Consider the following 53,575-nt stretch of genomic DNA (forward strand, 5'->3'; position numbering starts at 1 on the left):
CCACGATCTCCACATTCGGGTTCGCGGCCATGTACTCCTTGTACAAGTCCTTGTACCCGAACTCGCCGAACGTCGCGATCGTGAGCTTGACCTTCTCACCCGGCTTGCCCGGGTCGTCGCTGCCACCGCAGGCCGCGGTGCCGAGCACGAGCGTGGTCGCGAGCAGCGGGCCCGCGATCGCGAGGAGACGGCGACGGGCGCCGGGTGTTGCTGCACTCATGGACTTCCTCCAGAGCTGGGATATGTGAGTGGTGCTGATTTGCCTGTCATCGCAGATCCGCCCGGTTCCGGTGCGCCGCCGCCAGGGCGGCGCACCGGTCCGTCGGGGTTCCTCGGAAATTCGCCCTCGGCGCTACGGGCCGCTGACGAGGTTGACGACGTTGTTGCCGGAGTTGGCCGTCCCGCCGGTGTTGTTGATCACTCGGTTGATGGTTCCCGTGCCGCCGAGCGAGACGGTCACCATGTTGTGGAAGCGGGTGCCGGACGCGGGCACCTCGAACGCCCGCTCGGCCACCACGGCCGGGTTGACGTTGAAGAAGCAGTAGCTGCCCAGGCCCCACGCCTCGTGGCTGGTGACCGTGTTGGCCACCTTGTACGCCGCGTAGCCGCGGGTGGACCCGTTCATCCAGCCCGCCTGGTTCGGCGGGTCGTAGGGCATCTCGTTCTGGAAGAAGTAGGTCCGCCCGCCGTTGCCGTTCCAGATCACCTGGTACTTCTGGTAGTGCTCGACGAACAGCCCGTAGAACGTGATGTTGTTGCCGTTGACGACCAGCCCGGTGTCGGCGGTGTTGGTGTTCCACCCGACGCCGGAGCCGTGGTCGGCGCGCCAGATCCAGGTGTGGTCGCCGATCACGTGGTGGCTGTTGATGACCAGGCTGGTCGTGGCCTTGCCGACGGCCGCGCCGCCGATGCGGAAGAACACGTCGTGCAGCGAGGTCGGGTTGGCGGCGTGGTTCGCGCTGGAGCCGGCCGGGCCGACCTGCATGAGCGTGGCCGAGTTGGTGGTGCCGGCGTCGATCAGGATGCCGGCGAGCTTGACGCCGTCCACGTCGGCGACCGACATCGCCATGACCCCGTTGTCCGGGATGATGGTGGCCAGGCCCAGGCCCAGCACGACGGTGTCGGGCCGGGTGATCCGGATGGTGTCGTTGACGTGGTAGACCCCGGGCGTGAACAGCAGGTTCTGCCCGGCGGCCAGGGCCGCGTTGATGGAGGCCGCGGTCGCGCCGGCCTTCACGACGTGGAACTGGCTGATCGGCAGGGACGTCCCGGCGGGAGTGCCGTTCGCCCAGCTGGTGCCGGTGCTGTTGCTGCGCAGGCCGGGCACGAACACCTGGTACGCGCCCGCGCTGTCGACGTACAGGAACGGCTTCTCGCGCACCACCGGCGTCGCGCCGACGTTGGTGTAGGGCGGGCTCGGGAACGTGTTGCCCGGGGCGCCCTGCGTGCCGACGAACACCATGTTCCAGTTCGATCCTGCCCAGCTGCCGAACTGCGAGTTGCGCGAGATCCACTGCTGCTGGCTGCCCGAGTTGACCTGGCCGTCGATCTTCACGTCGGAGAACCAGCCGCCGCTGGCCCAGCCGCCGTCGTCGAGCAGCAGGTTGCCGCGCACGTGCATGCGCCGGTACGGCGCGGCCTGCGACACGGCCCAGCGGTCGGTGCCGCCGTTCGGGGTCACCGACAGGTTCTCCGCCCCGCGCCAGAAGTTCTGGGTCGCGTTGTTCGGCGGGAACCAGTCGGCCTCCACGTGCACCGACCCGTTGATGTTCACCGCGTCCGGCGAGAAGCCCAGACCCAGGACCTGGGTGTAGAAGCCGACGTTGACGTTGACGTTGTAGCTGCCCGGCTTGAACATCAGCGCATACCGCTGGGTGCCGAACTGGTTCGTCTCCTGGCCGCTGAACACGCTGTTGACCTGGGACTGGATGGTCGAGGCCGACATCGACGGGTCGAAGATGCGCACGTTCGGGCCGAGGTCGGGGTTGCCGGGGTTAGGCGGCACGGTGCTGGGCGAGGGCTGCGGCCCGCCGACCGGGTTGAGGAAGAATGACTGCGCTCCCGTTCCGTTGCAGGCGTACTGCACCAGCTGCACGCTGTCGGCGGTCGAGGCCGCCGGCACGTCCAGGCACTTGCCGCTGTGCCGGCTGACGAAGTGGTACGCCCCGTCGGCCTCCTGCACCGCCTGCCACTGCTGGTTGTTGCCGCCGCCGTAGAGCCACAGGTGGATCGCGGCGTTGTCGGCGGTCGAGACGTTGGAGACGTCCCAGACCTGGTTGACGGCCGGCGCGGTGCCGACCCGGAAGTAGCCTCCGCTGGTGGTGTCGAACCGCCACTGCTGGGCGGCGGTGCCGTTGCAGGCGTACTGCTGCACCGCGGTGCCGTTGGCGCTGGCCGCGCCGCGGGCGTCGACGCACTTGCCGTTGGCCTTGTTGACCACGGTGTACGTGGTCCCGGAGACCACCGCGGCCTGCGCCGTGGTGCTGCCGAGCACGACCACGGCAGCCGCGCCGAGCCCGGCGAGCAGCGACGCGGTCAGCGTCGTGACGAGCAGCCGCCGCCTCATGAGTACGTCCACTTCTGGTTCGCACCGGTGGTGCAGGACCAGATCTGCAGGCGGGCGCCGTCGGCGGAGCTGTTGTCCTTCACGTCCAGGCAGGTGCCGGAGAACTGGTTCACGAACTGCTGCGTGCTGCTGTTGTAGGTCCACTTCTGGGAGGTGCCGGTGTGGCAGTCCCACAGGTGGGTCAGCGTGCCGTTGGTCGCGCTCGGCCCGGCGATGTCCAGGCACTTGCCCAGCGAGCTCAGCCGGCCGCTGGAGTCGCGGGTCCAGGACTGCGCGCCGGTGCCGTTGCAGGTGTAGAGCTGGATCGCGGTGCCGTTGGCGGTGGCCGAACCGGCCACGTCGACGCACTTTCCGGCCAGGCCGGTGATCGGGCTGGTGCCGGTGCCGCCGCCACCGCCGCTGCCGGGGGTGCCGGTCCAGGTGAAGGTCGCGGTGGTACGCGCCGGCAGGGTGTACACGAAGGACTGGTTGCCCCAGTTGACCCGCACGGACTGCGCAGAGGTGCCGCCGTTGTGCGCGATCAGGGCCTTGGAGCCGTCCGGGTTCTTCCACGCGACGTTCTGGATGGTGCCGTTGGCCGTCGAGTCGATGCGGTACGCGCCCGGCTTGACGAACTTGGTCAGGTGACCGGTGGTGTAGTACTCGATGGTGTAGTCGACCTGGCCGGCCCGCGAGCCGCCCTCCTGCACGGTGATCAGGCCGGTGCAGGTGCCACAGCCGCCGTTGTGCGGGCCCATGTTCTGGTTGAGCGCCAGGCTCCACTTGACCAGGCTGCCGCTCCAGTTGCGGGCGTAGTTGACGATGTCGGCCATGTCCTCGTTGTGCTGGTTGCCGATCCAGGTGCCGCCGGAGTGTTCGGTGCTGAACTGCTTCACCGCCGGGTACTGGTTGTGCACCTGGGTGCCGACCGACGGGTCGCCGAAGTAGCCGTGCCAGGCGATGCCGCCGAACAGCGGGTCGTTGCGGATGCCCGTGTCGGCCAGCGTGCCCGCGCTCATGCTGGCGTAGTCGCCGTAGTTCCAGTCGTGGATGAGCACCTTGGTGGTGATGCCCGCGGCCCGGAACGCCGGGTACACGTGGTTCTTGGTGAACTCGGTCAGGCCGGAGGTGTTCCAGCTCATGCCCGGGTAGTTCATCGCGGTGGGGTTGCCCGACTGGCAGCAGTTGGGCTCGTTCTGCACCGAGATGTAGTTCACCGGCACACCGATGGCCTGGTAGCTCTGGATGTACTTGACCAGGTACTGGGCGTACATCGGGTAGTACTCGGCCTTGAGCCAGCCCATCTGGTCCATCCGGCCGTTGTCCTTCATCCAGCCCGGCGCGCTCCACGGCACGCCCTTGACCCGCAGGGCCGGGTTCAGGTTCTTGGCCTGCTGGGTGAGCAGCCGGACGTTGGTGTCGTAGCCGTTGCTGCCGAAGTCGTTGAGGTTGCAGCAGGTGTCGTCGAGCGAGACGTGGCCCGGCCGGGACAGGTCGGACGCGCCGATCGGGTTGCGCACGAACGACAGGCCGATGCCGTCGGTCGGCGAGAACAGCTTGCTCATCACCTGGTCGCGGGTGGCCGCGCTGATCGGCCCGCCGCGCAGCAGGTAGGCGGTGGTGTCGGTGATGGACGCGCCGCCGCCCTCGAACTGCTGGTAGGTGGTGCCCTCGTTGACGGTGATCGTGTGGTTGGCGCTGCCGCCGGCGGGGCCGAAGGCGATGTTGCCCTGCTGCTGCAGGCCGCGGGTGACCGTGCGGCCACCGGAGTCGGACGTGGTGGTGAGCCAGACGCTGACGCTCTCGCCGGCCGCGTAGGCCGAGGGGGCGATCACCGAGCCGGTCACCAGGAACGCGGTCGCCGCAGTGGCGGTGACCGCGATGGCGGTGGTCCAGCCTGACCGGGGACGGAACACGCGGGACCCTCCTTTCGACAACACCATGACGGGGCCATGGCAGGACGGGGACACGGGATTCACCGGGGCGCGCCGCGTGAGAGGTGGCGCGTCGCGACGAGTCGCGTGGGGGCGGTGGGGCCGGGCGGCGGTGGGGCTGCCGCCGGTCCGGCCCCGGGGCCGTTCTCGGTACACAGGACGATCGATGTAACCGATGTAACAGAATGATTGACGTCCTGTTGACAGCACTGAAACATAAGGCATTCAGGCCTGTCAAGGGTTAGGTATGTCCGAGAAAGACAGCAGGATCAGGCTCGATTTCGTTGTAACAAAATGGAACTGCCACTGCCTGCAGAGAAAAGGAAAGACAACTTCCTATAACGTTCGACGCGCGGCGTCCGCGTCAGCGGATCGGTGCGGTGGCGGTGGAGTCGCGGATGACCAGCTCGGTGCCGAGCGACACGTGCACCGCCTCCAGCGTGTGCCGGTCCAGCAGACGCATCAGCATGGTCACCGCCATCCGGCCCATCTCCTGCAGCGGCTGACGCACCGTGGTCAACATCGGCGTCGTCGCCCGGCTCACATCGATGTCGTCGAAACCCGCGATCGACAGGTCCTGCGGCACCCGCAGCCCGCGCTCGTGCGCCGCGGCCAGCGCGCCGACGGCCATCTTGTCGTTGAACGCCACCAGCGCCGTCGGCCGCGACGGCAGGTCCAGCAACTCGCCCGCCGCCCGGTAGCCGTTGTCGGTGTTCGGCTCGTTGACGTGCCGCACCAGCTCCGGCGTGGGCAGCACCCCGGCGTCGGCCAGCGGCGCGACGTAGCCGGCCATGCGGGCGTCGTTGGCCAGCCACTCCGGCGGGCCGCCGATGATGCCGACCCGGCGGTGGCCGAGCTCCACCAGGTGCGACATCAGCCGCCGCGCCCCGGCGAAGTGCGCCGCGGACACCGTCACGATGTCCTTCGGCGGCGGTGTCCGCGGGTCGATCACCACGAACGGGAATTGCTGGTCACGCAGCCGCACCAGGTCGTCGGGCGACTCGGGCGGCAGGATCAGGATCGCCCCGGCCACCTCCGGCCGGTCCCCCAGCGTCGGCAGCACCGCGGCCGTCTGCGCCGCCTCGCCCGCGTTGAGCAACATCTGCCGGCCGTGCAGTTCGATGGTCTCCGCGATCGAGCTGACGATCAGCCCGAAGTAGTCGGTGAGCACGTACGGGCAGCGCACGTAGACCGCGCCGGCGGCCGGGGGCAGCTCGCCGCGGCGCAGCGGGCCTTTGTCGCCGCGCCGGTGCACGGCCTGCAGGACCAGGTCACGCGTGTGCGGCGCGACGTTGGCCGCGCCGTTGAGCACCCGGGACACCGTCGCGATGGACAGGCCCGTCTCCGCCGCGATGTCGCGCACCGTGGCGCGCACGCCGACCGTCCTAGGCATGGGCGCACACGTTACCCGACACCCTGCGTGATGACCCGTGACCGAACACGCGGCCATCATGGCCGGACAGTCCGGCCACACGCCAGCCCCGCCCCACCGCCTCACGCCGCTGATCGTCCGACTTGCCAGGCAATCGGGCGTATGCACGCGCAAGATACGCACGTCTGCCGGGCAAGTCGGACGATCTTGTCACGTCGCGCAAGCGCGACACGGCACAGGTGATTCGCGGCGTTCTCCCAGGAATCGCCCAGGCGTCATGGATAGAGTCCCCAAACAAGCTGGGCCGCCCCCACCAGCGGTGATCTACGAATCCCCCCACATCATTCCTGTGGAAAGGTGACGCGATGCCCGCGACGACCCGCCCTGCCTCGCGGCGGCCGGAAAAGACCGGCGGCAAGGGGCGCAAGAACCTGAAGGCGCCGGCCCGCACCGGTATGAGCACCAACCTAAAGTTCACCCTCGGCGTGCTGGCGGCGGTCGTGCTGATCGTCGGCGGCGCGGTGTTCGTCGCCGTGAACGGCGCGGCCAAGCCCGAGACCGCCGCCGCCAACCTGGTGCGGGAGAACTCGCACAAGCTGTCCACGGCCGCCGACGGCAAGGTGACCATCGTGGAGTTCCTCGACTTCGAGTGCCCGTCCTGCGGTGCGGCGTATCCGGCCGTGGAGCAGCTGCGCAAGGACTACGCCGGGAAGATCACGTACGTGGTGCGGGAGTTCCCGCTCGACATGCACCCCAACGCGATGAACGCGGCCGCCGCCGCGGAGGCCGCCGCCAACCAGGGCAAGTTCGAGGCGATGTACAACAAGCTGTTCAGCACCCAGCAGGCCTGGGGCGGGCAGCAGACCGACCACGCCAAGACGTTCGACGGCTATGCCCAGGAGCTGGGGCTGGACATGACGAAGTATCGCGCGGACGTCGCGTCGCAACCGGTGCTCGACCGGATCGAGACCGACCGGACCGACGGCGCGGCCGCCGGGGCGCGGGGCACGCCGACGTTCTTCGTCAACGGGGTGCTGTTCGAGAAGCAGGCCACCTACGACAATCTGAAGGCCGCGGTCGACGCGGCGCTGGCAGGGTGAACATGACCACGATCGAGCAGCGCGGCGGGACCCACGCCGAGCAGAACAGCGTCGACGAGCACCTGACGCCGCGGCGGACCACCGTCGACCGGGCGATCGGCTGGATTCTCGCCGTCACCGGCGTGCTCGGCACGGCAGCGGCGTTCACGCTCGCCGTGGAGAAGATCCACCTGCTGACCGACCCGTCTTACACGCCCTCGTGCAGCATCAACCCGGTGCTGTCATGCGGCTCGGTGATGGTGACCGAGCAGGCGTCGGCGTTCGGCTTCCCGAATCCGCTGCTGGGGCTGGCCACGTTCCCGGTGGTGGTGACGCTGGGCGTGCTGGTGCTGGCCGGGGTGCGGCTGCCGCGCTGGGTGTGGCTGGGGCTGCAGGTCGGGGCGACGTTCGCGGTGGTGTTCGTGCACTGGCTGATGTTCCAGAGCCTGTACCGGATCGGCGCGCTGTGCCCGTACTGCATGGTGGTGTGGGTCGCGGTGGTGCTGCTGTTCTGGTACACGACGCTGTACAACCTGCACCACGGGCACCTGCGCGTGCCCGATCGGCTGCGTGGCGCGGTGGATCTCGCGGTCGACGTGCACGCGGTCGGGCCGGCGCTGTGGCTGCTGGTCACGGTGGTGCTGATCGCCCAGGCGTTCTGGAGCCAGTGGCAGATCATGCTGGCCTGATCCTCCCGGCCGCCGCGACTCCTCCCCGTCGCGCCGACCGGTTCCGGATGGAGATCGCCGTTTCGTGGCAGAACCTGGGATCGGGCCCAGGGTCCTGACACGAAACGGCGATCTTCCCGTTTTACAGGAGCTGTAGCCGGATCGCGGCCGGTGACCGGTCCGCGGGCGGGCGTCAGCAGATGCGGGGCAGTGGATCCCCGACGAGGAGGTCCATGATGCGGGTGCCGCCGAAGCGGGTACGCAGCAGGACCAGGTGGGCGGGGTCGTCGTCGACTCGGCCGATGATCGCCGCCTGCTCGCCCAGCGGGTGCCTGCGCAGCGCGGCCAGCGCGGCGTCGGCCGACTCCGGCGCGACCACCGCCACGAACCGCCCTTCGCAGGCGATGTAGAGCGGGTCGATGCCGAGCAGCTCAGCGGCCCCGCGAACACCGGGGCGGACCGGCACCGCCTCCTCGTCGACCACGATGCTCACCGAGGCCGCGCGGGCGATCTCGTTGAGGACCGTGGCGACCCCGCCGCGGGTCGCGTCGCGCATCGCGCGCACGCCGGCGCCGCACGCGTCGAGCAGCGCGGCCGTCGGCCCGTGCAGCGGCGCGGTGTCCGAGCGCAGGTCGACCTCCAGGTCCAGGTCGCCACGGGCGATCAGGACGGTCATCCCGTGGTCGCCGACCGGCCCGGACACCAGCACGACGTCCCCGGGCCGGGCCTTGTCGACGCCGAGTTCGTGGTCGCGCTCGCGCAGGCCGACCCCGGCGGTGGTGATGTAGCAGCCGTCGGCCTGGCCGCGCTGCACGACCTTGGTGTCCCCGCAGACGATGCGCACGTCGGCGGCGCGCGCGGCGGCCGCCATCGAGGTGACGATGCGGGTCAGGTCGGCGACCGGGAAACCCTCTTCCAGGATGAACCCGGCCGACAGGAACAGCGGGCGCGCGCCGGAGACCGCCAGGTCGTTGACGGTGCCGTTGACGGCCAGCTCGCCGATGTCGCCGCCAGGGAAGAACAGCGGCGACACCACGTACGAGTCGGTGGTGAAGGACAGCCGGGTGCCCGCGACGGTCAGCGCCGCCGCGTCGTCGAGCACGGCGAGCTGCGGGTTGTGGAACGCCTCCAGGAACACCGCCTCGACCAGGCTCTGCGTGGCCTTGCCGCCGGCGCCGTGCGCCATGGTCAGCCGCTCCTCGCGGACCCGGGCGCGAGCCCGGCGGGCGCGCGCGACCCGGTCCATGACGGCCTGCTCGCTGACGCCCGCGGCGGCCGCCGCGCCCGCCTCGGTGACCGGGCCGGAGAGCGTGACGTCGCCGCTCACCGGGGCGTCACCTGCAGCAGCCGCTGGCGGCGGAACCGGCCGAAGTTGTAGTACGCCGCGCAGGCGCCCTCGGGCGACACCATGCAGGTGCCGATCGGGGTCTCCGGCGTGCAGGCGGTGCCGAACACCTTGCACTCCCACGGCTTGAGCACGCCCTTGAGCACCTCGCCGCACTGGCAGGACTGCGGGTCGGCGACGCGTACGCCGGGCACGTCGAAGCGCCGCTCGGCGTCGAAGTCGGCGTACGCCTCGCTCAGCCGGAGTGCGCTGTGGGAGATGAAGCCCAGGCCCCGCCACTCGAAGAACGGGCGCAGTTCGAGCACGTCGCCGAGCACCTTCAGCGCGGTCGGATTGCCGTCCCAGGGCACCACCCGGCTGTACTGGTTCTCGATCTCGCACCGGCCGTCGGCGAGCTGGGCCAGCAGCATGTCGATCGAGTGCAGGATGTCCAGCGGCTCGAACCCGGCGACCACCAGCGGCTTGGCGTACTGCTCCGCGATGAACCGGTACGGCTCGCAGCCGATCACCGTGGACACGTGCCCGGGGCCGAGGAAGCCGTCGAGGCGCTGGTCGGGCGAGTCCAGGATGGCCTTGATCGCCGGGAGGATGGTCACGTGGTTGCAGAAGACGGAGAAGTTGGCCAGCCCCTCCGCCTTGGCCCGCAGCACCGTGACGGCGGTGGACGGCGCGGTCGTCTCGAAGCCGATGGCCATGAACACGACCTGGCGGTCCGGATGCTGCCGGGCGATCTTCAGCGCGTCGAGTGGCGAGTACACCATGCGGATGTCGGCCCCGGCCGCCTTGGCGTCCAGGAACGACCCGTCGCCGCCGGGCACCCGCATCATGTCGCCGAACGAGGTCAGGATGACCTCGGGGCGCTTGGCGATGGCGATCGCGTCGTCGACGCGGCCCATCGGGATGACGCAGACCGGGCAGCCCGGCCCGTGCACCAGCTCGACCTGCTCGGGCAGGTAGTCCTCCAGGCCGTGCTGGTAGATGGTGTGCGTGTGCCCGCCGCACACCTCCATGAACTTGTACGTGCGGCCCGGTTCGCACCGGGCGGCGATCCGGGCCGCCAGTGCTCGGGCCTGTTCGGCGTCGCGGAACTCGTCCACAAAACGCATCGTCGCCTCGCTCAGTCGATGGTGGAGCTTCGCAGGGCGGTCAGCTCGTCGGCGTACGCGTCCCCGAGGCTCTTCAGGAAGTCCATCGCGGCCGTCGCCTCGGCCTCGTCGATCTTGGATAGCGCGAAGCCGACGTGGATCAGCACCCAGTCGCCTTCGGTGATCTCACCGGGCTCGAACAGCCCGATGTTGATGGCGCGTCGCACGCCGCTGACGTCGACCTGCGCCAGGTCCGGCCGGTCGGTCATGATCTCGACGACCTCGCCGGGAATGCCCAGGCACATACGCTCAGGCCCGCAGGTCGACGAGGTGGAGTTCCTCAAGGATGAGGTCGTCGCCGCCGGTGACCACCACGTCCGCGCTGCCGCAGAACGCGCATACGGGCAGCATGTCCATGGACTGTTCGGCCCGCCCGCAGGCCGAGCACGACACGTGCGCCGGCACGGCGACCATGTCGATCTCCGCGCCGTCGGCGGTGGTGCCGGTGGCGACGAGCGCGAAGCCCTGCTTGAGGGCCGGCTCGGCGACGCCGTGGCGCACCCCGATGCGCACCTTGACCCGGTTGACCTGCCTGCCTTCGGCCCGCTGCGTCACCGCGCCGAGGATGCTCTCGCAAAGTCCGATTTCGTGCATTTTATCTCCTTTGTCCCGCATACCCAACGCCGGTCGCCCCGCCGGGGAAACGACACCCGCTCCGCCACGCGCTCGGACCTGCCGCGGCCACTCACGACGAGCCGCGGCTCGATCCCTCAGACGACGATGTGCCAACTCTCGGGAAAGTACTTTCCCAATGGGAAACAGCGATGTACTTTCCTAGTAGGAAAATACTTTCCGAAGGAGGCCATCATGGCGGAGCAGATCCGTCCCGACGAGGCGGCGCAGGCGCTGGCTCGGATACGGGAGCAGCAGGAACAGGTCATCGACGCGCTGTCCATCCCCGACTGGTACTGGTGGCTGCTGGGCGGCCTCACCCTCGTGTTGACCGCGGCCGTGGAGTCCGGGAACCCCACCACGATCGGGGTCGGCGCGACGGTGTTCGTCCTCGGGCTGTTCGCCGGAACCGGGTGGGTGGTCCGCGGATCGCTGCGGGTCAAGGTGAGCAACGCCCTGCTGGGCGCACGCGGGATCGGGCTCATCCTCGGCTTCGTCGCACTCACCGTCGCGGTCTCGCTGGGGCTGGCGTTCAGCCTGCAGGCGGCGGGAATCGGCTACCCGGCGACCTGGGGCACCCTGGCCAGCGCCGTCCTGCTGATCGTCGGCGGCCCGCTGCTCACCCGGGCACTGCGGCGCGGCATGCTCGACCGGCGTGCCCGCGGGTCGCGATGACCGTCGCCCGGTTCGACGAACTGATCCACGCCCCGACCCGGCTGGCCATCGTCGCCCTGCTCGCGGCGTCGGAATGGGCCGAGTTCAAGTTCATCCGCGACCACGCAGGACTGTCGGACTCGGCGCTGTCCAAGCAGCTCACGACACTGGAAGAGGCCGGCTACGTCGAGATCCGCAAGGGCTTCGTCGGCAAACGGCCGCGCACCTCGGCGGCGCTGACCCCGGCCGGGCGGATCGCCTTCGCCCAGCACGTGGCCGCCCTGGAGCAGATCGTGGCGCGCGCCGGCGCGACGATCCTGCCCAACGGCTGACCTGCTCGTTCCCGAGCGTGCACCCCGTCCGCGCGGGCGGGGTGCACGTCCGCGCGGGTCAGCCCTCGAGGGGAAGCGCGGCGGCCAGGCGCCGCCACTGCTCACGCGGCAGGCCGGGCTCGGCGGTCACCACCTGCACCGCCAGGTGGTCGGCACCCGCGTCCAGGTAGGCGGCGGCGCGACGGGCGATGGCCGTCTCATCGCCCATCGCGAACACCGCGTCGAGCAACCGGTCGCTGCCGCCCTCGCGGAGGTCGTCCTCCGTGAAGCCCAACCGCAGCAGGTTGTTGGTGTAGTTGGGCAACTGGAGGTAGAGGGCCAGATGACCGCGGGCCGCCGCACGGGCCCGGTCGAGATCGGTGTCGAGCACCGCCTTGAACTCGGGCGCGAGCACGGCGTCCGCACCGAGGATCCGCCGGGCCAGGGCGGTGTGCTCCGGCGTCACCAGATAGGGATGCGCGCCCGCAGCCCGGTCACGGGCCAGTGCCAGCATCCGCGGGCCGAGCGCCGCCAGCACCCGGTCCCGCACCGGCACCGGTTCGGCGGCGGAGTCCAGCGCGGACAGGTACTCCGTCATCGCGGTGTACGGGTGCGCGTAGTGCGCGGCGAGCCGACTGTGGCTCACCCCGAGTCCCAGCACGAAGCGGCCGGGGAAGTCGCGCTCGAGTTCGGCCCGCTGTGCGGCGACCTCGGCGGCCCCGTGCTGCCAGATGCTGAGGATTCCGGTGGCGACCGTCATCCGCGCGGTCGCCTGCAGCACGGGCCGCGCGTACGTGACCGGTGGGCCTCCGCCCAGCCAGAGCGTGCCGTAGCCCAGATCGTCCAGTTCGGCTGCCGCGTCGGCGAATTCGCCGGTCAGCGCCTCACCGCCGGACTGCGCCTCGGTCCACGCCGAACTCCAGACGCCTATCCGGCCCCATCGATCGTGCCGCGACACGGCACCTCCTCACCTGAAACGCCGCCGGATCACATACTGCGGATCTTGAGATACCGCTTCACGTCCGGGAACGTACGCACCAGCACCGCCGCCACACCGGCCAGCACCAGCCCCGTCACCATCTTCTTCAGCGTCATACCGGTACTCCTGTCTCTCGATCCTCTTCAGCCGGCGTGGCGAGCAGCCCCGCCGGCAACGGCAACGTGCCGGTCAGCGCGGCCGGTCCCAAGTCCCACAACTGCCGCACCAGCGCCACCGCGGGCGCCACGGCGGCCTCGACCGGCGGGCTCAGCCCCATCCGCTCGCTCAGGTCGGCCGGCTCGCAGCCGACCAGCAGCACCCGCCCGGGGGCACTGCCACAGCTGTCCAGCAGGTCCAGCACCCGTTGCGGCTGCATACCGTGCGGGTCGACCAGCACCGGGCCGTCGTCGGCACGCCCGGCCGCCCGGTCGGCCGCGCTGATCTCCAGCAGCCGCACCGTGCCCGGCGCATCACCCCGGCAGTCGACGTCGATCAGGACGGTCGCGTCGTAGCCGGCCATCAGGTCGTACGCCAGATGGACGCCGCGGATGCCGTAGTCGGCCACCCGCAGCCAGGTCGGGCACGGCCCGGCCAGCAGGCGCGACGCCACCGCGACGCCGAACCCGTCGTCGCCGAGGAAGATGTTGCCCAGCCCGGCGACCAGCACCCTGCGCCGTGCGCTCATGCCCGCTCCTCGCTCGTCACCGGTACGGCCCCGGCGGCCGCCGTCGTTCGCTCACTCGCGGACACCACCGTGACCTCCTCGGGGGCGAAGTAGCGAAACCGGCCCTGCAGGATCTGCAGGTCGGCGGCCGGGTCGTCGTCGAGCGTCACGGCGAGGTGCGTCGAGCCGTCCACGTCGAGCAGCACCGCCTGCACGGTCGCGACCCGGTCGACCAGGAACATGTCCTGCGCGTCGCTGCGGCGACCACCCGGGTGCAGGCGCACCCGGCTCCCCCGCCCGACCGGGGTCCCGTCGATGACCACGGTGTCGGTCGACGGGTCGACGGAGCCGTCCGCGCCCGGGTCCCACCACGGCCGGTCGGTGCCGAACACGTCGGCCTCCTCGGCCGCGGGCACCGGGCGCAGCTGCCGGATCGCGCCGTGCAGCCGCTCGAACACCTCCGGCGGCATCGTCTCGGCCCGGCCCAGCAGCGCGCCGCCGCGCGGGTCGGTCGCCCGGACCTGGCGCTTCTCCTCGTCGGTGAGGGTGAGCGTACGCAGCACCAGCAGCTCGTCGATCTCCAACGCGTCGAACATGTCGCCGGGGCTCTCCGGCGCGACCACCGGGTGGTCGTACAGGATCACCGGCGCGGACAGCATCACCTCGCGGCTGCCCTCGGGGCCGAGCAGCACCGGCCAGGTGCGGATGTTGCGGCACTCCTGTACGGCCGTCTTCGCCCACTCCGGCGGGTCGAGCAGCGAGACGAAGTTGCCTGCCGTCAGCACGAACACGCTGTGCGCCGCGATCAGCGAGTAGCGCAGCGCCTCCGGCCGCTCCAGCCCGCGGAACGGCGGCCCGACCTCGGCCACGGATCCGGCCTCGGCACCGCCGTCCACCTGCGCCGCCGCGGCGGAGGCGTGCAGAAAGCGCCCTTCCTCCACGGATGGCGACGTGCAGAGCTGCTGCTCGTCTCGCTGACGTGAGCCGACAGTGCCCTTCCGCGCGATGGTGTGGTTGGTGACGGTGGCGGTGAGGCGGATGAGGCCGTAGGGGCCGGGGAGGAGTTCGGCGTGCAGGCGCAGCTCGCCGTGGAGGGGGTGGCGTTCGCGGCGGAGGCGGACGGACGGGGTGAGGTGTTCGGTGGCGATGGCGCCGGGGATGTCGAAGGAGGAGATGTGGTCGGGGCTGCCGACGAGGTCGGCAGGGGTGAGGACGAGATCGACGGACTGCTCGACGGTCTCGTCGAAGGGGAGGTGGACAGTGCCGTCGACCTCGGCGGAGGGCACCGGGTGCCAGCCGTCGCCGGAGTCCGTCTCGACGGTGCGCGACTGGGCCTGGAGGAAGCGCAGCCGCCAGTGCAGGCGGGCGCCGGGGCGCGGCTCGGCCAGCAGCTGGGTCTGGCACCAGGTGTACTCGCCGAGGGCGTCGTTCGCGTAGGCCGGCGGCACCAGCACGCCGAACTGCCAGCGCAGCTGATTCTTGGCGGCGGAGGCGCGATACGGGTAGAGCAGGTAACCCTCGTAGAGCACCGCGTCGGCGACCGCGCGGGCCTGCTCGAACGCTTGGCTCAGTGCGGTGTCGGGCACAGGCCGTCCTCCTTCGACGGGTCGTCCTCGGCCGCGGACTGCGCCGCGAGCAGGGATGTCAGCACTTCGTCGGCCGTCGGCACGGCGTGGCGGGCCTGGTGGCGCAGCAGCGCGTCGACGGTGTCACGGCGCAGCCGCAGCCACGCCGTGTCCGGGAAGTACAGGTCCATCAGCTCGCGCCAGACGGCCACCGGCAGCGCGTATGCCGCCTCCCGGTCCCATGGCACCCGCCCGACCTGTACCCCGGAACCGCCCGCCGGGGCCTCGAACAGCGTGCCGCTGAACAGGAACGTCATCGGGACGGTGCCCTCGGCGAGCGCGTGCAGATACTTGCCCAGCCCGGGTTCCAGGTCGTACGTGCAGGGCACCATCAGGTCGAACTCGGTGGCACCGGTGAAGCCGGGCACGGTCACACCGACGGTGGCGAAGTGCAGCGCCTGCATGCTGGTCGCCCAGCGCGCGGGCGTGCCGAACACGTAGTCCAGGCCCTGCGCCTCGGTGTCGGAGTAGGTCCGGGCGCGCGGGTCGATGCGCAGCTGGCAGCTGAGCACCAGCGCATGCACGCGTACCCCCTCCGGAGCGGTGATGCGCAGCCGGAAGCGCAGCGTCGGCCCGGCGGCCCACGGCAGCGCCTGCGCGTCCACGCAGGCGAACGACAGCTCAGCCATGTCCGGCCCCCACCGGCACCCCGGCGTTCTCGCGCACCTGCGCCAGCCAGCCTTCGATCGCCGCCCACGCCTCCGGGCCGCCGTCGAAGCCGCGCCAGTGCCTGCGCACCAGCCCGACCAGGCGGTAGCAGACGTCGACCGGCACCACGTACGCCTCCGGGCCGTCCGGTCCACGGTGCAGCAGCAGTGCCAGCACGTCGGCCGGCAGCTGCGCCGTGTACGGGTGCCGGGCCAGCACCTTCGCCCACACCTCGGGCGGCAGCTGCGACTCGGTCGCCCCGGCCGGGCTCGGGTAGAGCGCCACCGGCTGCCCGAGGGCGCTGTTGACGAACACGAACGTCAGGCGCACCGGCACGTCCAGCGCCGCCCAGTCCAGGTCGGACAGCGGGAAATCCGGCAGCGGCACGTGTTCGCGCGGCACCGCCGCGAAGCGGCGCACTCCCGCCTCCTCCCGCGCGACGGGCCCCGGCGGCGGGTCCGCGGGCACGAACAGCAGGTAGCAAGGTCGGCAGGCGCACGGCAGCGACCTGCTCGACAGGTCCACCAGATGGTCGTGGTCGGCCGGGATCGCGGCCGCGCACAGCTCACAGCGCTCCGGCGCCGCCTGCCCGGTGGCAGGCGGCGCGGACGCGGTCAGATACCGCCGCAGACCGGCGGTCATACGGGCGCGCCGGTAGGCGCTTTCGGCCGCAGCCCGATCTGCAGCAGCTTCGGCTCGGGCGGGGCCTCCTCCAGCACCACTTCGACGATCTCCGGCGCGGCCTGCTGCACCAGCCGGGACACGGTGTCGCTCACCGGCTCGGTGCTGCTGCCGCAGCCGCTGCCGCAGCCGCCCCCCGCGGTCGCGATGCGCGCGGTGCCCGCGGCGTCGATGTCGACCAGGGTGAACTCGCGGCCGAGCCGCCGGCGGGCCCGGTCCAGCGCGACCAGCACCCGCTCCTCGATCGGGACCGGGTGCAGGCCGTACAGCGCCAGCAGCCCGCCGACCAGCTCGTCCTCGGCCAGCACGCGCAGCTCCTCGGTGACGCCGGGCACGGTGACCAGGCCGTCGAGCAGCCGGGCCAGCCCTGCCTCATTGAGGTGCAGCAGCTCGCGGACCACTCCGTCGGCGGCGGCGCGGGCGGCCGGACCACCCGCGCTCTCCACCTCCCCGAGCAGCCCTTCGACGCGTATGCCGACGGTGTGCGGGTCCAATACCAGAACTCGGTCCATGTGCTGGTCTCCCATGGGGATCACGCCGCACCGGACGCGAAGGCGTGCGGGGTGTGCAGCTTCTTGAGCACCGAGCCGTTGCCGGTGTACATGTGCACACCGCAGGGCAGGCACGGGTCGAAGCTGCGCACCGCGCGCATGATGTCGATGCCCTTGAAGTTCTCCTGCGAGTTCTCCTCGAAGATCGGCGTGTTCTGCACCGCGTCCTCGTACGGGCCGGGTGTGCCGAAGCGGTCGCGCACGCTGCCGTTCCACGGCGTCGGCGGGTACGGGTGGTAGTTGGCGATCTTCCCGTCGCGGATGACCATGTGGTGCGAGAGCACGCCGCGCACCGCCTCGGTGAAGCCGACGCTGTTGGCGTCCTTGGGCACCTTGAACGGCTCCCAGGTCTGGGTGCGCCCGGCCCGCACCTCACCCAGCGCCTTCTCGCAGGCGTGCAGCGCGACCGCGGCCGCGTACGCCTGGAAGTAGGTGCGGGCGCGGTTGCGTTCCAGCGCGTTGCTCCACTTCGGGATCTTCCACTCGAAGGTGGCCGCGGGCTTGGTCAGCGTCTTCGGCAGGTTGATCACGACGCTGTGGCCGGTCGCCTTGACGTAGCCGATGTCGACCAGGCCGCTCAGCGCGGTGGACCACAGCCGGGCGATGGGGCCGCCGCCGGTGTCCAGGGCCAGGTGGTCGCTGCCGTCGAACCAGCGCGGCGACATGACCCACGAGTACGCCCCGTCGAAGTCGCGTTTCTGCGGCCGGGGCAGGGTGTGCTGGTTCCACGGGTGGCGCACGTCGACCGGGTTGCCCAGCGGGTCGTTCTTGACGAAGACCTCCTGGCCCTGCCAGTCGTCGTAGTAGGAGCTGCCGAGCAGGATGCGGATGCCGAGGTTGATGTCGACCAGGTCGTTCGTGATCAGTTTGCCGTCGACGATGACGCCCGGCGTCACGAACATCTTCTTGCCCCACTCGCTCATCCGCCCGTAGGAGAAGTCGCAATGGTCCGGGTCGTTGAACGCGCCCCAGCAGCCCAGCAGCACCCGCCGCCGGCCGACCTCCTCGTAGCCGGGCAGCGCGTCGTAGAAGAAGTCGAACAGGTCGTCGTGCATGGGCACGACCCGCTTCATGAACTCGACGTAGCGCATGAGCCGGGACAGGTAGTCGGTGAACAGCTGCACCGTGGCGACCGTGCCGACGCCGCCCGGATACAGCGTGGACGGGTGCACGTGCCTGCCCTCCATCAGGCAGAACATCTCCCGGGTGGACCGGCTGACCTGCAGCGCCTCGCGGTAGAACGCGCCCTCCAGCGGGTTCAGCGAGCTCATGATCTCGGCGATGGTCTTGTACCCGTGCTGCTCGGCGTGCGGCGCGGGCGTGTTCTTGGCCTTCTCCCACACGCTCGGGTTGGTCTCGCGGACCATGCGCTCGCAGTAGTCGACCCCGACCAGGTTCTCCTGGAAGATGTTGTGGTCGAACATGAACTCGGCGGCCTCGCCGAGGTTGACGATCCACTCGCCCAGGTGCGGCGGCTGCACGCCGTACGCCATGTTCTGGTTGTAGATCGAGCAGGTGGCGTGGTTGTCCCCGCAGATGCCGCAGATCCGGCTGGTGATGAAGTGGGCGTCGCGCGGGTCCTTGCCCTTCATGAAGATGCTGTACCCGCGGAACACCGACGAGGTGCTGTAGCACTCGACGACCCGCTTCGCCTTCCAGTCGATCTTTGTGTAGATGCCGAGGCTGCCGACGATCCGGGTGATCGGATCCCACGACATCTCGACAAGGCCCTCCGCGGCCGCCTGCGTCGCCATGCTCGTTGTCACGCCTTTCTGGTCAGGCTGTGTCACGGGTCGCCCGCCGGTGCGGGCTCCCTGCCGCTGGTCAGCGGTGGTAGCCGGTGGTGAGTTCGGTGCCGCGGTGGCGCCACTTGGGCTCCTTGTCCACGGTCTTGCCGGTGATGTTGCGCAGGCGGCGGATCATCGCGCCGTACACGCCGCTGCCGGCCGAGGAGACGGTCGCGCCGGGCGGCTCGTCCATGAACGGCATGAACTTGTCCGGGAAACCCGGCATGGTGCAGCCGATGCAGATGCCGCCCACGTTCGGGCAGCCGCCGATGCCGTTCATCCAGCCGCGTTTGGGCACGTTGCACTTGACGACCGGACCCCAGCAGCCGATCTTCACAATGCACTCCGGCGTGCCGTAGTGCGTGGCGAACTGGCCCTGCTCGTAGTACCCGCCCCGGTCGCAGCCCTCGTGCACGGTCATCCCGAACAGCCACTGCGGGCGCAGCTTGTCGTCCAGCGGGATCATCGGCGCCTGCCCGGCCGCCTGATAGAGCAGGTAGGTGATGGTCTCGGCGAGGTTGTCCGGCTGGATCGGGCAGCCCGGCACGCACACGATCGGGATGCCCGCGCTCGAGCGCCAGTCCCAGCCCAGGTAGTCGGGCACGCCCATGGCCCCGGTCGGGTTGCCCGACATGGCGTGGATGCCGCCGTACGTGGCACAGGTGCCCACCGCGAGCACCGCGAGGGCCTTGGGCGCGAGCCGGTCCAGCCACTCGCTGGTCGTGATCGGCTGCCCGGTGGCCGGGTCGGTGCCGAAGGCGGCCCAGTAGCCCTCTTCCTTGATGGACTCGTTCGGAATCGATCCCTCGACGACCAGCACGAACGGTTCGAGCTCTCCCCGGTCGGCTTTGTGGAACCAGGCCATGAAGTCGTCCGCGCCGCCCTCCGGCCCGCACTCGAAGTCGATCAGAGGCCAGTGCACCGCGATCTTCGGCAGGCCCGGCAGCGCGCCGAGCGCGATCTCCTCGATGCTGGGCTGGGTCGCGGCGGTCAGCGCGACCGAGTCGCCGTCGCAGCTGAGCCCGGCGTTGATCCAGAGAATGTGGATCGGCTGCTCATCGGTCTGCGCAGGCTGCGCCTGTGTTGCGGTCATCTGCGAACACCCCCTGTGCCGCCCGCGGGCGGCTGTCCGCGCCGACCACCCCCAGCTCCGCCACGGTCAGCTCCCACAGCACGTGGCAGGCGGTGGTCTGCGCTTCCTGGATGCGGTGCACCGACGGCGACCGCACGACGAAAAGGTGGTCGACGGCGCCCGGCTCGGCCAGCCGTCCCCCGCCGCCGCCGCTGAACCCGACCGTGACCATCCCGCAGCGGCGCGCCCGGTCGAACGCGGCGACCAGGTTCGGCGAGTTCCCGCTGGTGGAGAAGCCCACGGCGACGTCACCGGGCCGGGCGTGCGCGGCCACCTGGCGGGCGAACACCGCCTCCACACCGACGTCGTTGGCCAGCGCGCTGAGCACGGCCACATCGGCGCTGAGCGCGTACGCCGCAAGCGGAGGCGCGCCGTAGCCGTCCGGCGGGGCCGCGAACAGGTCGGCGCAGGCCTGGGCGTCGGTCGCGCTGCCGCCGTTGCCGAACGCGAACAGCCGCCCGCCGGTGTCCAGCGCGACGGCCAACTCCCGCGCGCAGGCCGCCAGCGCCTCGCCCTGCTCGGTGAGCACCTGGGCGCGCAGCAACGCGGCCTCGCGCAGCTTGCCCTTGGTGGAGACGACCAGCTCCGCCGTGAACGCGTCCACGGTCGCCGCCGGCTGCGCGTACAGGAACGGGTACAGGGCGCCCAGGTGCGCCGGGGCGGCCCGGCCGGCAGTGCTCACCCGGCCACCTCCGGCAGCACCCGGATGGCCTCGCCCGCGTGTACCAGCACCGTGTCGCCGACCCGCGGGTCCACCAGCGCGACACTGATCTCCTCGGGCCCGGCGCCCGCGTCGGCCAGCGCCAGCCCATCGGCCAGCAGCATCACCACGGTCGCCGGGACCGCGGTGTCCGAGCAGGTCACACAGGACTCGCCGGCCCGTTCGCCCACGGCCCGCAGCTCCGCCGGAATGGCATGCCTCATGGCGTGGACCCGTCCGGGCCGTGTTCGAGCAGCGCGTGGGTCAGTTCCCAGAGCAGGTGGTATGCCGAGACCTGCAGCTCGCGCAGCACGAGCGGATCGTCGGCGGGCAGGCTGAGCAGGTGATCCACCGGCGGCCCGGCCCAGAACCGCCCGGCGAGCGCCACCGTGAGCAGCCCGCGCTCGCCCGCCGCGGCCAGTGCTGCGGCGACCGGCCGCTTCTCGTCCTGCAGTTTCGGGGAAACTGCGCCTTCGGCCGGTCGGTTGAGCGCAGTTTCCCCGAAACTGCAGGACGCGCCGGTCGGCGTGCCGCGCAGCGGCTCACCGTTGCGTCTGGCGGGGGGCGGCGCATCGCAGACGGCCAGGGCGAGGTCGCCCGGCGCGGCGTGGCGCAGGCGGAACGCGGCGCGGTCCGCGCCGTGGGCGATCGCGGGCAGGGCGCGCTTGCCGACGATCACCGGGTGCACGAACTCGACCGCGATGTGGTGGGCGTCGGCGTCGTCGTGGCCGAACGCGTGCAGCACACCGCCCGCCCGGAACCGCCGGGCCATCGCCGCGGCCGCTGCCACCAGGTCCGGAGCAGACCCGGCAAGGTCCGCACCGGGCCGCTCGCGCCGCTGCGCGAGCGCCGTGGTGAGCACCGCGGCCGCGGTCATACCTGCCCCCCGTGGCTAGGTTCCGTCCTGACTCACCATAGCGGCCTTATCACCACAAGAGCCGCGAATCGCCCTAGCCTCCCCAGGTGCGGGTGGCGCGGCGTGGCGGGGGTACGCGATGATGCCGCGCATGACGTCCGACCAGGAGCAACCCGAGTCCGCACCGGAGGACGCCGCGGCGGAGCCCGGTCCGGCCGACGCCCGGACTCCCGCGCGCGGTCGCCGGCGCTGGTGGCGGGTCACCCGCCGCGTCGTGCTGCTGAGCGTGCTCGCCGTCCTGCTGGCGCTCGTGGGCAGCATCGGCTGGGTGCGGTGGCAGGCCTCCGGGCACGTGTACGCGATCGAGGACGTACCCGAGGCTCCGGTCGCCCTGGTGCTCGGCGCGCAGGTGCACGACAACGGCTCACCCTCGGGCTTCCTGGCGGCGCGCCTGGACATCGCGCGCCGCCTCTACGAGTCCGGCAAGGTGCGCGCGGTGCTGGTCTCCGGCGACCACGGCCAGTGGACCTACGACGAGCCCGACGCGATGCGCCAGTGGCTGATCGACCGCGGCGTGCCCGACCGCAAGGTGGTCGCCGACCACGCCGGGTTCGACACGTACGACTCCTGCCAGCGGGCCGTCCGGGTGTTCGGGGTGCGGCAGCTCATCGTGATCACGCAGAGCTACCACATCGACCGGGCCGTGGCGCTGTGCCGGGACGCGGGCATCGACGCGACCGGAGTCGGCGACGACACCGCCCGCCGCTTCGGCTCCTTCTGGACCAAGGCGGTCGTCCGCGAGCAGGGTGCCTGCGTCAAGGCCATGCTGGACGTGGTCACCGGCCGCGACCCGGTGTTCCTGGGCCGCCACGAGACCAGTGTCGAGGACGCGTTACGCGACTGACCCGGCCGATGAACGCCGGCGCAGGCCGCGCGACGGACCGGCGGCCGGTCACCGCGCGGGACGATCCGTCCGCGCCGTGGCGGCGGCGCGGACGGGCACGTCCGGCTCAGCGGTCTCCGGCGGAAGCCGCCACGTGCAGGCGGGCGGCGGTGACGTCCTCGAACTCCTTGGTGCGGGCGGCCAGCGCCATGGTGAGGAACTGCCCGGCGTCCGCCCCGATCGGCAGCCGCAGCGGCGGCTCGGCGAGCCCGGCCAGGCGGTGCACCGCCTCGGCGAACAGCTCCGGCGGGTTGAGCTCCGGGTTGCCGTGCATGGCCCGCAGCCCGGCGATCATCGGGCCCTCGACCGGCTCGTAGGCGTCCACGCGCCGCCCCGGCAGGGCCGCGGACGTGCCGTACGGGGTGCTGAAGCCGCCGGGCTGCACGATGGTGACCTTCACCCCCAGGTGCGCGGACTCCTGCGCCAGCGACTCGGCCAGGCCCTCCAGCGCGAACTTGCTGGCGGTGTACGCCGCGAGCCCGGGGAACGGCACCGCGCCGGCGACCGAGGAGACGAACACCGCGTGCCCGCCGCCCTGCGCCCGCCACAGCGGCAGCACGAGGCGGGCCAGCCGCCACGGCCCGTAGACGTTGGTGGCGAACTGCGCCTCCAGCTCGCCGTCGGAGACCTCCTCCACCGCGCCGCACTGGCCGTATCCGGCGTTGTTGACGAGCACGTCGACACCGCCGAAGCGCTCGGCCGCGGTGGCCACCGCAGCCGCGCAGGCGACCGGGTCGAGCACGTCCAGGGGCTGCGCCACCACCGTGTCCGGGTGCCGGTCGGCCAGCTCGGCCAGCGTCTCGGGACGGCGGGCCGTGGCCACCACCCGCTCGCCCGCCTGCGCCAACCGCTCCACCAGCGCCCGGCCCAGCCCGGTCGAGCATCCCGTCACCAGCCAGCGTCGTGCCATCAGTGCCACCCCTCGCGTTCTTCCGGCCCCCTGCGGGCCGTTCGGGTGACCAGACTGGCAGCGGATATACATGAGCGGCAATGTAAAATTACGGACGGGAGTGATTGCGCCACGCTGCGTGAGTCACGATCGTGAGCGGCACGCCGACCAGCGCGACCAGCCACCCGCCGAGCACATCGGAGGGCCAGTGCACCACCAGCGCCACCCGGCTCGCCCCCACCAGCACCGCCCAGCCGCCGACCACCGCCACCAGCGCGATCCGCTGCCGCCGCGTCGACAGCCGCGGCCAGACCAGCACGAGCAGCAGCAACGCCGCGGTCGCGAAGTGGCTGGTGTGTCCGGACGGGTAGGACCAACCGGCCGCCCAGGACAGCATCTCGTCAGGCCGGTGGCGGGCCACCAGTGCGTGCACGGTGAGTCGCAGCGCCGCGCTGGCCGCCACCGCCGCACACACGAAGCCCAGGTGGGCGAGCAGTCTGCGGCGCAGCAGGAACCCGAGCGTGAATGCCAGCACCGACAGCAGCACCACGGTGTCACCGGTGCGGGTGACCGCGGCCATCACCGCCCGCCACATCGGATACTCCAGCGCCAGCCGGTGGGCGGCCGCGCTGACGACGGCGTCCTGCTCCACCAGCGGGCGCCAGGTGACTTCGACCGCGACGGTCAGCAGGGCGTACGCCGCCACCGCGGCAGCCGCCGTCCACAGCCAACGACGGCGAGCGTCCCTCTGCACGAGCATGGGTGCTTTCATACCGCCCGGCGGTGACGCCGGTCACACGGGGGTCCCCCGGTGGGCCGCGACCTCAGCCCGCCCGGCGCCGAGCCCGGCGCGCGGCCAGCTCGTCGGTGACACCCAGCGGCAGCACGGCCGGCGCGAACGGGGTGACCGTCGCCTCCTCGACCTCGGTGCCCCGCTCCGCGGGCAGGTGCGACAGTGAGCCCTGGATCTCCTTGAACGCGCCGCCGATGGCTATGCCGAACACGCCCTGCCCGCCCTGCAGCAGGTCCACGACCTCCTCGGGCGAGCGGCAGTCGTAGACCGAGGTGCCGTCGGAGATGAGGGTGATGGTGGCCAGGTCGTCGGCGTCGTACGCCCGCAGCGTCTCGATCGCGCGCCGGATGTTCTGCAGCGACACCCCGGCGTCCAGCAGTCGTTTGACCACCTTCAGCACGACCAGGTCGCGGAACGAGTAGAGCCGCTGGGTGCCCGAACCGGACGCGTCCCGGATGCTCGGCACCACCAGCGCGGTGCGGGCCCAGTAGTCGAGCTGCCGGTAGCTGATGCCCACCGCGTGGCAGGCCGTCACGCCCCGATAACCGAGCGAACCGCCCTGCACGTCCGAGTCGGCATCCTCCGCCACGCCGCCGCGCAACGCGGCCGCACCACCGGGACGACCTGGGTCACTGCCAGGCGACTGCGGATCGTGGAGCTGGTTCATCGCTCCTCCTCGCTGCGCTCGTCGTCGCTATGAGGCAGGAATGACTTGATTCGCTCGCTGCGCTCGCTCATTCGACTACCTCCCGCCGAGTGTCGACCTGGCCAGCCTATAGCGGATGGCGCCGACCGGTGGGGAGGCAACGCTGCGACACGCCACATTCGAGTCCCGGAGCGTCACTTTCCGGTGACCCGCTCGTTAACGGGCCGCCTAACTGGCGAAGTCCTCCGGGCGGACCTGCTCCAGGAACTCGCGGAACTTCTCGACCTCGTCCTCCTGCTCGTCCGGGATGATGATCCCGGCCTCGTCGAGCACCCGCTCCGCGCAGCGCACGGGGGCGCCCACCCGCAGCGCCAGAGCGATCGCATCGCTGGGCCGCGCGGACACCCGCACCGAATCGCCGATGAGCAGATCGGCGTAGAAGATGCTGTCCTTCAGCTCGACGATCTCCACGGCCTTCAGCGGCGCCGACAGCGCCTGCAGCAGGTCCCGGAGAAGATCATGGGTGAGCGGCCGGGCCGGCTTGACGCCCTGTTGCTCGTAGGCGATCGCCGTCGCCTCGACCGCGCCGATCCAGATCGGCAGGTAGCGGTCCCCCTCCACCTCACGCAGCAGGACGATCGGCTGGTTGGTGGGCAGTTCGACCCTTACCCCGATCACGCTCAGCTCGCGCACCGTCTCGCCTCCGTCGCGTCTGCCTGGGGCCGGTGTCAGACCAGCCCGCCTCGCGGCGAACCGTGCGACACTGCCTCTCAGCCTCTTCTACTGCACGCTACACGCCTACGCGCACCCTCGGCTCGTACGACCGCCGGTCAGCCGCCGAGCGCGTCGTTGAGCCCGGAACGCAGCAACGCCACATGCAGGCGCTGCGACAACACGGTCAGCTCGCGCATCGTCTCGGCCGCCCGCGCGCGGGCCGTGGGGTCCTGCTGGCGCATCAGCGGGGCCACCAGCTGGGCGTAGAGCCCGGCCTCCCGGTCCGCCGCGACCCGGTACGCCCGCAGGTGCCGGGGCTCGACGCCGTACTCGGCGAGCTGTCCCGCCACCTCGGCGACCGCCAGCGCGTCGCCGTCGAACCACTCCCCCGCCCGGGCCGCGACCAGCCCGTGCCGCTCCAGGTCGGCCAGCAGCGCCTCGGTGATCCCGGCGCGGTGGCACAGCTCCTGGCGGCGCAGCCGCTCGTCGACGGGCTCCGCCACGGCCTCGGGCCGGTGGTCGTCGCCGACCGCGACCAGGGTCGGGCGCGCCTGGGTCAGGTGAGCGCCTTCGGACAACTGCTCGCGGATGACGCGCAGGGGCAGATACTGGTCACGCTGCGCGGCAAGGATGAAGCGCAGCCGCGCCACATCGTCGCGGCTGTATTTGCGGTAGCCGGACGACGTCCGCTGCGGCTCCACCAGACCCTCCGTCTCGAGGAATCGCAGCTTCGAGATGGTGATGTCCGGAAAGTCGGAGCGCAGCAGCCCGAGCACCTCGCCGATGCTCATCAGCGCCTGTGCCCGCGCCGCCCCGCCCCCGCCGCCGGCCGACGCCGGCACCGCTGCTGTCATGCCTCCTCGGCGCGCGGGCCGGCCACGTAAAGCAGGCGGAACTTGCCGACCTGCACCTCGTCGCCGTTGTTGAGCGTGGCCGACTCGACCCGCTCCCGGTTGACGTACGTGCCGTTGAGGCTGCCCACGTCGCGCACGGTGAACGTGGAGCCGTCCCGGTGGAACTCGGCGTGCCGGCGCGAGACCGTCACGTCGTCGAGGAAGATGTCGCTGTCGGGGTGACGGCCACTGGTCGTCACATCGTGGTCGAGCAGGAAGCGGGCGCCCGCGTTCGGGCCACGACGCACCACCAGCAGGGCCATGCCCGGCGGCAGCTGTCCCGAGACCCGCCCCGGGACTACGTCAGACTCCGGCCCTTCCAGCGCCTCTTCCAAGGAGCCGAGGTGCAGGGTCGACGTGACGTCGAGCTGGGGGAACTCGTCGTCTGGTCGCGTCATCGGACCACCTCACGGTCATATCGGCCACGTATCCGTGGAACTGCTATGGGCACCGGGTAGGGCGTTACTCGACGTCAGCGGCGAGCTTAGGGAGCGAGCCTAGCGACCCTGGAAATGAAGGGTCAACCGGACTCGCTGGCCCCGATTCACGCCCCTGAATGAAGATTCAGCTCTGGGTCAGCTCACGGTACGCTGCCGCGTCGAGAAGCGCATCCAGCGCGGACGGATCGGCGATCTCGATTTCGACGAGCCAGCCCTCGCCGTACGGGTCGGTGTTGATCAGATCGGGTGAGTCGACGAGGGTCTCGTTGCGCGCGGTCACCGTGCCGCTGAGCGGGGCGTAGATCTCCGACACGCTCTTGGTCGACTCGACCTCGCCGAACGACTCGCCCGCGGCCACGACCTGGCCGGTCTCCGGCAGCTGTACGTACACGATGTCGCCCAGCGCGTCCTGCGCGAAGTGGGTGATACCGACCCGGACCGACCCGCCCTTCGTGGTGACCCACTCGTGCTCGGCGGTGTACTTCAGGTCCTCAGGAATCACGGTCGTGCCCTTTCGCTCCAGGCCGTCGTGTGGCCTATGCCCGTCAGGAGACGGGCTTCGCGTACTCCAGGTTCGGCGTGCCCCGCACCGCGGTGATGTCGACCGGATGCGGATCACTGACGATCACGTTACCGCCGTCGCCGCGCACATCGTCAACCACCCCGCCGCGGAACTCCATGGCCTTGTCCAGGTCTTCCGGGCCGATCGCGGTCACCGTGTACGGCCCGGTCAGGCGCACGCCGTCGACCTCGACGCCGCCGCCGCCCACGTCGACGAAGTGGGTCGACGCGATCACCCGCACCGAACCGCCGGTCCCGTCGATCTGGATCGCCTCGGCCCCCGCCCCGCGCAGCTCCTGCACCGCGTTGAGCAGGTGGTCCGCGGTGATCGGCCCGGAGCCGTCGGACAGGCGCAGCGTGATGCCCGTGCCCTGGGCCTTGAGCGTGCCCGCCAGGATGCCGATGTCGTCGGCGCGCTCCTGGGCCTCCTTCAGGATCTGCTCCCGGCTGGACGCGCCCGAGTTGAGCTCCCGGCGGGTCGCCTCCAGCTCGGCGATGTCCTGGCGCAGCCGGTCCGCGCGCGAGTCGAGGTCGGCGAGGATGACGTAGAGGTCCTCCTCGCGCAGCGAGTTGTAGCCCTCGTCCGCGGAGTTGCTCTTGAGCTGGACCGCCAGCGTGAAGCCGAGCAGCACCAGGAGCAGGCCGATCAGGGCGCCCGCGCCGCTGATCCGCTTGCGCACGCCGTCACTCGGCGCATCCTCGTCCGGCCCGGGCCGCTCGTCGGAGCCCCCGTCACCGGGTGCCGCCGGGCCGGTGTCGTCCGCGGCGCCAGACGTCGCAGCGTCCAGGGCCTCGTCCGGCGCCGGCTCCCCCGCGCCCGGGGCCTCGTCCGCCGCGGCCTTGGCCGCCGAGGACTCGGCGCGCGGCGGCTTGGTGCTCGCGGGCTTGGCGCTCGCGGGCTTGGCGCTGGAGGGCTTGGTGCTGGAGGGCTTGGCGCTCGCGGGCTTGGCGCTCGGGGCCTCGACCGCCGCGGCCTCGGCGGCCGGGATCTTGGCCGTTGGCGTGTCGCCGGCCTTGCCCGCCAGCGGCACGGTCGGCTCGTCGCCCTGTCCGGGGCCGATCGGCTGAGTCTTCTCGTCGCTCACCGCTGCACCTAAGCCTTGAACAGCCGGCGCCGGATCGCCGCCACGTTGCCGAAGATCCGCACACCGAGCACGACGACCACGCCGGTGGACAGCTGGACACCCACCCCCAGCTTGTCCCCGAGGTACACGATGAAGCCCGCGACCAGGACGTTGGAGATGAACGAGATCACGAACTGCTTGTCGTCGAAGATCCCGTCCAGCTTGGCGCGTACGCCGCCGAAGACCGCGTCCAGCGCGGCCACGACGGCGATCGGCAGGTAGGGCTGCAGCGCTTCCGGGACCGTGGGGTCGAGCACCACGCCCAGCACCACTCCGGCGATCAACGCCAGTATTGCGATCATTTGCCACCTCCCGAGGGCGAGGTTGAGGGTGCGGGCGAGCCCGACGGCGACGGCGACGGCCCGTGCGCGAACTGCAGCCGCGGCATCACCGCCGCCGGCAGCTCCAGGTCGTCCTTTTCGTCGACGTCGAAGCCGACCTCGTAACGCTTGTCGTCGCGCAGCTTGCGGAGGGTGTCCGCGGTTTGCGTGTCGTTGAACTTGTCCGCCATGTCGGACGGCCCGATCGCGGCCACTTCGTACGGTCCGATGACGTGCGCGTTGCCGATCAGGATCGCCGAGCCGGCGGTGCGGATCGGCGTGACCGAGGTCAGCCGCCGCCCGTTGATCGAGATCGCTTCCGCACCCGCCGCCCACAGCGCGTTCGTCACCAGCTGCAGATCAAGGTCGAGCACCCGGGCCAGCCGTTCGGTGCCCGCGTTGGGGCCGTCGGTGAGGGTGACCACCACGCCGTCGCCGGTGACCTTGCGCAACCCGGTCGCGGCTTCCAGTTCGCGCAGCCGGCCGATGGAGGTGTCGTCCAACTCCCTCTCACGCAGCCCGTTCACCTCGTCCTGAAGGCTCTCGGCACTCTGGTCGAGCTTGTCGGTGTCCGCGGTGCGCCGGTTGATGTCCTTGATCAGCTCGGTGCGGGTGGTGGCCCGGGCCGGCGCCCGCGCGATGACCTGCAGGTAGGCCACGGCCAGCAGCACGCCGATGACCATACAGACCACCACCGTGAACCCGCGGCGCGTCCATCGGGTCGCCGACGGCAGCGGGCCGCCCTCGCGGCGGGCGCGGGCCGCATCGGCGTATCCGCCGTCGAGCGGGTCCTGGAACAGGTCGGTCAGCATGTCCGTCTGCCACACCCGCTGCCCCGACGGCGGTGTCGACACCGGCTGCACCGGCTCCCGCTCCGGGCCCGTGCTCATGGCTGCTCCCCGCGGCGCTCGTCGGCGGCATCGCTGAGCCTGCCGATTCGCTGGCTCATGCCGCCACCTCGCGGGAGCGCCGCACCACGGCCGCGAACTGCACCAGGTAGAAGATGCCCGCGATCCAGTACAGGACGATGCCCCACCAGCACAGCGCCCAGCCGCTCGCGTACGCGATGGTGTGCACCGGGCCCGTCGGCACGGCCCAGGCCAGCAGCAGGATGGGGAAGCCCATCAGCAGGATGAAGGTGGCCGTCTTGCCGATGTAGTGCACGGGCAGCGGACCGTAGCCGAGCTTGCGCAGCACCGGGAAGGTCAGCATCAGCAGCACGTCACGGGCCAGCAGGGCGACCGTGAACTGCCAGGGCACGATGTCGCGCACGGTGAACGCCAGCAGCGTGGCCAGGATGTATAGGCGGTCGGCGGCCGGGTCCAGCAGCTCGCCGACGCGGCTCACCTGGCCGAGTCGGCGGGCCAGGTAGCCGTCGATCCAGTCGGTGGTACCGCCCAGGCCGAGCACGACCACCGCCCAGGCGACCTCGTCGGCGACCAGGAAGAGGTAGAGGAAGAGCGGCACGCCGAGCAGGCGGGCGAAGCTGATCAGATTGGGGATGGTGAGGACGCGATCGCGCGATTCCGCGCGGACATCGCCCAGCGGCTGCTGAGCCACCGAGGCCTCCCCTCCGCCGCCGGCCACAAAAACGACAGCCGGCGCAGGCCGGCCGCATTCACCCGAATCTCCGGACATGATCCGCCGATTCACGACCCCCAGTTGTACCACGTTGCCACGGGCGGCTGCCGACACGCCCGCAGGCGTCGGCGACGGTGCAGGAAAAGGGCGCACCCGTAGTACGGGTACGCCCTTTTTGTCCTTTTTATCAGAGCGCGGTACAGACGGGCACCGGGGTGCCGTTGGTGCCCTGGTAGGTGGCGAGGAAGCCGGCCGCCGTCCCCGTGCCGGGCGACAGCTGACCGTTCCAGCTGACGTTGAGCGTGGTCACGGTCGATCCGGTCTGGGTGTACTGCCCGTTCCAGCTCTGCGTGATCACTTGGCCGTTGGGGAAGGTGAACCGCACCGACCAGCCACTGATCGGCACCGTGCCGTTGTTGACCACCCGCAGCTCACCCTGGAAGCCGCCGGGCCACTGCCCGATGATCACGTACGTCACCGAGCAGGACTTGCCTGTGCTGCCCGACGACGGCGACGGCGACGGCGGCCGCGACGGGCTCGGCGACACCGACGGCGAGGGCGGGGCCGACGGGCTCGGCGACACCGACGGCGAGGGCCGGGCCGACGGGCTCGGCGAGGCGGACGGCGACGCCGACGGGGACGGCGGGTTCGACGGCGTCACCCCGCTGAGCGCCGCGGTCAGCGCCGGATACCAGCGGTCCGACATCTTCTGGTCGCCCGCCGCGTTGGGGTGCACCCCGTCGTAGGTGTCGGTCGCCGTGTTGAAGCCGGTCCACTGGTCGACCACCGTGATGGGCGACTGCGCGGTGGTCTTGCCCGCCGCCCAGGCCGGAATGGCGTTGTTGAACGACACCACCCGCGCCGCACACTCGGTGCAGCTGGACGGGTTCATCGGAATGATCTTCGCCACCAGGATCTTCATGGCCGGATTGCTGGCCCGCATCTGGTCGACCAGCTTGCCGAAGGCGGTGAGGATCTGCGTGTTGGGCAGGTTGGACCACACGTCGTTGGTGCCGAAGTGCATCAGCACGACGTCGGGCAGGGTCGCTGACAGCCAGCCGACCAGCTGGTTCTGGTTGGCCACGTTGGTCGCCAGGAAGCCGCCGTGGCCTTCGTTGTCGCCGTCGTGGGCGACCCCGCAGCCCTGCGCCGGCAGCGTGCCGACCATGTCGATGTTGGTGTAGCCGGTGCTCTGCAGCCGGTTCCACAGCGTCGCCCGCCAACAGCCGGGCGAACCGGTGATCGAGTCGCCGAGCGCCATGATGCGGGTCGGAACGGCAGCGGCACTGCCGGTGGGCGCGGCGACGACGACGGCCGTCGCGGCCACGAGTGTGCCCAGCAGCGCCATCAGCGCCGCTCTCACGGTGGGCCTGGACATGAGCGAATCCCCTCAGTGGGACGCGCGAAGACACCCGCCGCCCACGCGGAGACCCCACGCTGGTACGAGACAGAACGTCGATGCGGCACGGCGCAGTCGACGAGATCGGGGTGCGGCCCGGCTCCCGGGGGCCGTCAGAGCCCACCGTCGATATTAGAGGGCGCGGCGGCTACGGCGAAACCGAGCTGACCAACAGCACGAACAGCAGCGCCACCGCGACGATGCCGACACATGCAGCCACCAGTACCAACGTGTGCTGCGGCAACCGCCGCGCCACCGGTGCCGCGGCATGCCGTCCGGTACGCGCCGGTTCGGCGGGCTCCCCGGTCGGGCCGTCGAGGTACGGCGGCAGGTACACGGTCGTGCTGAACGTCGGCGCGGCGAGCACCGACGGCGGCTCGTACCCGGCCGGGGTCAGATGGTCCCACACCGCCGGGGCCTGCTCCTCCTGCTCCGGCGGCGCCCACGAGGCGGTCGCGCCGGGCTCGCCGGGCGTCGGCGCAGCATCGCCCGCCCACGCCGCGGTTTCCGGCTCCACGTCCCGCAACCGCTGCGCCCAGGAGTCCTCCGGAGCCGGTTCGGGCCGCTGCCGCGGCACGGGGTCCGGCGACGGGTCGGGAAGCCTCGCCGGTGGCTGGTGCCCGGCCCGCCCGGCGAGCTCGACCGGGGAGATCGGGGCGTCCGGGATCAGGCCGACGCCGCACCGGTGCCGCGGATCGGCGACGGCCCGGCCGGCAGCGGTGATCATCGCGTGCACCGGGTCGGCGGGTTCCAGCCCCGCGGCGTCCTCGCGGGCCTCGGCCAGCAGTTCGTGCGCATCGTTGAAGCCGCCGCAGTCGCGCCACATGGCGGCCAGGCGCAGCTGCATACGGATGCCGACCGGATGCGCCGCACCGTGCGACCGCCGGTGCTCGTCGATGACCGTGGCCAGGCGCAGCCGCGCCGTCACGCAGTGGCCCTGCGCGTGCTCCACGGTGGCCAGGTCGCCGCGCGCGGCCAGCACCCGGTCCGAGTCCGGGCCGTCGAGCTCGGAGTACGCCGCGATCAGGTCGAGGTAGCGCTGCACCGCGCGGGCGTGCACGCCCACCCTGGCCAGCACCGCGGCCAGCAGCCCGAGCGCGTGCAGGGTCCGCCGGTCGCGCTCGCCGTACAGCGCCCGCGACGCCGCGAAGCCGTAGGCGGCCCAGCCCCGGGCGGCGTACGGCTCGCCCAGCCCGAGCAGCACGCCGGTCTGCAGCACCACCGCCTCGGCGACGACCGGCGCGGCCTGTGCCGGGTCGGCGGGCACCGTGCCCAGCGCGGCGGACAGCAGATCGTGCGCGGCCGACAGCGTCCCGGCCGCGATGTGCTCGCGCGCCCGTGCCACCACGTGCTCTCCGACCGGCATCGCCGCCCGCACCCCCTCGTCACCCGACCGCGGACCGCCACCATGCCGCGTGGAGACCCTCGGGCGCCAGCCCCGGGAGGGTTACGTCACCAACCTGACCCGCCACCGCCGACCGGCGAACGGTCGGCGGCAGGGGCAGGGTGCGTCGCTCAGACCACCGGCAGCGGCGAGCTGACATCCAGGATGATCTTCCACTGGCCGCGTTCGCGGACGAAGGTGAGCGCGTTGTAGAAGTGCTGCTTGTAGCCCAGCGAGGGGATGGCCAGCGTGAAGTCGACCACCAGCGTCGCGCCGCGGCAGCCGTCGACGACCTTCTTCACCTCGGGGAACGTCGCCGTGAAGGCATAGGTGAACAGCCCGGTGAAGTTGGCCTGGATGGCGGCCTTGTCCTTGCGGTACGCCCCGTTGGAGCCGATCTGCACCGCCTCGTGGTGGTAGTACGACATGACCGCGGGCAGGTCCTTGGCCAGGAACACCGCGTCGAAGTCCGCCACCGCGGCGTCGAAGTGCCGCTCGCAGCCGCGCGCCGTGTCGCCCTTGCCCGCGCCCGCCGCGCCGGGCACCGCCAGCAGCACAGCCAGGCCCAGCGCCGCCATTGCCGCCGCATACCACTTGCGCACGTTTCCTCCAGCAGTCCAGATGAGACAGTCGCTCACATCGACCACGATCATAAGAAGGTCGTCGATACGCGCACCCCCGGACGATCAGCCCGACAACGCGGCACGGTCGGCGGCGACCTCGGCGCGAAATCGGGACCCGGAACCCGGACGACCGGTGTAGGCCGCCGCCGACCTATCCGCCGGGCGCGTCCGTCCGGCGGGCCGTCAGATGAACGTGAACCGATCTAGGATCGGCCCATGACCCGCCCGGCGACCCCGAATCCCTGGCCGCGGACGACCGAACGGCATCACGGCGACCCCGACCGGGTCGCGATCATCCTGCCGGGCGGCGGCTACACGCCCGCCAGACCGCTGCTGCACCTGGCCCGCATCGTGCTCGCCCACCACGGCTGGTCGGTGCAGGAGCTGTGGTGGAAACCTCCCGCCACCCCGGACCTGGACGAGCGCGCCGACTGGGTCGTCGCGCAGGCCGTCGCCGCCATCGAGGCCGAGTCCGCGAAACGGATCATGCTGGTCGGCAAGTCGCTGGGCACCCTGGCCGCGCCGGTCGCCGCCGAACGCCGCCTGCCCGCGATCTGGTTCACGCCGCTCATGTTCCACTCCTCGGTGGTCGACGCGCTCGGCGCGACCGAAGCCCCGACCCAGCTGCTCGGCGGCGGCGGGGACTTCTCCTGGGACCCCCGGCTGGCCGACGACCTCGGCCTGCCGTGCCTGGAGCTGCCCGGCGCGGACCACTCGCTGGAGAACCCCGACGACCCGGTCCGCAGCGCGGAGAACCTGGTCCGCGTCACCCGCTGCGTGCACGCATTCGTGGGCGGCCTGTGACCGGCACCTCAAGTCGGGCAAAGGCACCCGGGCGGACCGCGAGCGACCCGGCGGGCCTGGCGCGGGCGCACGAGCCCACACCGGGCCTGCGCCGGTGAAGGCCTCGCGGCTGGTTTCGCTGCTGCTCACCTTGCAGCAGCGGCGTTCGGCGCGGGCCGCGGAGCTGGCGCAGCTGTTCGAGGTCTCGGTGCGCACCGTGTATCGCGACGTCGCCGCGCTGCAGGCCGCCGGAGTGCCGCTGTGGACCGAGCCCGGTCGCGGCGGCGGCATCCGGCTGCTGGAAGGCTGGCGCACCCGGCTGGACGGGCTCACCGGCGCCGAGGCCGCCGCACTGTTCGCCGGGGCGGCCCCGGCGGCGCTGGCCGAGCTGGGGCTCGGCTCGGTGCTGCTGGCCGCGCAGGCCAAGGTGCTCGCCACGCTGCCCGAACCGCTGCGTGACCGGGCCCGCACCATCGCCCAGCGCTTCCACCTGGACGCGCCCGGCTGGTTCCACCGTGGCGAGGAGCTCCCGCATTTGATGAGCGTCGCCGAGGCGGTATGGGAGCAGCGCCGCGTCACCGTGCGCTACCGGCGTGCCGACGGCTCGGTGCGCCGCGTGCTGGAGCCGTACGGCCTGGTCCTCAAAGCCGGGGTCTGGTATCTCGTGGCCCGGGTGCCCGACGCGGACGCGGTGCGCACCTACCGGCTGGGCCGGATCACCGCCGTCGAGCCGGGCGGCGATACGTTCGAACGGCCGGCGCAGTTCCAGCTCGCGCAGTGGTGGCGGGCCTCGGCGGCCTCGTTCGACCGCACCCTGATCCGTGACCGGGTCCGGCTGCGGGTGAGCCCGCACGGCCTGCGCCGCCTGCCGTCCGTCACCGACCCTGCCGCCCGCGACGAGGCGGTCCTGCACACCGGCCCGCCCGACGAGCAGGGCTGGTGTGAGGTGGAGCTGGCCGTCGAATCGCCCCGGGTCGCGCTGACCCAGCTGCTGCCGCTGGGCGCGGACATCGAGATCCTCGCCCCGGTGGAGCTGCGGATCGAGCTGGCCGCGCTCGGTGCCGCGATCGCCGCCCGCAACGCCTGACCGGCTGCGCCGCGGCCGTCAGCGGTAGCCGGCCGGGTCGATCTGCCCGTCCTCGGCGGAGCCGTGCTCGGCGAAGTAGCGCCAGATGTCAGGGACCGAACCGTCCACGTCGGTGAGGCCGTACTCGTGCGCGAGCGACGCGCTCGACAGCGAGCCGCCCGTCCACCGGCCGCGGTCGGGGTCGGCGGCCAGCGCGGCCACACCCCGGCCCAGGTACGTCGGGGTCTCGGACAGGATGAAGTGCGGCGCCTTCGCCGCGCCGTCGGCCCAGTTCTGCTCGGTGACGCCGAAGTGGTCCAGCATCGCCTCCGAGCGCAGGAACCCTGGCGTCACCACGACCGCGGTCCCGCCGTGCGGCTTGAGTTCGGCGGACTGGGCCAGCGCGATGCGTGACACCGACGTCTTGGTCAGGTCGTAGAAGAACGAGTCGCGGTACTTCCGGTTGAACTCGTCGGTGCCGTCGGTGACCTCGACGACCAGCCCGCCCGGCCGGCGGATCAGCAGCGGCAGCGCGGCGTGGCTGGTGATGATGTGGGTGTGCAGGCCGAGCCCGAGCATGCGCAGGCCGCCGTCGAGCGACTGCTCCCACAGCGGCTTGCCCCACTCGGCGTAGTCGTCGCCGCCCCATACGTCGTTGACCAGGATGTCGAGCCGCCCGTGTGCGGCGTCGATCCGCGACACCAGGTCCCTGACCTCGTCGGGCACGAGATGGTCGACACGCACCGCGATGCCCTCGCCGCCGGCGGCGGTGACCAGGTCTGCGGTGTCCTCGATGGTCTCCGGCCGGTCCATCTCGGACCGCTGGGCGCGGGTGCTGCGACCGGTGACGTAGACGGTGGCGCCCGCCCGGCCGAGCTCGACCGCGATCGCCCGCCCGCACCCGCGGGTCGCCCCGGCCACCAGGGCGATCTTTCCGTGAAGGTTCTGCTGCATGGGTCCATCGTCGCGGCGAAACCTGACAGGTTCCGTCAGGTTTTCCCGGCGATTCCGGTGCCGCGGTTCCGCCGCACCGCAGAGGTTCCCCGCCGACCACAGCCGGCCCGCCGCGAGCGGCGCGCGGCCCCGTAGGTCCGCCCGATCGAACCGGACAGGCGACACTGGTCCGGTGCTGATCGTCTTCTCCGGGCTGCCCGGCGCCGGCAAGACCACACTGAGCCGTCCCGTTGCCGCCGCGCTGGGCGCGACCTGGCTGCGGGTGGACGCCATCGAGTCGGCCCTGTGGCGGGCCGGTGTCGACCCGGTGCAGCCCACCGGCCTGGCCGCCTACGTGGTGGCGGACGCGATCGCCGACGCCCACCTGGCGCTGGGCGCGGCCGTGGTCGTCGACGCGGTGAACGCGGTCGAGCAGGCCCGCGCCGGCTGGCGGGACCTCGCCGCACGGCACGGCACCGTGATGCACGCCATCGAGGTGATCTGCACCGATCCGGCCGAGCACCGCCGCCGGGTGCGGCAGCGTACGCCCGAACACGATCAGGCCTTCCAGCCCAGCTGGGACGACGTGCGCACGCGCGAGTTCACGCCGTGGCGCGAGCCCCGGCTGCTGGTCGACACGGCCGGCCGCGACACGCCCGAGCTCGTGACTCTCATATTGGGGGACATTCGCGGGCACGGCAGGCCCGCGTGAGCTAGCGTCGGGCCCATGCCTATTCGCACCGCAACAGCCCGCTGGCAGGGAACGCTCACCGAGGGGTCCGGCACCATCGCGACCGGCAAGGGTGGCCTGCAGGGCAACTATTCGTTCAAGTCCCGTTTCGAGGAGGGTGAGGGCACCAATCCCGAGGAGCTCATCGCCGCCGCGCACTCCGGCTGCTTCTCCATGGCGTTCTCCAAGCAGCTGTCGGACGCGGGCTTCCCGCCCAACGCCGTGGTGACCAACGCCAACGTCCACCTGGACAAGACCGACGCCGGCATGACGGTGACCCGGATCGACCTGGTGACCACCGGCGACGTGCCCGGCATCGACGAGGCGCAGTTCCAGAAGCTGGCCGAGGCCGCCAAGGCCGGCTGCCCGATCTCCCGCCTGCTGTCGCCCGGCGCCGAGATCACCCTCGACGCCACGCTCCAAGCCTGACCATCCGCCCCGTGGCCGGTCCGCTCGACGGCGGCCCGGCCACGGGGCCGGTCATGCAGCGCGCCGTGCCACGGTGAGCAGGTGCGAGCTGGCACCCCACAGGTGGGGCACACCCTCGAGTTCGCGCATCATCGCCATCGCCCGCGCGGTCCGCTGCTCGTCGGCGAGGATCTCCGGCAGGTGCGGCACGGTCCACAGCGGACCCTCGATCGCGGCGATCCGCTCCAGCTCCAGACCCGCCTCCGCCACCTCGGCCGGCAGCTCGTCGGGCCGGTGGAAGTACGCGGTGGTGAACCAGTTCGGCACCTCGCCGGGGTTGCGGTGCACGCCCGTCGCGAGCGCACCGTCCACCATCCGCGCGAACACCGGATCATCGACGAAACCCTTGGCGAATCCGTCGAGCAGCGAAGCGTACCGGCTGATCGTCGCGGCGAGCACCAGCCCACCGGGACGCACCACACGGCCGGCCTCGCGCCAGGCCGCGAGCCGGTCGGCGCGGTCGACCAGGTGGTACAGCGGACCGAACAGCAGCACCACGTCCCGGCTCCCGGCAGCCTCATCGAGCCCGCGGGCATCGCCGACCGCCGCGGTGACCCCGGGCAGCGCGGACGCCGCCGCCACGTGCTCGGGCATCGGATCGACGACATGGACGGCGTGCCCGGCGGCAGCCAGCGGGCCTGCGTACACCCCGGTCGCGCCACCGACGTCGAGGATGGACAACGGACCGGGCGGCAGCAGCCTGCCGAGCAGGTCCCAGGTGCGCAGGAACTCCCAGCGCCCGGTTCCCGCGCCGAGGCGGCTGGTCTCGCCGCCACGCTGGTAGTACCGCGTGACTTCAGTCAACATGCTCGTGATCCTGCGTCGTCCTGCCGGTCCCGGCAATCGGGTTTCGGCTGGCTCGCACGGCGTTCAGCAGGGCGATGTCGGCCGGATCCGTGCCGTCCCGGGCGGCCCGGTCGGTGATCCCGGCGGCCGCCGCCAGCTGCAATCGTGTCCGAAAGTCCACGTCGCGATGGTGGACAGCGGCGGTAGTCTCGCCGCGTGACGGAGCCCGAGGTGCTGGTGCCCCCGACCCTGGGTGTCGTCGCGTCGATCGGCGACCTGGCCGAGGGCCGGGTCTGGCTGGACTCGCTGCCCGGGCTCATCACCGAACTGCGTGACGGCTGGGTACTGCGGCTTGGCGCGCCGTGGACCGGGGGCAGCTGCTCGTGGGTCGCGCCCGCGGAGCTGCCCGACGGCCGGCCCGCCATGCTGAAGATCAGCTGGCCGCATCCGGAGATGATGGGCGAGGCCGCCGCGCTGCGGGTGTGGCACGGGCACGGCGCGGTCACCCTGTACGCCCACGACGGCGAGCGGCACGCGTTGCTGCTGGAGCGGGCGGATCCCGGAACGACGCTCGGTCACAGCGGCTCGCTGCCCGCCGAGGAGCGGCTGCTCATCGCGGCCGGGCTGCTGGACCGGCTGTGGTCGGCACCCATCGCCGACCCGGGCGGGTTCGACCTGCTGAGCCATGTGACCGCACGATGGGCGGGCCTGATCGAGCAGCGGATGGCCCGACTGCGCCCCGGGTTCGACCCCGGCCTGGTGGCGCACGGCGCGCGGCTGCTGCGCGAGCTGCCCACCTCGGCGACGCGGCGGGTGCTGGTGCACGGCGACATCAATCCCGGCAACATTCTGGCCGCGCGGCGCGAGCCGTGGCTGGTCATCGACCCGAAGCCGATGGTCGGCGATCCCGGCTACGACCCGTGGAAACTGATCGAGCAGATCGACGACCCGTTCCGGCATCCAGATCCTGCCGCCGTGCTGCGGCGGCGGTTCGCGCTGTTCGGCGCGGTCACCGGCGAGGATCCGGCGCGGCTGGCGGCGTGGGCGGCAGCCCGGCGGGTGGAGGACTCGCTGTGGTGGGTCTCCCGCGGCAACCCGCCCAGCCACCGGGCCATGGCCGAAGCCGCCACCCTCGCCTCCATAGCCGGGCTGTGACGGCTGAGCGATGTCGAGCGGTGCGGAGATCCGCTGCTGCCTCAGCTGCGGCACCAGCCGGGCCGCCGTCTCGTAGTCGGCGTTCTCGTGCAGAACGGTCAGCTCGAGCCGGATCGCGGTGGCCGCCACCAGGTAGTCCGCCACGGACAGTCCCTGGTGCGCGCTGTGCCTGGCCGGCTCGCGGCGGAGTGTCCCGACGATGTCCCATGAGTCATCCGGCACGGGCACCCACGGATACGCCGCCCGGCAGGTCAAAGCTCATATACGTATACGGACAAGCTATGCCGTCTCCAGGAAGGCACCGGCGGCGCGGGCGGCGCGGTCGGGATCTGCGGCGCGGATGGCCTCGACGAGGTCGTCGTGGGCGACGTATTTGTCGGCGGTCAGGGTCTCGCCGATCTGCTGGCTGAGGCTGGCCCGCAGTGCGCCGCCGAAGGAGGCGTAGAGCTCGGCGAGCATCGCGTTGTGCGCGGCCGCGACGATCGCGACGTGCAGGTCGGCGTCGGTGGCCACGAACGCCGCCGCGTCGCCCGCACGCCACAGCTCCTCACGCCGGGCCAGCAGCGCGTCCATCTTCTCCAGGTCGGCGGGCGTACGCCGGACCGCGGCGAGCCGGGCCGCCTCCACCTCGAAGGCGCGTCGCACCTCGACGGCCTCGGCGACCTCGGCGGCGGCCAGCCGCCGGGCGACCACCCCGGTGAGCTCGTGGGTGGCGGTGACGTAGGTGCCGGAGCCCTGCCGGCACTCCAGCACACCGGCGTGCACCAGGGCGCGCACTGCCTCGCGGACCGTGTTGCGGCCCACGCCCAGCGCGGCGACCAGGTCGGGTTCGGTGGGGATGCGGCTGCCGACCGGCCACTCACCGGTGGCGATCTGCGTGCGCAGCTGCTCGATCACCTGGGGCACCAGGGTCTGGCGTGACGGTGTGCGCAGTGTCATTGCTTACAACTCCGGTCCTAAATTCGTCCCATGATTCTACGATCGGAGGTATGCCACCGCCAGTCGCCGCCGCCGCGCCACCCATCGTGTCGCCGATGATCGCACCCCGCGTGACGCCACCGACACCGGCCGCACCGGCACCCCGCTCCGTGGTGCTGATCCTGGTGGGCATCCTGCTCGTCGCGCTCAACCTGCGCGCCGCCATCACCAGCCTCGGCGCACTGCTCGACGAGGTGACCACCGGCCTGCACCTGTCCGGAACCGTCGCCGGTGTCATCACCACGCTGCCCGCGCTCGCCTTCGCGGCCTTCGGCGCGTTCACGCCATGGCTGGCCCGGCGGCTGTCCCCGGCCCGCATCCTGGTCGGCGCGATGGGGCTGCTGGCCGTCGGCCAGCTGCTGCGGGCGGTCAGCGACTCGCCGTGGACCTTCGTGCTCACCAGCGCGATCGCGCTGGCCGGCATCGCCATCGCGAACGTGCTGCTGCCCGTGCTGGTCAAGGAGCACTTCCCGCACCGGGCCGGGCTGATGACCGGCGTCTACTCGATGACCCTGATCCTCGGCACCACCACCGCGTCGGCGGCCTCGGTGCCGATCGCGCACGCCGTCGGCGACTGGCGCGCCGGGCTCGGCGTGTGGGCGCTGCTGGCCGCCGTGGCGATCCTGCCCTGGCTCGGCCCGGCGCTGCGGCGCACGCCCAGATCGGCGGGCGGCGGCACGCGCCGCGCGGCGGTGCGGGTGCGGCCCGCCCGCACCCGGCTGGGCTGGGCGATGGCGATCTACTTCGGCGCGCAGTCACTCAGCGGGTACGCCACCATGGGCTGGCTGGCGAAGATGTTCCGCGACGCGGCGTTCACGCCCACCGACGCCGGGCTGCTGCTGGCCGGCGTGACCGCGGTCGGGGTGCCGTTCGCGCTGCTCATGCCGACGCTGGCCGGAAAGCTGCGGGACCTGCGGCCGCTGGTGCTGCTGATGTCCGCCGCCATGATCGCCTCCTACCTCGGCCTGGCGCTGGCCCCGCACGCCGGCGCGGTGGCCTGGGTGGCCCTGCTGGCGCTCGGACAGGCAGCGTTCCCGCTGGCCCTGGCGATGATCGGGATGCGGGCGCGCACCGGCGAGGGCGTGGTGGCACTGTCGGCGTTCGCGCAGAGCACCGGCTACCTGATCGCCGCGCTCGGCCCGCTGCTGGTCGGCGTGCTGCACGAGCTGACCGGCGGCTGGCAGCTGCCGCTCGGTTTCCTGGTCGCCGCGGCAGTGGTGCAGGCCTTCGCCGGGCTGGCCGCGGCACGGCCTCGTTACCTCGAGGACGAGGCGGGGCTGGTGAACGGGGAGCAGGCCGGCTCCACAGCCGTCGATGTCCGCATGGGCCGGACCGCGACGGCCGGGTCATGACCGCGGTCACAAAGCTCCCGGCGCGGTGTCGCGGAATGGTTGGGTAAGGACCGTGACTCCCGCGCCAGCCCAGCGACGCACCCTGATCCTGGTCCTCGGCAGCATGTCCGCCTTCGGCGCGCTGTCGTTCGACATGTACCTGCCCGCCTTCCCCACCATCGCCGCCGACCTGCGCGTCTCCCCCGCCGCCGTGCAGCTCACCCTCACCGTGGCGCTGATCGGCATCGCGCTGGGCCAGTTCGTCATGGGCCCGCTGTCGGACCGCTGGGGCCGGCGCCGGCCCATCGTCGGGGGCACCGCGCTGTTCTTCGTCTCCTCCGCGCTGATCACCGTCGCGCCGAACATCGAGACCATGACTGCGCTGCGGCTGGTGCAGGGCTTCGCGGGCGGCATCGGCATCGCGATCTCCCGCGCCGTGGTACGCGACCTGTACTCCGGCGCCGAGGCCTCGCGTTTCTTCTCCCGGCTCACCCTGGTGTTCGGCGTCGCGCCGGTCGTCGCGCCCACCATCGGCGCGGCGGTGCTGGAGTTCACCAGCTGGCGCGGCGTGTTCGCGTTGCTCGCCCTGTACGGCCTGGTCATGGTGGCGGTCGGGTGGCGCTACCTGCCCGAGACGCTGCCCGTCGAGCGCCGCCGGACCGGCGGGCTGGCCGAGGTCGGCCGCGGCTTCAAGGTGCTGGCCGCCGACCGCCGGTTCTGGGGGTACACCGCCGCGCAGGGGCTGACCTTCGCCGGGCTGTTCGCCTACCTGTCCAGCGGCTCGTTCGTGCTGCAGGAGGTGTACGGCGTCTCCGCGCAGACGTACGGGCTGATCTTCGGGTTGAACGCGCTCGGCCTGGTCGCCGTCGGGCAGCTCAACGCCCGCCTGGTCGGCCGGCGCACCCCGCGGACGCTGCTGTTCGCGGCGCTGGCGGGCGCGGTCGCCGCCGGGGTCCTCATGATCGGCGGAGCGGGGCTGCACAGCCTGACCATCGTGGTCGCCATGCTGTTCGTCTACATCGCCAGCCTGGGCATGGTCGCCCCGAACAGCACCGCGCTGGCGCTGGACGGCCACGCGCAGATGGCGGGCACCGCCGCCGCGCTGATGGGCGCGGTGCAGTCGGTGATCGGCGCGATCGCCGGGCCGATCGTGGCCGCGCTCGGCGCGTCCAGCGGCGTGCCGATGGCCGCGGCCATGTTCGGCTTCGCCGCCCTGTCGGTCGTCACCGTGACCGTGCTGACCCGCCCCGGACAGCCGAAACTCGCTTGATCGGGGGCGGCCGGTTCGCCACCATACGCCGGTGACGACCATGGCCCAGCTGCTGCGCGACCACCGGTACCTGGCGTTCTGGCTCGGCCAGGTGACCAGTGTCGTGGGCACCGCGCTGTCGTTCGTGGCGCTGCCGGCGCTCATCCTGCCCGCCCGCGGCCCGCAGGCGTTCGCGCTGATCCTGGCCGCGGAGGCGGTGGCGGGCGTACTGCTCCTGCTGGCCGGTGGGGTCGTCGCCGACCGGTACTCGCGCACCGCGGTGATGGCGGTGTCCGACGTGGTGCGGGTGGCCGGCGTGGCCGGGCTGCTCGCCTTCGGCGCACGCGGCCCGCTGTGGCTCCCGCTGGTCGCGGCGTGCCTGCTGGGCATCGGCTCCGCGCTCTACGATCCGGCGCACCGCGCCGCCCTGCCCCAACTGGTCCCCGACGAGCTGCGGCAGAAGGCCAACGCGCTCGACTCCGCGACCAAGCGCTTCGGGGCGGCGGGTGGCGCGCTGCTCGGCGCTGCGCTGGTCACCTCCGTCGGCCCGCGCGGCGCGCTGCTCATCGACCTCGCCACGTTCGCGGTCAGCCTGGGCACACTGCTGTGGGTGCGGCTGCCGCGGGTCAACGACGGCGAGCCCGCCCGCGGCGTGCGGGCCATGCTGGGCGAGGCCGCGGCGGGCGTGCGCGAGGTGCGCCGCCGTCCCTGGGCCCTGGTCATCATGGTGCAGGGCACCGTGCAGGTGTTCTTCCTGTTCGGCCCCAACTTCGCGCTGCTGCCGATCGTGAGCCTGGAGCGGTTCGGGCCGGCCGCCTTCGGCTGGCTCAGCGCCTCCGCCTCGGTCGGCATGATCGTCGGGTCGGCCGCGGCGGCCCGGCTGCGCACCGCACGGCCGGGGCTGTGGGCGATGAACGTCCTGCTGCCGTGTGCCCTGCTGCCGGTCTGCCTGGCGGTGCCGGTCCCGCTGGCCGTCTGGTGCGCGGTGCAGGTCGTGGCGTGGGCGGGAATCGGCGTCTTCTTCGTGCTGTGGTTCACGGCGCTGCAGAACGAGTTCCCCGCCGAGGTCCAGGGCCGGGTGTTCGCCCTGGAGTCGCTGGGCAACTTCGCGCTGCAACCGGTGGCGATCGCGGTGGCGCCGCTGCTCGCGCTCGGTGTCGGCATGCCCGTGTTCGCGGCGGTCGCCGCGGTCGCGCTGCTCGTGTCGACGTACGCCGTGTTCGCCGTCCCCGGCGTAGACCGGCTGCGCACCCCCGAACGCGCCGCACCGGTCGTGCCGGTCGGTCACGCCGTCACCGGAAACTGACCGTGCCGGGGCGGCCCGCCGGAGGCGGCCGTCCCCGGCACGGTCCGGGTTCACTCGGTGGGGCTCGGAGCCGCTCCCAGCAACTGGCGCAGCTGCTCGAGCTCCGCGCTCTGGCTCGTCTTGACCTGCTCGGCGAGCTGCTTCGCCGACGGGTTGACGCCGTTGGCGAGCTCTGCCGTGGCGGACGCGATCGCGCCCTCGTGGTTGGGGATCATGAGTTCCAGGAACTTCTGGTCGAACTGCTCGCCGCTCAGGCTCTGCAGCTGGCTCAGCTCCTGTGCGGGCGGCATCGACGGCATGCCGGGACCCATGGACGGCAGCGGCGGCAGCGCGGTGCCGGACGGCATCGCCGGCACCGGCAGGCCCCACTGGGTCAGCCAGGTGGTCAGCTGCTGGATCTGCGGACCCTGCTCGGCTGCGATCTGCGTGGCCAGCTGCTTGACGCCGACCGCCTGCGCCCGCTCCACCCCCTGCTGGGCCAGCCACAACGCCTGCCGGCGCAGCGCGATCAACTGCTGGGCGAACGTCACGTCGGTGTCGTTGAACTGGACCGTCGGGCTGGCCTTCACGACCGGCGCGACCGGCGCGGCGGGCGGCGCCTGAGTCGTCGCACAGCCGCCGAGCGCGAGGCCGCCGGCCAGGACAGCGGCGATGACCGCCAGGGTACGAGCGGGATTCATGTCGTTCTCCGTTCCAGTCGAAGCCCTTTCGTACCTTAAGTTCAATTGCGAGTGCTTATAGGACTTTTCACGAACCCTCCCTTGACCGGCCGGGTGCGATTGAGGCATTATGGGAGCGCTTCCATCTTCTGATGTCTATGTGATGGACATCAGCCCTCCGGTGTGGACCGGGGCCCGGCGCCGCACATACGCCGGGCCCCGAGGGCTTCGGAGTCCCGGCCGCGCCACGTGATCCACCGGCGGTAGCCTGCGAACATGGCCGACGCGACGCGCAGGATGCTGTACCGACCGATGACCTCGCGCTCGCCGGACGAGCCGCACCGGGCCGCAACCCCGCTGGAACTCTTCTTCGACCTCTGTTTCGTGGTCGCCGTGGCCCAGGCGGCCGCTGAGCTGCACCATGCGATCGCCGAGAACCACATCGGGCACGGCGTGCTCGGCTTCCTGATGGTGTTCTTCGCGATCTGGTGGGCCTGGATGAACTTCAGCTGGTTCGCCTCGGCGTACGACACCGACGACGTGCCCTACCGGCTGACCACCATGGTGCAGATCGCCGGCGCACTGATCCTCGCCGCCGGCGTGCCCCGTGCCTTCGAGTTCGGCGACTTCCTGATCATCACCATCGGCTACGTGGTGATGCGCCTGGCCATGGTGACCCAGTGGCTGCGGGTGGCCCGCCAGGACCCGCCCCGGCGCGCGACGGCCCTGCGCTACGCCGCCGGCATCACCGTGGTGCAGGTCGGCTGGGTGCTGCGGTTGCTCCTGCCGCCGAGCTGGGGATTGGCCACGTTCCTGGTGATGGCGGTGCTCGACATGCTGGTGCCGCTGTGGGCCGAACGGCCCGCGCCGACCCGCTGGCATCCACACCACATCGCCGAGCGCTACAGCCTGTTCACGCTGATCGTGCTCGGCGAGTCGGTGCTGGCCGCGACGGTCGCCATCGAGGGGGCGAGCGGCACCGGCCACAACGCGGCGCTGATCTGGCTCGCCGCGGCCGGGCTCGTGATCGTGTTCAGCATGTGGTGGCTGTACTTCGACCGCCCCGCGCACGACCTGCTCACCTCGCTCAAGGCCAGCTTCAGCTGGGGCTACGGCCACTACTTCATCCTGGCGTCCGCGGCGGCGGTCGGTGCCGGGCTGGCCGTCGTCGCCGACTACGACACCCGCATGGCGCACGTGTCCGGAGTGGTCGCGGCGTACGCGGTCGCCGTGCCGGTCGCGGTCTACCTGCTCAGCCTGTGGGTGCTGCAGGTCTGCCCGCACCACCGCGGGCTGGTCGTGTACGCCTTCCCGGTCACCGTCGCCCTGGTACTGCTGGCCCCGTTCACCCCCGCGCCGGTCCAGGTGATCGCGGTGCTGATGGCGGCGCTGGTGTCCGTCGTGGTGCTCGCCGGGGCCCGGCGCTCCCCCTCCGCCGAACTCGCCGATCGCTGACGCCAGCGGTTCAAGATCCGCCGACTTGCCAGGCACATGGGCGTATGCGGTCGCAAGATACGCACAGTTGCCTGGCAAGTCGGACGATCAAGAGGATCGGGCGGGCGGCCGTCAGTGCGGGGACCAGCGGAAGTCGGGACGGCGGCGCTCGACGAAGGCGGCGATGCCCTCGACGGCCTCGCCGGACTCGGCCATCTGGCGATGCCAGTAGGACACCCGGGTGTCGTCGTGGTGGCCGTCGCCCGCCATCGTCACGATCTCCTTCGCGGCGACCTGCGTCAGCGACGAACGGGCGGCCAGGGTCGCGGCGAACGCGGCGACCCGTTCGGCGAGCCGGTCCGCCGGGTGCAGCTCGTCGACCAGGCCGACACGCAGGGCCCGTTCGGCCTCGATCAGCTCGGCCGAGTACAGCAGGTGCTTGGCCGCGGCCGGGCCGATCAACGCGACCAGCCGCCGGGTCGTCGGCGCGGGATAGACGATGCCCAGCCGGGCCGGGGTGACCCCGAACCGGCTGCCCTCGGCGGCGAAGCGCAGGTCGCAGGCGACCGCGAGCTGGCAGCCGCCACCCACGCAGTCCCCGGAGATCCAGGCCAGCGTCGGTTTCGGAAACCGGGCCAGCCGCTCCTCGGCGAGCACCGCCAGGCTGCGGTCGCCGTCGGCGATCAGCCGGTCCACCTCGGTGATGTCGGCCCCGGCGCAGAAGGTGCCGCCCGCGCCGGTGAGCACCAGCACCCGTACGTCAGGGTCGCCGGCGAGCTCGTCGAGCAGCTCCGGCAGCCGGGCCCACATGTCGTTGGTCATGGCGTTGCGCCGGGCCGGGTTGACGATGCGGATCGTCGCGACGTGCCCTGCGCGCTCCAGGTCCAGACGGGGCGGTGCGGCGGCGGGCGGCTCGGTCACCTGGCGGCCTTTCTGCGGTACGGCGGGCGGGTGCATCGTGCCACAATGCCGGACGTGGATGAGCGGAGATCGCCGAAGGTGCTGTCGCTGACGTGGGGCGAGATCGAGATCGAGGGTGTGGGCCGGGTCAAGGACGCCGCGCTGCACCCCGGCGGCGGCGGCGCGTGGGACTGGAACGTCACCGGCACCCGGCACTCCCCCGGCATCCAGCCCGCCGACGTCGAGCCGCTGCTGGCGGCGGGCGCGACCTCGGTGGTGCTGTCGCTGGGCCAGCAGCTGGTGCTGCAGGTGATGCCGGAGACCGAGACGTACCTGGCCGAACGCGGCGTCGATGTGCACATCGCGGAGACCCGGGAGGCGGTGCGCGTCTACAACCTGCTGGCCGACGCGGGCGTACGGGTGGGCGCGCTGCTGCACTCGACCTGCTGAGCGGCTCAGCCCATCGAGACGCGTTCCAGCCAGCCCTCGAGCAGCTCGCGGTCGCCGTGCACGTGGACCTGCGCGAAGTCGAGCGGCAGCCGGCGGTAGAGGATCAGCAGCAACTCGGTCAGCGGCGCCTGCAGCGCGACGGCGGCCTTCTCGTGGCCGTGCCGCCAGGTGACGCCGTCCGGGCCGAGCTCGATGAGCCATTCGGCGTCGAGGCCTTCGACGGTGTCGGTGGCGTGCAGGTGGATCGAGCGCGGTGGGCCGAACAGCTCGGGAAGTTTCGCGAACACCCGCGTGCCCACCTGCGGATCGGTGGCCATCTCCAGCAGTTCGTCGAGGGCGTCGGCGGCCAGGTCGGGCGCCAGGGTGTAGCCCGCGCCGGTCGTCAGCGCCGCGTCCGCGCGGTGCACGAGGATGTCGCACACGGCCCGGCGAGCCCAGAAGGTCAGCGTCTGCGGCAGGCCGAAGATCTCGACCACGTCCTGCGGGTCGCGCTCGCGCAGGGTGCGGGCGTACGCGTCCGCGCCGTCCTGCATCCAGGTGGTCAGCGTGTCCGGGTCGTCGGTGTCGGGCACCCCCGCCCGGGTGCGGTCACCGGGCGCGGCCGGTCGCGGGCCGGGCTCGCCGCGCACGGCGGCGTCGGTCATGTGCACGTTGCCGCCGACGTGCCGGACCAGGTCGGCGAGTGTCCAGTCCGGGCAGGTCGGCACCTTCGCGCTCAGGTCGTCGCCCGGCAGCACCTCGCGCAGCAGCGCGGTCTGGGCGGACACCTCGTCGCAGTACCGGTCATAGGTCAACCGTGCCATGTGCCTACCCTATCCCGGTTTGCACGTCACTCGACCGGCTGCACCTCGCGTGTGGACGACACGTCGTACGCATTGCGGGCGACGACGATCTCGTCGAGGTGTTCCTCGGCCCAGCCCCGGATCGCCCACACGAGAGCGGCGGCGCTGCGCCCGAGGTCGGTCAGCCGGTATTCCACCCGGGGCGGGATGGTGGGGTAGACCGAGCGGTGCAGCAGGCCGTCCCGTTCGAGTTCGCGCAGCGCCTTGGTGAGGCTCTTCTGCGAGATGCCGTCGAGCCGGCGCTTCAGCTCCCCGAAACGCATCCGCCCGGGCACCAGGGCGCCGAGGATCAGGCAGGTCCACTTGTTGGCGAGCACGTCGAGCACGGTGCGGGAGGCGCACCCGCGCAGGTAGGCGTCAGCGCCGCCACAGGCCCGCAGGTCGGGGATGGTTTCCATAAGGTACCTGAATACCATCGAGGTGCCTTCTACACAATGGATACCGTCCGGCTCCACGATGGACCGCATGTCAGCACACATGCGAGCGATGCGCCAGCAGACCCTGGGCGGGCCCGAGGTCCTCACCCCGGCAGAGGTCGAGCGTCCGGTCCCCGGCCCTACCGAGGTGCTCGTCGAGGTGCACGCGGCCGGGGTGAACCCGGTCGACTGGAACGTCCGCCGCCATGGCCTTTTCCTCACTCCGCCGTTCACGGTCGGCTGGGACGTCTCCGGGGTGGTCGCGGCGGTCGGCGCGGGCGTGACCCGCTTCCAGCCCGGCGACGAGGTGTACGGCATGCCGCACTTCCCCCGGGCCGCGGGAGCCTACGCCGAGTACGTCGCCGCGCCGTCGCGGCACTTCGCCCGCAAGCCCGTGACGCTGAGCCACGTCGAGGCGGCGGCGCTGCCGCTGGCGGGGCTCACCGCGTGGCAGGCGCTGGTGGACACCGCCGGGGTGCGGGCGGGCGACCGGGTCCTGGTGCACGCCGCGGCGGGCGGCGTGGGGCATCTGGCGGTGCAGATCGCCAAGGCCCGCGGCGCATACGTCGTCGCGACGGCGAGCGGCTCACGGCACGACCTGTTGCGGGGGTGGGGTGCCGACGTCTGCGTGGACTACCGGACGACCGACTTCACCGGGGCCGTGCGCGACATGGACGTGGTGCTGGACACGGTGGGCGGCGACTACGAGGAGCGCTCGCTGTCGGTGCTGCGCCCGGGCGGACTGCTGGTCAGCATCGTGGCGGTGTTCGCGGCGCAGCGCCTGGCGGCGAAGGCCCGAGAGGCGGGTCGGCGTGCGGTGACCCTGCTGGTCGAGCCGGACCACGCCGGTCTCACCCAGCTCGCGGCCCTGGCCGACGGCGGGCAGCTGAAGCCGCTGGTCGCGGACGTCTTCCCGCTGGCGGAGGCGGGGCGGGCACATGAGCTGGGCGAGCGCGGCCGCACCGCGGGCAAGATCGTGCTCACGCTCGCACGGTGAACGCCCGAGGGACGGGCACCAGGCCCGTCCCTCGGATCTATGCGTGCTCAGACCTTACGGATGTTTGCGGCCTGCGGGCCCTTCTGGCCCTGGGTGATCTCGAACTCGACCCGCTGGTTCTCGTCGAGGCTCCGGTAGCCGTTGGACTGGATCGCGGAGAAGTGCGCGAACACGTCCGCTCCGCCGCCGTCCGGGGTGATGAAGCCGAAGCCCTTTTCCGCGTTGAACCACTTCACGGTGCCGACAGCCATGTCAGATACTCCTTGGTGAGGCTGCGAGTCCACTCCGTGTGAACTCTTCGCCTCCCGCACCGCGCCAATGCGGACAGCGCCCGGGTCGTTTCTCGGGCGCTTCGGATATACGGGAGGACGAGGTTATAACTCGGGGAATGTAACACGCATGCGCACCCGAACTGCCCCGATGACCGTCGTGTCGCACCACCGTGTGAATGGCTCGACGGCGGCCGGTCAGGCCGTGCGGAGGGATCGTTTCTCGCGGTAGAGCTCCTCGTCGGCGGAGCGCACCACGGCGTCGAGGTCGCCGCCCGCGGGCAGCGCCGCCCAGCCCATGCTCATGCCCACCGGGGTCCCGGGCACCAGTGCCTCCCAGTCCTCCCCGACCACCGACGCGATGATGCGCCCACCGACCTCACGCGCCTCGGCGAGCCCCGTCTCGGGCAGGATGACCATGAACTCGTCGCCGCCGAACCGGGCGGGCAGGTCCTGGCCTCGTACGCTCTGCGCCAGCAACCCGGCGATCCGCTGCAGCACCAGGTCGCCCGAGCTGTGCCCGTGGGTGTCGTTGACGGCCTTGAAGCCGTCCAGGTCGATCAGGCCCACCGCCGCGTCCGCGCCGCGGGCCGCCAGCTCGGCGGCGAACGCCGTGATCCGCCGCCGGTTGGGCAGGCCGGTCAGCGGGTCGCTCATCGCCGCGTCGGCGTGCTCCTGGGCGATCTGCCGCAGCCGGTCCTGATCCAGGCGGGCGTTGACGCTGTCGATGTACCGGTCCCGCAGCGTGCCGTCGTCACGCGTGATGACCCGCAGCATGGCCCGTTCGGCCTGCACCGCGCCCGCGTGGTCGCCGATGCGCGACAGCGCGATCGAGCGCAGCCGGTGCGGTTCGGCCTCGCCGAGCCAGCTCCCGACGGCCGCCGGCTCGCCGAGCAGGCGCAGCGCATCCTCGGGGCGGTCCTCGGCGATCGCCTCGCACACCGCGGTCAGGTACACGACCTGCGAGAACGACCGGTCCGGGCTGTCCGGCGTGGTCCCGCCGGGCACCGGGTCGCCGCCGGCGGGGCGGTGGCCGGACGCGGCCAGCCGGGCTGCGGCATACCGCAGGTAGGTGCGGTCGGACACGGTCAGTTCCGGTTCCGCGGCACGGCCGAAGGTCACCACCTCCCACAGCTCGCGTACGCAGTCGTCGGACATGCCCTGGTGGTCGCGCGCCACGGCCGAGCGCACCAGCGTCTCCAGGCAGGCGCAGTTCGCTTCGGCGATGCCCGCGGCCACGCACACGCGCCGGCCCGCCCGCATCGCCTCGACGGCCTTGGCGTGGAAGCCCATCGCCGAGTACGTCACCGACATGTCGTGCCAGGTGCTCACCGCCGCCTGGTTGGCCTCGGTCATGCCGCGCAGCACCCGCTCGGCCTGCACCAGGTTGCTGACCGCGGTGCTCATCGACCCGTCGGCGAACGCCGCGTACGCGGCGAGCACGTGGTATTCGCCGGTGAGCCGGGGGTGGTGGCCCGCCTGTCGCAGCAGCTCGGCGATCCGGTCCAGCAGCGGCGCGGGACGCGCGGCCGGACCCTGATTGAGCAGGCCCGCGACCTTCTCGATGAGGGCCTGGGCGATCCGCAGCGCATCGCCGGACTCCGCGACGATGCGGTCGGCGAGCGCGATGGCGTCAGCCGACCGGCCCGCCACGAGCAGGTCGCGGAACGTCACCCACTCCGCGGCCAGCAGCTCGCCGTGCGCGCGGGTGGGCGGATCGTCTCGCCTAGCCACACCTCATTCCACCTTCTTCAGCCACCGCCCGACGGTGATTCCCCGTTCGGCGTCCCGGCCGGACCGGGTCGCGCGACAGCCTTCCGGCTGCCGCGCGGCCCGGCGGTCAGTCCAGCACCGCTACCGGGGCGTCGGCGGTCGCGACCCCGGCGGGGAGATCCACAGTACGCCGGGGTCCGGTGAACCACTTCCGCGCGGACACGATCCACCACACCCCGATCAGCAGCATCACCGTACCGACTGCGATCGGCGCGTAGTTCACCGCGGACCAGTCGAACTCGTCGCTGAACGGCACCCCGGCCGGCACGGTCGGCAGGATGAAGTACACCGAGATCACGATGATCTCGATGGACGCGATCCAGGCCAGCACCTTGTAGCGCCGGCCCAGTGTCCACGGGCCCGGCTCGAAGCTGTCGCCGGCCTTCAGCCGCAGCATGATCGGGATGAGGAAGGCCAGGTAGAGGCCGATCACGGCGACGGAGACCACCGCGTAGAAGGCGATCGGGGCACCGTTCTTCTGGTACAGGGCAGGCAGGGTGAGCAGGCCGCCCGCGACACAGCCGGCGACGACGGACCAGACCGGGGTGCCGTTGCGGTCCAGCCGGGTCCACAGCCGCCAGCCGGGCACCGCGCCGTCGCGGCTGAACGCGTACATCATCCGCGACATGCTGGTCACGCAGCTCATGCCGCAGAAGAACTGGCCGACCACGGAGATTATGATCACGATTTTGAAGAAGCCGGACGACAGCGCGCCCTGCAGCAGCACCCCGACGGAGCCGTAGCCCTCGGTGACCGCGCCCGCGTCCTGGACCGCGAACAGCAACGCCAGCAGCAGGATCCAGCCGCCGATCGCGGAGTAGAAGATGGACCGCCACAGCGCCTTGGCCGCGTTCAGGGCCGCCCCGCGGGTCTCCTCCGCCACGTGCGCGCAGGCGTCGAACCCGGTGATCGTGTACTGCGTGAGCAGCCCGCCCAGGGGCAGCACGTACAGCCAGAAGCCCAGGCCCGAGGTGCTGCCGCCGTTGAAGCCGTTGCCGTTGATCGTCTCGGTGAAGACGAAGGAGGGGCTCTGGTGGCTGGTCGGCACGACGACGAGGATGGCCACGATGACGGCCGCGCCGAACACGTGCCACCAGACCGAGATGTCCTGCAGCCGGTTGATGACCCGCGCGCCGAAGACGTTGATCAGCGCGTGCAGCGCCAGGATGCCCAGAAACAGGTAGAACGCCTGGGTGAAGGTGCCCGCCCAGCCCGGCACGGTGTTGGCCAGCGCCAGGTTGAGGAAGGTCGCGCAGCCGTAGTCGACCGACGCGGTCACCGCGACCAGGCCGATGAGGTTGAACCAGCCGGTGAACCACCCGTGCACCGGCCGACCCAGCTTCGCCGCCCACCAGTAGATGCCGCCCGCGGTCGGATACGCCGAGACCAGCTCGGACAGGCACAACCCGATGATCAGGATGAACGCGGAGATGATCGGCCAGCCCCAGGAGA

The 53,575-nt window shown here is 71.7% G+C and carries 60 protein-coding genes and 1 pseudogene (1 of these 61 cut by a window edge); 17 read left to right on the plus strand and 44 right to left on the minus strand.

Translation table 11 applies throughout. The annotated features are described in order from the left end of the window. The 4 genes and pseudogenes from FLL47_RS37310 to FLL47_RS37325 all read right to left on the minus strand — a co-directional run. Nucleotides 1-220: pseudogene (locus FLL47_RS37310) on the minus strand (carbohydrate ABC transporter substrate-binding protein); the annotation flags it as partial. 132 nt (nt 221-352) lie between these two features. After that, nucleotides 353-2,566: an RICIN domain-containing protein gene (locus FLL47_RS37315; protein ID WP_144127390.1), complete on the minus strand. Its 2,214-nt coding sequence runs from the start codon at nt 2,564-2,566 to the stop codon at nt 353-355. Continuing rightward, on the minus strand, nt 2,563-4,461 hold the full coding sequence (locus tag FLL47_RS37320) for a ricin-type beta-trefoil lectin domain protein (RefSeq protein ID WP_281286773.1): 1,899 nt from the start codon (nt 4,459-4,461) through the stop codon (nt 2,563-2,565). The genes FLL47_RS37315 and FLL47_RS37320 overlap by 4 nt, the downstream gene beginning before the upstream one ends. A 382-nt stretch (nt 4,462-4,843) precedes the next feature. Next, the gene (locus FLL47_RS37325) at nt 4,844-5,872 is read right to left on the minus strand and encodes a LacI family DNA-binding transcriptional regulator (protein WP_144127392.1); all 1,029 of its coding nucleotides are present in this window, start codon (nt 5,870-5,872) and stop codon (nt 4,844-4,846) included. A gap of 344 nt (nt 5,873-6,216) precedes the next feature. Between FLL47_RS37325 and FLL47_RS37330 the strand changes: the two genes are divergently transcribed. Then, the gene (locus FLL47_RS37330) at nt 6,217-6,951 is read left to right on the plus strand and encodes a DsbA family protein (RefSeq protein ID WP_246159181.1); all 735 of its coding nucleotides are present in this window, start codon (nt 6,217-6,219) and stop codon (nt 6,949-6,951) included. Nucleotides 6,952-6,953: 2 nt separating this feature from the next. Continuing rightward, nucleotides 6,954-7,619, plus strand: coding sequence for a vitamin K epoxide reductase family protein (locus tag FLL47_RS37335; protein ID WP_144127393.1), 666 nt, complete (start codon nt 6,954-6,956; stop codon nt 7,617-7,619). A 172-nt stretch (nt 7,620-7,791) separates the two neighbouring features. On the opposite strand, the gene hypE is transcribed toward FLL47_RS37335, so the two are convergent. From hypE to FLL47_RS37355, 4 genes are read right to left on the minus strand one after another with little or no spacing between them, the layout of a single operon-like run. Further along, nucleotides 7,792-8,925, minus strand: a complete 1,134-nt coding sequence (gene hypE, locus FLL47_RS37340; RefSeq protein ID WP_281286774.1) for a hydrogenase expression/formation protein HypE — start codon at nt 8,923-8,925, stop codon at nt 7,792-7,794. Next, on the minus strand, nt 8,922-10,049 hold the full coding sequence (gene hypD, locus FLL47_RS37345; protein ID WP_144127394.1) for a hydrogenase formation protein HypD: 1,128 nt from the start codon (nt 10,047-10,049) through the stop codon (nt 8,922-8,924). The genes hypE and hypD overlap by 4 nt, the downstream gene beginning before the upstream one ends. An 11-nt stretch (nt 10,050-10,060) precedes the next feature. Further along, on the minus strand, nt 10,061-10,333 hold the full coding sequence (locus FLL47_RS37350; RefSeq protein WP_144127395.1) for a HypC/HybG/HupF family hydrogenase formation chaperone: 273 nt from the start codon (nt 10,331-10,333) through the stop codon (nt 10,061-10,063). A gap of 4 nt (nt 10,334-10,337) precedes the next feature. After that, nucleotides 10,338-10,682 (minus strand): hydrogenase maturation nickel metallochaperone HypA, encoded by a 345-nt coding sequence (locus FLL47_RS37355; RefSeq protein WP_170212936.1) that lies wholly within the window; start codon nt 10,680-10,682, stop codon nt 10,338-10,340. 213 nt (nt 10,683-10,895) lie between these two features. On the opposite strand from FLL47_RS37355, the gene FLL47_RS37360 reads away from it, so the two are divergent. Together FLL47_RS37360 and FLL47_RS37365 are read left to right on the plus strand one after the other, a co-directional pair. Continuing rightward, on the plus strand, nt 10,896-11,375 hold the full coding sequence (locus tag FLL47_RS37360; RefSeq protein ID WP_144127396.1) for a hypothetical protein: 480 nt from the start codon (nt 10,896-10,898) through the stop codon (nt 11,373-11,375). Next, nucleotides 11,372-11,686, plus strand: coding sequence for a winged helix-turn-helix domain-containing protein (locus tag FLL47_RS37365; RefSeq protein ID WP_144127397.1), 315 nt, complete (start codon nt 11,372-11,374; stop codon nt 11,684-11,686). Before FLL47_RS37360 ends, FLL47_RS37365 begins: the two co-directional genes overlap by 4 nt. A 58-nt stretch (nt 11,687-11,744) precedes the next feature. Here the strand turns inward: FLL47_RS37365 and FLL47_RS37370 are convergent, their stop codons facing one another. The 12 genes from FLL47_RS37370 to FLL47_RS37420 all read right to left on the minus strand — a co-directional run bounded on the left by FLL47_RS37370 (nt 11,745) and on the right by FLL47_RS37420 (nt 21,309). Further along, entirely contained in the window at nt 11,745-12,623 is an 879-nt protein-coding gene (locus FLL47_RS37370) for an LLM class F420-dependent oxidoreductase (protein WP_144127398.1), read from the minus strand. Nucleotides 12,624-12,652: 29 nt separating this feature from the next. Beyond that, the gene (locus FLL47_RS45275; RefSeq protein ID WP_425457805.1) at nt 12,653-12,760 is read right to left on the minus strand and encodes a DUF6893 family small protein; all 108 of its coding nucleotides are present in this window, start codon (nt 12,758-12,760) and stop codon (nt 12,653-12,655) included. Next, nucleotides 12,757-13,329 (minus strand): hydrogenase maturation protease, encoded by a 573-nt coding sequence (locus FLL47_RS37375; protein WP_144127399.1) that lies wholly within the window; start codon nt 13,327-13,329, stop codon nt 12,757-12,759. Before FLL47_RS37375 ends, FLL47_RS45275 begins: the two co-directional genes overlap by 4 nt. Further along, entirely contained in the window at nt 13,326-14,894 is a 1,569-nt protein-coding gene (locus FLL47_RS37380; protein WP_222106381.1) for a hypothetical protein, read from the minus strand. Before FLL47_RS37380 ends, FLL47_RS37375 begins: the two co-directional genes overlap by 4 nt. After that, complete coding sequence (locus FLL47_RS37385) at nt 14,876-15,562, minus strand: DUF6084 family protein (protein ID WP_144127401.1); 687 nt, start codon at nt 15,560-15,562, stop codon at nt 14,876-14,878. The genes FLL47_RS37380 and FLL47_RS37385 overlap by 19 nt, the downstream gene beginning before the upstream one ends. Then, a complete protein-coding gene (locus FLL47_RS37390) occupies nt 15,555-16,223 on the minus strand; it encodes a DUF5947 family protein (protein WP_144127402.1) in 669 nt (222 codons plus the stop codon). The genes FLL47_RS37385 and FLL47_RS37390 overlap by 8 nt, the downstream gene beginning before the upstream one ends. After that, complete coding sequence (locus FLL47_RS37395) at nt 16,220-16,774, minus strand: NifU family protein (protein ID WP_144127403.1); 555 nt, start codon at nt 16,772-16,774, stop codon at nt 16,220-16,222. The genes FLL47_RS37390 and FLL47_RS37395 overlap by 4 nt, the downstream gene beginning before the upstream one ends. Nucleotides 16,775-16,794: 20 nt before the next feature. Continuing rightward, nucleotides 16,795-18,567 carry a nickel-dependent hydrogenase large subunit gene (locus tag FLL47_RS37400; RefSeq protein WP_144127404.1) on the minus strand — a complete coding sequence of 591 codons (1,773 nt, stop codon included), beginning with the start codon at nt 18,565-18,567 and terminating at the stop codon, nt 16,795-16,797. A gap of 70 nt (nt 18,568-18,637) precedes the next feature. Further along, nucleotides 18,638-19,693, minus strand: coding sequence for an NADH-quinone oxidoreductase subunit B family protein (locus FLL47_RS37405; protein WP_144127405.1), 1,056 nt, complete (start codon nt 19,691-19,693; stop codon nt 18,638-18,640). Then, the gene (locus FLL47_RS37410; RefSeq protein ID WP_222106382.1) at nt 19,656-20,414 is read right to left on the minus strand and encodes a D-sedoheptulose-7-phosphate isomerase; all 759 of its coding nucleotides are present in this window, start codon (nt 20,412-20,414) and stop codon (nt 19,656-19,658) included. Before FLL47_RS37410 ends, FLL47_RS37405 begins: the two co-directional genes overlap by 38 nt. Further along, nucleotides 20,411-20,656, minus strand: a complete 246-nt coding sequence (locus FLL47_RS37415; protein WP_144127406.1) for a HypC/HybG/HupF family hydrogenase formation chaperone — start codon at nt 20,654-20,656, stop codon at nt 20,411-20,413. The genes FLL47_RS37410 and FLL47_RS37415 overlap by 4 nt, the downstream gene beginning before the upstream one ends. Then, complete coding sequence (locus tag FLL47_RS37420) at nt 20,653-21,309, minus strand: phosphoheptose isomerase family protein (protein WP_144127407.1); 657 nt, start codon at nt 21,307-21,309, stop codon at nt 20,653-20,655. The genes FLL47_RS37415 and FLL47_RS37420 overlap by 4 nt, the downstream gene beginning before the upstream one ends. A 130-nt stretch (nt 21,310-21,439) precedes the next feature. On the opposite strand from FLL47_RS37420, the gene FLL47_RS37425 reads away from it, so the two are divergent. Then, the gene (locus FLL47_RS37425; RefSeq protein ID WP_144127408.1) at nt 21,440-22,192 is read left to right on the plus strand and encodes a SanA/YdcF family protein; all 753 of its coding nucleotides are present in this window, start codon (nt 21,440-21,442) and stop codon (nt 22,190-22,192) included. 106 nt (nt 22,193-22,298) lie between these two features. On the opposite strand, the gene FLL47_RS37430 is transcribed toward FLL47_RS37425, so the two are convergent. From FLL47_RS37430 to FLL47_RS37495, 14 genes are all read right to left on the minus strand, one after another. Then, nucleotides 22,299-23,141, minus strand: coding sequence for an SDR family oxidoreductase (locus FLL47_RS37430; protein WP_144127409.1), 843 nt, complete (start codon nt 23,139-23,141; stop codon nt 22,299-22,301). An 88-nt stretch (nt 23,142-23,229) separates the two neighbouring features. Continuing rightward, a complete protein-coding gene (locus FLL47_RS37435; protein ID WP_186316143.1) occupies nt 23,230-23,880 on the minus strand; it encodes a phosphatase PAP2 family protein in 651 nt (216 codons plus the stop codon). A 64-nt stretch (nt 23,881-23,944) separates the two neighbouring features. Beyond that, nucleotides 23,945-24,580, minus strand: a complete 636-nt coding sequence (locus FLL47_RS37440) for a MerR family transcriptional regulator (RefSeq protein ID WP_246159184.1) — start codon at nt 24,578-24,580, stop codon at nt 23,945-23,947. 207 nt (nt 24,581-24,787) lie between these two features. Further along, on the minus strand, nt 24,788-25,252 hold the full coding sequence (locus FLL47_RS37445; RefSeq protein ID WP_144127411.1) for a bifunctional nuclease family protein: 465 nt from the start codon (nt 25,250-25,252) through the stop codon (nt 24,788-24,790). Nucleotides 25,253-25,389: 137 nt separating this feature from the next. Continuing rightward, nucleotides 25,390-26,127: a transcriptional regulator FtsR gene (gene ftsR / locus FLL47_RS37450; RefSeq protein ID WP_246159186.1), complete on the minus strand. Its 738-nt coding sequence runs from the start codon at nt 26,125-26,127 to the stop codon at nt 25,390-25,392. Beyond that, on the minus strand, nt 26,124-26,564 hold the full coding sequence (locus FLL47_RS37455) for an FHA domain-containing protein (RefSeq protein WP_120315525.1): 441 nt from the start codon (nt 26,562-26,564) through the stop codon (nt 26,124-26,126). The genes ftsR and FLL47_RS37455 overlap by 4 nt, the downstream gene beginning before the upstream one ends. Nucleotides 26,565-26,730: 166 nt before the next feature. Further along, entirely contained in the window at nt 26,731-27,108 is a 378-nt protein-coding gene (gene gcvH / locus FLL47_RS37460) for a glycine cleavage system protein GcvH (protein ID WP_120315526.1), read from the minus strand. Nucleotides 27,109-27,151: 43 nt separating this feature from the next. Further along, complete coding sequence (locus FLL47_RS37465; protein ID WP_144127412.1) at nt 27,152-28,252, minus strand: DUF881 domain-containing protein; 1,101 nt, start codon at nt 28,250-28,252, stop codon at nt 27,152-27,154. Between the two features lie 8 nt (nt 28,253-28,260). Beyond that, on the minus strand, nt 28,261-28,593 hold the full coding sequence (locus FLL47_RS37470; RefSeq protein WP_144127413.1) for a small basic family protein: 333 nt from the start codon (nt 28,591-28,593) through the stop codon (nt 28,261-28,263). Further along, on the minus strand, nt 28,590-29,501 hold the full coding sequence (locus tag FLL47_RS37475) for a DUF881 domain-containing protein (protein WP_144127414.1): 912 nt from the start codon (nt 29,499-29,501) through the stop codon (nt 28,590-28,592). Before FLL47_RS37475 ends, FLL47_RS37470 begins: the two co-directional genes overlap by 4 nt. 55 nt (nt 29,502-29,556) lie before the next feature. Next, nucleotides 29,557-30,171, minus strand: coding sequence for a cardiolipin synthase ClsA (clsA, locus tag FLL47_RS37480; RefSeq protein ID WP_246159187.1), 615 nt, complete (start codon nt 30,169-30,171; stop codon nt 29,557-29,559). A 208-nt stretch (nt 30,172-30,379) separates the two neighbouring features. Further along, entirely contained in the window at nt 30,380-31,570 is a 1,191-nt protein-coding gene (locus tag FLL47_RS37485) for a cellulose binding domain-containing protein (protein WP_144127416.1), read from the minus strand. 169 nt (nt 31,571-31,739) lie between these two features. Beyond that, on the minus strand, nt 31,740-32,957 hold the full coding sequence (locus FLL47_RS37490; RefSeq protein ID WP_144127417.1) for a hypothetical protein: 1,218 nt from the start codon (nt 32,955-32,957) through the stop codon (nt 31,740-31,742). Nucleotides 32,958-33,106: 149 nt separating this feature from the next. Beyond that, on the minus strand, nt 33,107-33,577 hold the full coding sequence (locus FLL47_RS37495; protein WP_186316144.1) for a YybH family protein: 471 nt from the start codon (nt 33,575-33,577) through the stop codon (nt 33,107-33,109). Between the two features lie 237 nt (nt 33,578-33,814). Here FLL47_RS37495 and FLL47_RS37500 point away from each other — a divergent pair, with 237 nt between their 5' ends. Both FLL47_RS37500 and FLL47_RS37505 read left to right on the plus strand, forming a co-directional pair. After that, a complete protein-coding gene (locus FLL47_RS37500; protein WP_144127419.1) occupies nt 33,815-34,402 on the plus strand; it encodes an alpha/beta fold hydrolase in 588 nt (195 codons plus the stop codon). Nucleotides 34,403-34,496: 94 nt separating this feature from the next. Then, entirely contained in the window at nt 34,497-35,468 is a 972-nt protein-coding gene (locus FLL47_RS37505; protein ID WP_144127420.1) for a helix-turn-helix transcriptional regulator, read from the plus strand. An 18-nt stretch (nt 35,469-35,486) separates the two neighbouring features. Here FLL47_RS37505 and FLL47_RS37510 read toward each other — a convergent pair whose 3' ends face one another. Beyond that, complete coding sequence (locus FLL47_RS37510) at nt 35,487-36,401, minus strand: SDR family oxidoreductase (protein ID WP_144127421.1); 915 nt, start codon at nt 36,399-36,401, stop codon at nt 35,487-35,489. A gap of 172 nt (nt 36,402-36,573) precedes the next feature. On the opposite strand from FLL47_RS37510, the gene FLL47_RS37515 reads away from it, so the two are divergent. Both FLL47_RS37515 and FLL47_RS37520 read left to right on the plus strand, forming a co-directional pair. After that, the gene (locus tag FLL47_RS37515; RefSeq protein WP_144127422.1) at nt 36,574-37,092 is read left to right on the plus strand and encodes a P-loop nucleotide/nucleoside kinase family protein; all 519 of its coding nucleotides are present in this window, start codon (nt 36,574-36,576) and stop codon (nt 37,090-37,092) included. 15 nt (nt 37,093-37,107) lie between these two features. Then, complete coding sequence (locus FLL47_RS37520) at nt 37,108-37,539, plus strand: OsmC family protein (RefSeq protein ID WP_144127423.1); 432 nt, start codon at nt 37,108-37,110, stop codon at nt 37,537-37,539. Between the two features lie 51 nt (nt 37,540-37,590). Here FLL47_RS37520 and FLL47_RS37525 read toward each other — a convergent pair whose 3' ends face one another. Next, a complete protein-coding gene (locus FLL47_RS37525; protein ID WP_144127424.1) occupies nt 37,591-38,385 on the minus strand; it encodes a class I SAM-dependent methyltransferase in 795 nt (264 codons plus the stop codon). Here FLL47_RS37525 and FLL47_RS37530 point away from each other — a divergent pair. Continuing rightward, nucleotides 38,384-38,584, plus strand: coding sequence for a hypothetical protein (locus tag FLL47_RS37530; protein WP_144127425.1), 201 nt, complete (start codon nt 38,384-38,386; stop codon nt 38,582-38,584). The genes FLL47_RS37525 and FLL47_RS37530 overlap by 2 nt on opposite strands. Continuing rightward, nucleotides 38,581-39,519, plus strand: a complete 939-nt coding sequence (locus FLL47_RS37535) for an aminoglycoside phosphotransferase family protein (protein WP_222106383.1) — start codon at nt 38,581-38,583, stop codon at nt 39,517-39,519. The genes FLL47_RS37530 and FLL47_RS37535 overlap by 4 nt, the downstream gene beginning before the upstream one ends. A gap of 279 nt (nt 39,520-39,798) precedes the next feature. On the opposite strand, the gene FLL47_RS37540 is transcribed toward FLL47_RS37535, so the two are convergent. Next, a complete protein-coding gene (locus tag FLL47_RS37540; RefSeq protein WP_144127426.1) occupies nt 39,799-40,458 on the minus strand; it encodes a FadR/GntR family transcriptional regulator in 660 nt (219 codons plus the stop codon). 95 nt (nt 40,459-40,553) lie between these two features. On the opposite strand from FLL47_RS37540, the gene FLL47_RS37545 reads away from it, so the two are divergent. The 3 genes from FLL47_RS37545 to FLL47_RS37555 are packed head-to-tail and all read left to right on the plus strand — an operon-like array spanning nt 40,554 to nt 44,383. Further along, nucleotides 40,554-41,849, plus strand: a complete 1,296-nt coding sequence (locus tag FLL47_RS37545) for a CynX/NimT family MFS transporter (protein ID WP_144127523.1) — start codon at nt 40,554-40,556, stop codon at nt 41,847-41,849. Nucleotides 41,850-41,901: 52 nt separating this feature from the next. Beyond that, a complete protein-coding gene (locus FLL47_RS37550) occupies nt 41,902-43,098 on the plus strand; it encodes a multidrug effflux MFS transporter (RefSeq protein ID WP_186316145.1) in 1,197 nt (398 codons plus the stop codon). 40 nt (nt 43,099-43,138) lie between these two features. Further along, entirely contained in the window at nt 43,139-44,383 is a 1,245-nt protein-coding gene (locus tag FLL47_RS37555; RefSeq protein WP_246159202.1) for an MFS transporter, read from the plus strand. Nucleotides 44,384-44,433: 50 nt separating this feature from the next. On the opposite strand, the gene FLL47_RS37560 is transcribed toward FLL47_RS37555, so the two are convergent. Beyond that, the gene (locus tag FLL47_RS37560) at nt 44,434-45,063 is read right to left on the minus strand and encodes a DUF305 domain-containing protein (RefSeq protein WP_186316146.1); all 630 of its coding nucleotides are present in this window, start codon (nt 45,061-45,063) and stop codon (nt 44,434-44,436) included. 255 nt (nt 45,064-45,318) lie between these two features. On the opposite strand from FLL47_RS37560, the gene FLL47_RS37565 reads away from it, so the two are divergent. Then, on the plus strand, nt 45,319-46,497 hold the full coding sequence (locus FLL47_RS37565; protein WP_144127430.1) for a low temperature requirement protein A: 1,179 nt from the start codon (nt 45,319-45,321) through the stop codon (nt 46,495-46,497). Nucleotides 46,498-46,608: 111 nt separating this feature from the next. Here the strand turns inward: FLL47_RS37565 and FLL47_RS37570 are convergent, their stop codons facing one another. Further along, complete coding sequence (locus FLL47_RS37570; RefSeq protein ID WP_246159189.1) at nt 46,609-47,397, minus strand: enoyl-CoA hydratase/isomerase family protein; 789 nt, start codon at nt 47,395-47,397, stop codon at nt 46,609-46,611. A gap of 54 nt (nt 47,398-47,451) precedes the next feature. Here FLL47_RS37570 and FLL47_RS37575 point away from each other — a divergent pair, with 54 nt between their 5' ends. Next, nucleotides 47,452-47,826 (plus strand): Mth938-like domain-containing protein, encoded by a 375-nt coding sequence (locus tag FLL47_RS37575; RefSeq protein ID WP_246159191.1) that lies wholly within the window; start codon nt 47,452-47,454, stop codon nt 47,824-47,826. 5 nt (nt 47,827-47,831) lie between these two features. Here FLL47_RS37575 and FLL47_RS37580 read toward each other — a convergent pair whose 3' ends face one another. After that, nucleotides 47,832-48,629 carry a maleylpyruvate isomerase family mycothiol-dependent enzyme gene (locus FLL47_RS37580; RefSeq protein ID WP_144127433.1) on the minus strand — a complete coding sequence of 266 codons (798 nt, stop codon included), beginning with the start codon at nt 48,627-48,629 and terminating at the stop codon, nt 47,832-47,834. Nucleotides 48,630-48,655: 26 nt separating this feature from the next. Further along, on the minus strand, nt 48,656-49,066 hold the full coding sequence (locus tag FLL47_RS37585; RefSeq protein WP_144127434.1) for a winged helix-turn-helix transcriptional regulator: 411 nt from the start codon (nt 49,064-49,066) through the stop codon (nt 48,656-48,658). A 67-nt stretch (nt 49,067-49,133) separates the two neighbouring features. On the opposite strand from FLL47_RS37585, the gene FLL47_RS37590 reads away from it, so the two are divergent. Beyond that, nucleotides 49,134-50,081 (plus strand): NADP-dependent oxidoreductase, encoded by a 948-nt coding sequence (locus FLL47_RS37590; RefSeq protein WP_144127435.1) that lies wholly within the window; start codon nt 49,134-49,136, stop codon nt 50,079-50,081. Nucleotides 50,082-50,128: 47 nt separating this feature from the next. Here the strand turns inward: FLL47_RS37590 and cspE are convergent, their stop codons facing one another. The 3 genes from cspE to FLL47_RS37605 form a co-directional block, all read right to left on the minus strand. Beyond that, nucleotides 50,129-50,332: a transcription antiterminator/RNA stability regulator CspE gene (gene cspE, locus FLL47_RS37595; protein ID WP_144127436.1), complete on the minus strand. Its 204-nt coding sequence runs from the start codon at nt 50,330-50,332 to the stop codon at nt 50,129-50,131. 216 nt (nt 50,333-50,548) lie between these two features. After that, nucleotides 50,549-52,084, minus strand: coding sequence for a GGDEF domain-containing protein (locus FLL47_RS37600; protein ID WP_144127437.1), 1,536 nt, complete (start codon nt 52,082-52,084; stop codon nt 50,549-50,551). A gap of 106 nt (nt 52,085-52,190) precedes the next feature. Then, nucleotides 52,191-53,575, minus strand: partial view of an amino acid permease gene (locus tag FLL47_RS37605; protein WP_144127438.1) — the 3' portion only. 187 nt of this gene lie beyond the right edge of the window; the window shows 1,385 of its 1,572 coding nt (coding positions 188-1,572); the start codon falls outside the window, past its right edge; its stop codon occupies nt 52,191-52,193.

Source organism: Catellatospora sichuanensis (genome assembly GCF_007483665.1).
GTDB lineage: Bacteria > Actinomycetota > Actinomycetes > Mycobacteriales > Micromonosporaceae > Catellatospora > Catellatospora sichuanensis.

What these genes read in the sequence shown, in the direction of transcription:
- FLL47_RS37325 (WP_144127392.1), bottom strand. Translation starts at nt 5,872, where the DNA reads ATGCCTAGGACGGTCGGCGTGCGCGCCACGGTGCGCGACATCGCGGCG.
- FLL47_RS37355 (WP_170212936.1), bottom strand. Translation starts at nt 10,682, where the DNA reads ATGCACGAAATCGGACTTTGCGAGAGCATCCTCGGCGCGGTGACGCAG.
- cspE (WP_144127436.1), bottom strand. Translation starts at nt 50,332, where the DNA reads ATGGCTGTCGGCACCGTGAAGTGGTTCAACGCGGAAAAGGGCTTCGGC.
- FLL47_RS37315 (WP_144127390.1), bottom strand. Translation starts at nt 2,566, where the DNA reads ATGAGGCGGCGGCTGCTCGTCACGACGCTGACCGCGTCGCTGCTCGCC.
- FLL47_RS37485 (WP_144127416.1), bottom strand. Translation starts at nt 31,570, where the DNA reads ATGTCCAGGCCCACCGTGAGAGCGGCGCTGATGGCGCTGCTGGGCACA.
- FLL47_RS37455 (WP_120315525.1), bottom strand. Translation starts at nt 26,564, where the DNA reads ATGACGCGACCAGACGACGAGTTCCCCCAGCTCGACGTCACGTCGACC.
- FLL47_RS37565 (WP_144127430.1), top strand. Translation starts at nt 45,319, where the DNA reads ATGGCCGACGCGACGCGCAGGATGCTGTACCGACCGATGACCTCGCGC.
- FLL47_RS37360 (WP_144127396.1), top strand. Translation starts at nt 10,896, where the DNA reads ATGGCGGAGCAGATCCGTCCCGACGAGGCGGCGCAGGCGCTGGCTCGG.
- FLL47_RS37510 (WP_144127421.1), bottom strand. Translation starts at nt 36,401, where the DNA reads ATGCAGCAGAACCTTCACGGAAAGATCGCCCTGGTGGCCGGGGCGACC.
- FLL47_RS37330 (WP_246159181.1), top strand. Translation starts at nt 6,217, where the DNA reads ATGCCCGCGACGACCCGCCCTGCCTCGCGGCGGCCGGAAAAGACCGGC.
- FLL47_RS37490 (WP_144127417.1), bottom strand. Translation starts at nt 32,957, where the DNA reads ATGCCGGTCGGAGAGCACGTGGTGGCACGGGCGCGCGAGCACATCGCG.
- FLL47_RS37390 (WP_144127402.1), bottom strand. Translation starts at nt 16,223, where the DNA reads ATGACCGCCGGTCTGCGGCGGTATCTGACCGCGTCCGCGCCGCCTGCC.
- hypD (WP_144127394.1), bottom strand. Translation starts at nt 10,049, where the DNA reads ATGCGTTTTGTGGACGAGTTCCGCGACGCCGAACAGGCCCGAGCACTG.
- FLL47_RS37420 (WP_144127407.1), bottom strand. Translation starts at nt 21,309, where the DNA reads ATGACCGCGGCCGCGGTGCTCACCACGGCGCTCGCGCAGCGGCGCGAG.
- FLL47_RS37430 (WP_144127409.1), bottom strand. Translation starts at nt 23,141, where the DNA reads ATGGCACGACGCTGGCTGGTGACGGGATGCTCGACCGGGCTGGGCCGG.
- FLL47_RS45275 (WP_425457805.1), bottom strand. Translation starts at nt 12,760, where the DNA reads ATGACGCTGAAGAAGATGGTGACGGGGCTGGTGCTGGCCGGTGTGGCG.
- FLL47_RS37475 (WP_144127414.1), bottom strand. Translation starts at nt 29,501, where the DNA reads ATGAGCACGGGCCCGGAGCGGGAGCCGGTGCAGCCGGTGTCGACACCG.
- FLL47_RS37590 (WP_144127435.1), top strand. Translation starts at nt 49,134, where the DNA reads ATGTCAGCACACATGCGAGCGATGCGCCAGCAGACCCTGGGCGGGCCC.
- FLL47_RS37555 (WP_246159202.1), top strand. Translation starts at nt 43,139, where the DNA reads ATGGCCCAGCTGCTGCGCGACCACCGGTACCTGGCGTTCTGGCTCGGC.
- ftsR (WP_246159186.1), bottom strand. Translation starts at nt 26,127, where the DNA reads ATGACAGCAGCGGTGCCGGCGTCGGCCGGCGGCGGGGGCGGGGCGGCG.
- FLL47_RS37415 (WP_144127406.1), bottom strand. Translation starts at nt 20,656, where the DNA reads ATGAGGCATGCCATTCCGGCGGAGCTGCGGGCCGTGGGCGAACGGGCC.
- FLL47_RS37525 (WP_144127424.1), bottom strand. Translation starts at nt 38,385, where the DNA reads ATGTTGACTGAAGTCACGCGGTACTACCAGCGTGGCGGCGAGACCAGC.
- FLL47_RS37530 (WP_144127425.1), top strand. Translation starts at nt 38,384, where the DNA reads ATGCTCGTGATCCTGCGTCGTCCTGCCGGTCCCGGCAATCGGGTTTCG.
- FLL47_RS37375 (WP_144127399.1), bottom strand. Translation starts at nt 13,329, where the DNA reads ATGAGCGCACGGCGCAGGGTGCTGGTCGCCGGGCTGGGCAACATCTTC.
- FLL47_RS37440 (WP_246159184.1), bottom strand. Translation starts at nt 24,580, where the DNA reads ATGAACCAGCTCCACGATCCGCAGTCGCCTGGCAGTGACCCAGGTCGT.
- FLL47_RS37350 (WP_144127395.1), bottom strand. Translation starts at nt 10,333, where the DNA reads ATGTGCCTGGGCATTCCCGGCGAGGTCGTCGAGATCATGACCGACCGG.
- FLL47_RS37560 (WP_186316146.1), bottom strand. Translation starts at nt 45,063, where the DNA reads ATGAATCCCGCTCGTACCCTGGCGGTCATCGCCGCTGTCCTGGCCGGC.
- FLL47_RS37580 (WP_144127433.1), bottom strand. Translation starts at nt 48,629, where the DNA reads ATGGCACGGTTGACCTATGACCGGTACTGCGACGAGGTGTCCGCCCAG.
- FLL47_RS37425 (WP_144127408.1), top strand. Translation starts at nt 21,440, where the DNA reads ATGACGTCCGACCAGGAGCAACCCGAGTCCGCACCGGAGGACGCCGCG.
- FLL47_RS37520 (WP_144127423.1), top strand. Translation starts at nt 37,108, where the DNA reads ATGCCTATTCGCACCGCAACAGCCCGCTGGCAGGGAACGCTCACCGAG.
- FLL47_RS37585 (WP_144127434.1), bottom strand. Translation starts at nt 49,066, where the DNA reads ATGGAAACCATCCCCGACCTGCGGGCCTGTGGCGGCGCTGACGCCTAC.
- FLL47_RS37500 (WP_144127419.1), top strand. Translation starts at nt 33,815, where the DNA reads ATGACCCGCCCGGCGACCCCGAATCCCTGGCCGCGGACGACCGAACGG.
- FLL47_RS37400 (WP_144127404.1), bottom strand. Translation starts at nt 18,567, where the DNA reads ATGGCGACGCAGGCGGCCGCGGAGGGCCTTGTCGAGATGTCGTGGGAT.
- FLL47_RS37470 (WP_144127413.1), bottom strand. Translation starts at nt 28,593, where the DNA reads ATGATCGCAATACTGGCGTTGATCGCCGGAGTGGTGCTGGGCGTGGTG.
- FLL47_RS37545 (WP_144127523.1), top strand. Translation starts at nt 40,554, where the DNA reads ATGATCGCACCCCGCGTGACGCCACCGACACCGGCCGCACCGGCACCC.
- FLL47_RS37435 (WP_186316143.1), bottom strand. Translation starts at nt 23,880, where the DNA reads ATGCTCGTGCAGAGGGACGCTCGCCGTCGTTGGCTGTGGACGGCGGCT.
- FLL47_RS37335 (WP_144127393.1), top strand. Translation starts at nt 6,954, where the DNA reads ATGACCACGATCGAGCAGCGCGGCGGGACCCACGCCGAGCAGAACAGC.
- FLL47_RS37395 (WP_144127403.1), bottom strand. Translation starts at nt 16,774, where the DNA reads ATGGACCGAGTTCTGGTATTGGACCCGCACACCGTCGGCATACGCGTC.
- FLL47_RS37365 (WP_144127397.1), top strand. Translation starts at nt 11,372, where the DNA reads ATGACCGTCGCCCGGTTCGACGAACTGATCCACGCCCCGACCCGGCTG.
- FLL47_RS37405 (WP_144127405.1), bottom strand. Translation starts at nt 19,693, where the DNA reads ATGACCGCAACACAGGCGCAGCCTGCGCAGACCGATGAGCAGCCGATC.
- FLL47_RS37385 (WP_144127401.1), bottom strand. Translation starts at nt 15,562, where the DNA reads ATGGCTGAGCTGTCGTTCGCCTGCGTGGACGCGCAGGCGCTGCCGTGG.
- FLL47_RS37540 (WP_144127426.1), bottom strand. Translation starts at nt 40,458, where the DNA reads ATGACACTGCGCACACCGTCACGCCAGACCCTGGTGCCCCAGGTGATC.